45 protein-coding genes and 1 pseudogene are annotated in these 55,657 nt (G+C 61.5%); 30 read left to right on the plus strand and 16 right to left on the minus strand.

Going from position 1 to position 55,657, the window contains the following annotated elements; translation table 11 throughout:
- Positions 1–253, minus strand: a 253-nt coding sequence (locus P4U43_RS08405; RefSeq protein WP_277358329.1) for a DnaJ domain-containing protein, incomplete at its 3' end; no start/stop codon positions are given.
- A gap of 107 nt (positions 254–360) precedes the next feature.
- Here P4U43_RS08405 and P4U43_RS08410 point away from each other — a divergent pair.
- The gene (locus tag P4U43_RS08410) at positions 361–948 is read left to right on the plus strand and encodes a pentapeptide repeat-containing protein (RefSeq protein ID WP_277358330.1); all 588 of its coding nucleotides are present in this window, start codon (positions 361–363) and stop codon (positions 946–948) included.
- A gap of 134 nt (positions 949–1,082) precedes the next feature.
- Positions 1,083–1,781 (plus strand): hypothetical protein, encoded by a 699-nt coding sequence (locus P4U43_RS08415; protein ID WP_277358331.1) that lies wholly within the window; start codon positions 1,083–1,085, stop codon positions 1,779–1,781.
- Here P4U43_RS08415 and P4U43_RS08420 read toward each other — a convergent pair.
- Positions 1,778–2,524, minus strand: coding sequence for a pyrimidine reductase family protein (locus P4U43_RS08420; RefSeq protein ID WP_277358332.1), 747 nt, complete (start codon positions 2,522–2,524; stop codon positions 1,778–1,780). The genes P4U43_RS08415 and P4U43_RS08420 overlap by 4 nt on opposite strands.
- Positions 2,521–3,453: a dihydropteroate synthase gene (gene folP / locus P4U43_RS08425; RefSeq protein WP_318533018.1), complete on the minus strand. Its 933-nt coding sequence runs from the start codon at positions 3,451–3,453 to the stop codon at positions 2,521–2,523. Before folP ends, P4U43_RS08420 begins: the two co-directional genes overlap by 4 nt.
- 149 nt (positions 3,454–3,602) lie before the next feature.
- Here folP and P4U43_RS08430 point away from each other — a divergent pair, with 149 nt between their 5' ends.
- From P4U43_RS08430 to P4U43_RS08445, 4 genes are read left to right on the plus strand one after another with little or no spacing between them, the layout of a single operon-like run.
- On the plus strand, positions 3,603–4,811 hold the full coding sequence (locus P4U43_RS08430) for a cysteine desulfurase family protein (RefSeq protein ID WP_277358333.1): 1,209 nt from the start codon (positions 3,603–3,605) through the stop codon (positions 4,809–4,811).
- A gap of 15 nt (positions 4,812–4,826) precedes the next feature.
- Entirely contained in the window at positions 4,827–5,966 is a 1,140-nt protein-coding gene (gene mnmA / locus P4U43_RS08435) for a tRNA 2-thiouridine(34) synthase MnmA (RefSeq protein ID WP_277358334.1), read from the plus strand.
- 60 nt (positions 5,967–6,026) lie between these two features.
- Complete coding sequence (locus P4U43_RS08440; protein WP_277358335.1) at positions 6,027–6,389, plus strand: chorismate mutase; 363 nt, start codon at positions 6,027–6,029, stop codon at positions 6,387–6,389.
- The gene (locus P4U43_RS08445) at positions 6,382–7,449 is read left to right on the plus strand and encodes a uroporphyrinogen decarboxylase/cobalamine-independent methonine synthase family protein (protein WP_277358336.1); all 1,068 of its coding nucleotides are present in this window, start codon (positions 6,382–6,384) and stop codon (positions 7,447–7,449) included. The genes P4U43_RS08440 and P4U43_RS08445 overlap by 8 nt, the downstream gene beginning before the upstream one ends.
- 39 nt (positions 7,450–7,488) lie before the next feature.
- Here the strand turns inward: P4U43_RS08445 and P4U43_RS08450 are convergent, their stop codons facing one another.
- The 6 genes from P4U43_RS08450 to P4U43_RS08475 all read right to left on the minus strand — a co-directional run bounded on the left by P4U43_RS08450 (position 7,489) and on the right by P4U43_RS08475 (position 13,796).
- Positions 7,489–8,160 carry a DUF4166 domain-containing protein gene (locus P4U43_RS08450; RefSeq protein ID WP_277358337.1) on the minus strand — a complete coding sequence of 224 codons (672 nt, stop codon included), beginning with the start codon at positions 8,158–8,160 and terminating at the stop codon, positions 7,489–7,491.
- 139 nt (positions 8,161–8,299) lie between these two features.
- Positions 8,300–9,592: a DUF58 domain-containing protein gene (locus P4U43_RS08455; RefSeq protein ID WP_277358338.1), complete on the minus strand. Its 1,293-nt coding sequence runs from the start codon at positions 9,590–9,592 to the stop codon at positions 8,300–8,302.
- A gap of 13 nt (positions 9,593–9,605) precedes the next feature.
- Entirely contained in the window at positions 9,606–10,658 is a 1,053-nt protein-coding gene (locus tag P4U43_RS08460; protein ID WP_277358339.1) for an AAA family ATPase, read from the minus strand.
- Complete coding sequence (locus P4U43_RS08465) at positions 10,655–11,890, minus strand: DUF4350 domain-containing protein (RefSeq protein WP_277358340.1); 1,236 nt, start codon at positions 11,888–11,890, stop codon at positions 10,655–10,657. The genes P4U43_RS08460 and P4U43_RS08465 overlap by 4 nt, the downstream gene beginning before the upstream one ends.
- A complete protein-coding gene (locus tag P4U43_RS08470) occupies positions 11,887–12,564 on the minus strand; it encodes a DUF4129 domain-containing protein (RefSeq protein ID WP_277358341.1) in 678 nt (225 codons plus the stop codon). Before P4U43_RS08470 ends, P4U43_RS08465 begins: the two co-directional genes overlap by 4 nt.
- Before the next feature lie 5 nt (positions 12,565–12,569).
- On the minus strand, positions 12,570–13,796 hold the full coding sequence (locus P4U43_RS08475; protein ID WP_277358342.1) for a glycerophosphoryl diester phosphodiesterase membrane domain-containing protein: 1,227 nt from the start codon (positions 13,794–13,796) through the stop codon (positions 12,570–12,572).
- A 308-nt stretch (positions 13,797–14,104) separates the two neighbouring features.
- On the opposite strand from P4U43_RS08475, the gene mtrA reads away from it, so the two are divergent.
- From mtrA to secA, 7 genes are all read left to right on the plus strand, one after another.
- Positions 14,105–14,782, plus strand: coding sequence for an MtrAB system response regulator MtrA (gene mtrA, locus P4U43_RS08480; RefSeq protein WP_056549723.1), 678 nt, complete (start codon positions 14,105–14,107; stop codon positions 14,780–14,782).
- A gap of 79 nt (positions 14,783–14,861) precedes the next feature.
- Positions 14,862–16,502 carry an MtrAB system histidine kinase MtrB gene (gene mtrB, locus P4U43_RS08485; protein ID WP_277358343.1) on the plus strand — a complete coding sequence of 547 codons (1,641 nt, stop codon included), beginning with the start codon at positions 14,862–14,864 and terminating at the stop codon, positions 16,500–16,502.
- Complete coding sequence (locus tag P4U43_RS08490; RefSeq protein ID WP_277358344.1) at positions 16,499–18,196, plus strand: LpqB family beta-propeller domain-containing protein; 1,698 nt, start codon at positions 16,499–16,501, stop codon at positions 18,194–18,196. The genes mtrB and P4U43_RS08490 overlap by 4 nt, the downstream gene beginning before the upstream one ends.
- Positions 18,197–18,309: 113 nt before the next feature.
- Positions 18,310–19,221 carry a ComF family protein gene (locus P4U43_RS08495; RefSeq protein WP_277358345.1) on the plus strand — a complete coding sequence of 304 codons (912 nt, stop codon included), beginning with the start codon at positions 18,310–18,312 and terminating at the stop codon, positions 19,219–19,221.
- 110 nt (positions 19,222–19,331) lie between these two features.
- Positions 19,332–20,057, plus strand: a complete 726-nt coding sequence (hpf, locus tag P4U43_RS08500; protein ID WP_277358346.1) for a ribosome hibernation-promoting factor, HPF/YfiA family — start codon at positions 19,332–19,334, stop codon at positions 20,055–20,057.
- A 28-nt stretch (positions 20,058–20,085) separates the two neighbouring features.
- Positions 20,086–21,309 (plus strand): winged helix-turn-helix domain-containing protein, encoded by a 1,224-nt coding sequence (locus tag P4U43_RS08505; protein ID WP_277358347.1) that lies wholly within the window; start codon positions 20,086–20,088, stop codon positions 21,307–21,309.
- A 75-nt stretch (positions 21,310–21,384) separates the two neighbouring features.
- Positions 21,385–24,123, plus strand: a complete 2,739-nt coding sequence (gene secA / locus P4U43_RS08510) for a preprotein translocase subunit SecA (protein WP_277358348.1) — start codon at positions 21,385–21,387, stop codon at positions 24,121–24,123.
- 31 nt (positions 24,124–24,154) lie between these two features.
- Here secA and P4U43_RS08515 read toward each other — a convergent pair whose 3' ends face one another.
- Both P4U43_RS08515 and P4U43_RS08520 read right to left on the minus strand, forming a co-directional pair.
- A complete protein-coding gene (locus P4U43_RS08515) occupies positions 24,155–24,700 on the minus strand; it encodes an Rv3235 family protein (RefSeq protein ID WP_277358349.1) in 546 nt (181 codons plus the stop codon).
- A gap of 14 nt (positions 24,701–24,714) precedes the next feature.
- Complete coding sequence (locus P4U43_RS08520) at positions 24,715–25,473, minus strand: LysM peptidoglycan-binding domain-containing protein (protein ID WP_277358350.1); 759 nt, start codon at positions 25,471–25,473, stop codon at positions 24,715–24,717.
- Between the two features lie 135 nt (positions 25,474–25,608).
- Between P4U43_RS08520 and P4U43_RS08525 the strand changes: the two genes are divergently transcribed.
- Positions 25,609–26,157 carry a hypothetical protein gene (locus P4U43_RS08525; RefSeq protein WP_277358351.1) on the plus strand — a complete coding sequence of 183 codons (549 nt, stop codon included), beginning with the start codon at positions 25,609–25,611 and terminating at the stop codon, positions 26,155–26,157.
- A 57-nt stretch (positions 26,158–26,214) separates the two neighbouring features.
- Here P4U43_RS08525 and P4U43_RS08530 read toward each other — a convergent pair whose 3' ends face one another.
- The gene (locus P4U43_RS08530; RefSeq protein WP_277358352.1) at positions 26,215–26,442 is read right to left on the minus strand and encodes a helix-turn-helix domain-containing protein; all 228 of its coding nucleotides are present in this window, start codon (positions 26,440–26,442) and stop codon (positions 26,215–26,217) included.
- A 210-nt stretch (positions 26,443–26,652) separates the two neighbouring features.
- On the opposite strand from P4U43_RS08530, the gene P4U43_RS08535 reads away from it, so the two are divergent.
- The 4 genes from P4U43_RS08535 to P4U43_RS08550 are packed head-to-tail and all read left to right on the plus strand — an operon-like array spanning position 26,653 to position 35,036.
- Positions 26,653–27,306 carry an SAF domain-containing protein gene (locus tag P4U43_RS08535; RefSeq protein ID WP_277358353.1) on the plus strand — a complete coding sequence of 218 codons (654 nt, stop codon included), beginning with the start codon at positions 26,653–26,655 and terminating at the stop codon, positions 27,304–27,306.
- Positions 27,303–28,628, plus strand: coding sequence for an AAA family ATPase (locus P4U43_RS08540; RefSeq protein ID WP_277358354.1), 1,326 nt, complete (start codon positions 27,303–27,305; stop codon positions 28,626–28,628). The genes P4U43_RS08535 and P4U43_RS08540 overlap by 4 nt, the downstream gene beginning before the upstream one ends.
- A gap of 46 nt (positions 28,629–28,674) precedes the next feature.
- Entirely contained in the window at positions 28,675–33,516 is a 4,842-nt protein-coding gene (locus tag P4U43_RS08545) for an NAD-glutamate dehydrogenase (protein WP_277358355.1), read from the plus strand.
- A gap of 11 nt (positions 33,517–33,527) precedes the next feature.
- Complete coding sequence (locus P4U43_RS08550) at positions 33,528–35,036, plus strand: sensor histidine kinase (RefSeq protein ID WP_277358356.1); 1,509 nt, start codon at positions 33,528–33,530, stop codon at positions 35,034–35,036.
- 109 nt (positions 35,037–35,145) lie between these two features.
- Here P4U43_RS08550 and P4U43_RS08555 read toward each other — a convergent pair whose 3' ends face one another.
- Complete coding sequence (locus tag P4U43_RS08555; RefSeq protein ID WP_056549944.1) at positions 35,146–35,394, minus strand: WhiB family transcriptional regulator; 249 nt, start codon at positions 35,392–35,394, stop codon at positions 35,146–35,148.
- A gap of 291 nt (positions 35,395–35,685) precedes the next feature.
- On the opposite strand from P4U43_RS08555, the gene P4U43_RS08560 reads away from it, so the two are divergent.
- Positions 35,686–36,063 carry a hypothetical protein gene (locus P4U43_RS08560; protein ID WP_277358357.1) on the plus strand — a complete coding sequence of 126 codons (378 nt, stop codon included), beginning with the start codon at positions 35,686–35,688 and terminating at the stop codon, positions 36,061–36,063.
- A gap of 9 nt (positions 36,064–36,072) precedes the next feature.
- On the opposite strand, the gene P4U43_RS08565 is transcribed toward P4U43_RS08560, so the two are convergent.
- Positions 36,073–39,975, minus strand: coding sequence for an FtsK/SpoIIIE domain-containing protein (locus P4U43_RS08565; RefSeq protein WP_277358358.1), 3,903 nt, complete (start codon positions 39,973–39,975; stop codon positions 36,073–36,075).
- A 198-nt stretch (positions 39,976–40,173) separates the two neighbouring features.
- On the opposite strand from P4U43_RS08565, the gene P4U43_RS08570 reads away from it, so the two are divergent.
- The 6 genes from P4U43_RS08570 to P4U43_RS08595 all read left to right on the plus strand — a co-directional run bounded on the left by P4U43_RS08570 (position 40,174) and on the right by P4U43_RS08595 (position 47,394).
- Positions 40,174–42,210: an acyltransferase family protein gene (locus tag P4U43_RS08570; protein ID WP_277358359.1), complete on the plus strand. Its 2,037-nt coding sequence runs from the start codon at positions 40,174–40,176 to the stop codon at positions 42,208–42,210.
- A gap of 66 nt (positions 42,211–42,276) precedes the next feature.
- On the plus strand, positions 42,277–43,566 hold the full coding sequence (locus P4U43_RS08575; RefSeq protein ID WP_277358360.1) for a nucleotide sugar dehydrogenase: 1,290 nt from the start codon (positions 42,277–42,279) through the stop codon (positions 43,564–43,566).
- Positions 43,567–43,587: 21 nt separating this feature from the next.
- Positions 43,588–44,184, plus strand: a complete 597-nt coding sequence (locus tag P4U43_RS08580) for an acyltransferase (protein WP_277358361.1) — start codon at positions 43,588–43,590, stop codon at positions 44,182–44,184.
- Positions 44,181–45,272: a DegT/DnrJ/EryC1/StrS family aminotransferase gene (locus P4U43_RS08585; RefSeq protein ID WP_277358362.1), complete on the plus strand. Its 1,092-nt coding sequence runs from the start codon at positions 44,181–44,183 to the stop codon at positions 45,270–45,272. Before P4U43_RS08580 ends, P4U43_RS08585 begins: the two co-directional genes overlap by 4 nt.
- Positions 45,272–46,261, plus strand: a complete 990-nt coding sequence (locus tag P4U43_RS08590) for a Gfo/Idh/MocA family protein (RefSeq protein ID WP_277358363.1) — start codon at positions 45,272–45,274, stop codon at positions 46,259–46,261. Before P4U43_RS08585 ends, P4U43_RS08590 begins: the two co-directional genes overlap by 1 nt.
- Positions 46,258–47,394, plus strand: coding sequence for a glycosyltransferase family 4 protein (locus P4U43_RS08595; RefSeq protein WP_277358364.1), 1,137 nt, complete (start codon positions 46,258–46,260; stop codon positions 47,392–47,394). The genes P4U43_RS08590 and P4U43_RS08595 overlap by 4 nt, the downstream gene beginning before the upstream one ends.
- Before the next feature lie 25 nt (positions 47,395–47,419).
- Here P4U43_RS08595 and wecB read toward each other — a convergent pair whose 3' ends face one another.
- Positions 47,420–48,472: a non-hydrolyzing UDP-N-acetylglucosamine 2-epimerase gene (wecB, locus tag P4U43_RS08600; protein ID WP_277358365.1), complete on the minus strand. Its 1,053-nt coding sequence runs from the start codon at positions 48,470–48,472 to the stop codon at positions 47,420–47,422.
- A gap of 184 nt (positions 48,473–48,656) precedes the next feature.
- On the opposite strand from wecB, the gene P4U43_RS08605 reads away from it, so the two are divergent.
- The 4 genes from P4U43_RS08605 (at position 48,657) to P4U43_RS08620 (ending at position 53,028) form a co-directional block, all read left to right on the plus strand.
- The gene (locus tag P4U43_RS08605) at positions 48,657–49,709 is read left to right on the plus strand and encodes a glycosyltransferase family 2 protein (protein WP_404800717.1); all 1,053 of its coding nucleotides are present in this window, start codon (positions 48,657–48,659) and stop codon (positions 49,707–49,709) included.
- 10 nt (positions 49,710–49,719) lie between these two features.
- A complete protein-coding gene (locus P4U43_RS08610) occupies positions 49,720–50,853 on the plus strand; it encodes a glycosyltransferase (protein ID WP_277358366.1) in 1,134 nt (377 codons plus the stop codon).
- A 52-nt stretch (positions 50,854–50,905) separates the two neighbouring features.
- On the plus strand, positions 50,906–52,039 hold the full coding sequence (locus P4U43_RS08615) for a glycosyltransferase family protein (protein WP_277358367.1): 1,134 nt from the start codon (positions 50,906–50,908) through the stop codon (positions 52,037–52,039).
- A gap of 656 nt (positions 52,040–52,695) precedes the next feature.
- The gene (locus P4U43_RS08620; protein WP_277358368.1) at positions 52,696–53,028 is read left to right on the plus strand and encodes a glycosyltransferase; all 333 of its coding nucleotides are present in this window, start codon (positions 52,696–52,698) and stop codon (positions 53,026–53,028) included.
- Here the strand turns inward: P4U43_RS08620 and P4U43_RS08625 are convergent.
- Positions 53,007–54,827: an ABC transporter ATP-binding protein gene (locus P4U43_RS08625; protein ID WP_277358369.1), complete on the minus strand. Its 1,821-nt coding sequence runs from the start codon at positions 54,825–54,827 to the stop codon at positions 53,007–53,009. The two genes, P4U43_RS08620 and P4U43_RS08625, sit on opposite strands and share 22 nt — an antisense overlap.
- 385 nt (positions 54,828–55,212) lie before the next feature.
- On the opposite strand from P4U43_RS08625, the pseudogene P4U43_RS08630 reads away from it, so the two are divergent.
- Positions 55,213–55,657 (plus strand): annotated as a pseudogene (locus P4U43_RS08630) (transposase); the annotation flags it as partial.

The raw sequence follows: 55,657 nt of genomic DNA on the forward strand, positions 1-55,657 counted from the left end.
GCTTCGGCCTGGCCGCCGGCCGCGCTCCGGGCAACGGATCCTCGACGCCGAGGGTGCGGTCGTAGCGGCGGCGTCGCTCCGGATCGGAAAGCAGCTCGTAGGCCACGGCCACTTCGTGGAACAGCTCAGCGTTTCCCCCCTGGTCAGGATGAGCCGTCCGGGCCGCTTTGCGGTAGCCGTCCTTGATCTGTTTCGCAGTGGCACTTCTGCTCACCCCGAGCACGGCGTAGTACGTGCGGTCGGGGGCTGCCATAGTGGCCTTTCGTGGCGAAGAAGGATCAGGAACGGTGTTCGCAGGTTCCGCGCTTGACTGTAAACGGTGTCGTTCCCTCCGGCAAATGGCCGGATAGCATCAGGTGCATGGCGGGCAATAACGAGGTACACAGCGGGTTGGACTGGTACGCAACCGGAAGCAAGCGCGAAGATCACAGCGGTCAGCGCTTCACGGACTGCGATTTCACCGAAATGCGCAGCGAGGGTTCCGTCTTCAGCGGTTGCGTTTTCCGCAATGTGAGGTTCAACGTGTCGACCCATGTCAACAGCGCATTCGACAATTGCCGGTTCGAACACTGCAACTTTTTCGATGCCACCTTCGAAAGCTGCAAGTTCACGGGCAGCGTCTTCACTGGGTCTTCCCTCAAGCCGATTCGGGTGGTTGGAGGCAACTGGTCGTTCGTCTCCTTAGCGGGGGCCGACCTGCAGCGCAGCGTCTTCTCCGACGCGAACTTCACGGAGGCCGACTTCACCCGAACGGACCTCCGGGACGCTGAGTTCCGAGATTGCCGCCTCACCAGCATCTCCTGGGGCGGCGCCCGTCTGAAAGGCACTGACCTCCGCGGGAGCACCCTCGAGGGGATCGATGCGGAGAACTTCAATGTCCGCGGCGCCGTCGTCGACGTCTCCCAGGCGCTCGCCGTTGCAGAGGCACACGGCGCGGTCATCCGTTGAAGCTTGTTGTTGCGCTCAGTCCATAGGCCTTCCGGGAGCCGGCGTGAGATGTGCTCGCTAAAGTAGGTGCCGGTGTTGTCAAGGGTTTTCTGAAATCCAGGAGGATCGCGGTCGTGCGGGAAGGGGGAGTTTCGATGGCATGGAGGGATCGGCCGCTTCTGAGGTATGCCGTTCTGTTCTTCCTTGCGCCGCTGCTCGCCGGATGCCGGATCGAGGTGCCCGTGAGGCCGGCCGAAAGCGGGTCAACCAGCCCGACGACGACGGCGCCTGCGCCCTCGGACGCCGTCTCCGGGAGTTCCTCGGAGTTGCCGCCGCTGACGCGGGCCGACATCGTCGGTAATGACATGACGTTTGACCGTGGCGGCTACATTGAAGAAGCTGACACGGTCGCCTTCTCGGACGGGTTGTCGAGAGTTCCGGGGTGGGTGCAAGAGAAATCATTGGTCAACGGCGAGTCTGTGTACATCAGCGACGCGGGGTGCACCGCGTCATTGCGATCCACACCGCCACAGGGCCCTCTGGTGGTCGCTGGTGATGACCAAGCCTCCACCGAGGCGCTGTTCCGGTTCCTGGACCCGAGCATCCTGCCGGAGTACCTCGTGACCACGAACTGGTTATGGGGAGCGTCGCCCGCGGAATCGACGGCATCGATCGAGTTCCTGACCTATGAGCAGGGCGCAGCCGGCGACGATCCCGCGAGTATCGTATCGCTGCGCCTCTTCGGGGCAACGGGGACTGGGTTGGCCTTTACCGTTTCGTGTCCGTCCGACAAGCAACTGGCTGCAGCCGTCGAAGAAGTACGCAGCGGCATCTCGGTGATTCCACCGCGTTAGCGATTGTCGGCGCGCATCCAGCGCCCGTACAGGGCAGAGTCGCACTCCAGCAATGACGCCAATGCCAACTGACGGAGCTCGGGGCTGCCAACGCCGGCGGCGATATGCGTGCCCTGGCCACCGGCCAGCAGCGGGCTGAGTGAGAGGCACAGTTCGTCAACCGCATCCTCAGCAAGGAAACCGCCGAAGATACTCGGCCCGCCTTCGCAGAGAATGCGGCCCAACCCTCGGTCGTTCAGCAGTGAAACGCACGTGCGCGCACTAACGCTCTCAGCACCCGCACTCACGACGTCGGCAACCTCCGACAGGGAACGCACGCGCTCCTTCTCCGCGGCCGCGGTCGTGATCAGGATGGGGCGGACCGGAGAGAGCCTGAACAGATCGCTGTCCGGCTCGATCCCCAGCGTTCCTGAAATGATCGCCAGAGCAGGATGGGCGGGCAGTCCCTGCTCAGTACGCCACCGGCTGTCCTCCTCGCTGACCAAAGGCCCTGCGTAACCCTCGGCGCGCACGGTCCCCGCACCCACCAGGATCACATCGCTGACCCGCCGGAGGAGACCGAACAGGCGTCGGTCGCCGTCATTGCCCAGTGGTGCGGAAACGCCCTGATGCGTCGCTGAACCGTCGAGGCTGGTGATGAAGTTGAACCGCACCCAGGGGCGCTCAGCAGGGTAACCGTACAGCTCGAGCAGGTCGTCGTCGGATCGGTCGGCTGCGCTGTGCGGCAGAAGTTGATTGATCAAGGCTGGTTGACATCTCCCATGTTGTGCCGGAGATAGGCCGGTTGACGCCAGCCCATCGCTGCTTCCACGACATTGATGGCGGAACGGGCCGCAGTTACGTTGTGCATTCTAAGGATTCGGGCTCCGCCAACGGCGCACATGACGGCGGCGGCAATGGATCCTTCGACTCGTTCCGGCTTGGGCAGGTTCAGCGTCTCCCCGATGAAATCCTTGTTCGACACTGCAGCGAGGGTGGGGTATCCGAGCCCAGCGATTTCGGCGAACCGGCGCGTGATATCGAGTGAATGCAGGGTGTTCTTGTTCAGGTCGTGGCCGGGGTCCACCAGAATGCGGTCTTCGCTGATGCCAAGCATGACAGCGAGCTCTACCTGCCGAACCAGGAAATCCGCCACCTCCGTCACCACATCCGTGTAGGCAGGCCGCCCAAGTACGGTGCGCGGCTCGGCGAGGCTGTGGGTGATGATCACGTGCGCGCCGGTCTCGGCAACCACCGCGGCGAGGTCCCGGTTACGCAGGCCGGTGGTGTCGTTGACGACGTTCGCGCCCGCCTTAATGGCTTGCTCCGCCACTTCCGGAAGGAAGGTATCGGCAGAGATAACGACGTCGGACGCGTCTCGAACTGCCTGAATCACCGGAATAATCCTGTCGGCTTCCTCAGCAGCCGGGATAGCCGGACCGGGGGCAAAGGGTGCGCCGCCGATATCCACCCAGTCGGCGCCGTCGGACACTGCCTGCAGGGAAGCATCGACTGCCGCCTGCAGTGCGAAGGTGCGTCCGCCGTCGTAAAAGGAATCAGGAGTGCGGTTGATGATCGCCATGAGCGCGATCTGGCGGTCGAAGTCCAGGACGCGCTGCCCGAACGTGTGCCTGGCATGCAGCAGGTGGGGAACGAACTGCGGTGAGCCGGGATGTACGGGGGTCTGTTCCACAGCTCATTTCTATCAGTCGTTCCTGACAGTCCAGTGCCTAGCCGTTGTTTCGGCAGGACAAACCCTCTATGCGCGGTTATTCGGGGCGTGTCCTGCCAACTCAACGGCGCCCGTTCGGCTTTGATGGCGCCCGACGGTAGAATTGACGGGTGCCCGTGTACCTCGATCACGCGGCGACCACGCCCCTCTCGGCGCCCGCGCTCGCCGCACTCACTACCGAACTCAGCCGTAGCGGCAACCCTTCATCGCTGCACGGCTCCGGTCGGCGTGCCCGCAGGGTTGTCGAGGATGCCCGCGAGACGCTGGCCCGGGCAGCCGGAGCGCACCCGTCCGAGGTCATTTTCACTTCCGGCGGTACAGAGGCCGACAACCTTGCTGTCAAGGGACTTTTCTGGGCCCGTCGTGACGCAGAACCGCAGCGGACCCGGATCCTTTGCAGCGCCGTCGAGCACCCTGCTGTCCAGGACACCGTCGAATGGCTCGAACGGCACGAGGGCGCCCGGGTCACCTGGCTTCCGGTGACAGCGGAAGGAATCGTCCGGTTGGACGCGCTCCAGCAGGAGCTCGACGGCGGCGCGGAGGACATTGCGCTGGTCACTGTCATGTGGGCGAACAACGAGGTGGGTGCGCTGCAGCCAATCGCCAAAATTACAGCAGCCGCGGCAGCTCACGGCATTCCGGTCCACTCGGACGCGGTTCAGGCGTTCGGCTCGGTGCCGGTTTCCTTCGCCGAATCTGGGCTGGCCACCATGGCCGTCAGCGGGCACAAAATCGGCGGTCCGGTAGGTGTGGGAGCGTTGTTCGTCGGCCGGTCGGTGAAGCTCACTCCCGTCCAGCACGGCGGCGGACAGGAGCGGGACATCCGCTCCGGCACCCTGGATACCGCCGGGATCGCGGCGTTCGCAGCAGCAGCCGACGACGCCGTCACGCACCTTCCCGGGGAATCCGTACGGCTGGCGGAACTGCGTGACCGGCTGATTGCCGGCGTCGAACGGGTTGTGCCTGAGGCCATCCTCCGGGGGCCGGCACGTGAACGGTTGCCGGGCAACGCCCATTTCACCTTTCCAGGGTGCGAGGGTGACTCGCTGCTCTTCCTGCTGGACGTGGCCGGAGTGGAATCCTCCACCGGATCGGCGTGCACCGCCGGAGTCCCGCGGCCCTCACACGTGCTGCTGGCCATGGGATTGAGCGAAACCGAGGCCCGCGGTGCACAGCGTTTCAGCCTCGGGCATACATCAACGCCGGAAGACGTTGACGCCTTGGTGGCCGCGCTGCCGGAAGCGTACCAACGCGCACGCAAGGCAGGCATGTCAGGGCACGCATCATCAATTCAGACCGCAGGAACAGGCTTCAGTTAGGGAGAGCGCACAACAATGAAGGTACTCGCAGCGATGAGCGGCGGCGTCGATTCGGCCGTTGCGGCCGCCCGCGCGGTGGAGGCGGGACACGATGTGGTGGGCGTCCACCTTGCTCTCTCACGCATGCCCGGGACCCTGCGCACCGGCAGCCGCGGATGCTGCACCATCGAGGACAGCCGCGATGCCTGGCGTGCCTGCGACATCCTGGGCATCCCGTACTACGTGTGGGACTTTTCCGAGCGGTTCAAGGAAGACGTCGTGGACGACTTCATCGCCGAGTACGCCGCCGGGCGTACACCGAATCCCTGCATGCGGTGCAACGAGCGGATCAAGTTCGCGGCTCTGCTTGAGAAGGCGCTGGCCCTCGGCTTCGATGCGGTGTGCACCGGCCACTACGCGAAGGTCACCGAGAACGCCGACGGCAGCCGCGAACTGCACCGGGCCGCCGACTGGGCCAAGGACCAGTCGTATGTGCTGGGCGTGCTCACGCACGAACAGCTGAAGCATTCCATGTTCCCGCTCGCTGAAACGCCGTCAAAGGCTGAAGTCCGGGCAGAGGCTGAGCGTCGCGGTCTGTCCGTCGCCAACAAGCCGGACAGTCACGACATCTGCTTCATTCCCGACGGCGACACCCGCGGCTGGCTGGAGGAGCGGATTGAGCTCAGCGAAGGCAACATCGTGGACGTGGAGGGCGAAACCATCGGAACCCACCCCGGCGCCAACGCATTTACTGTCGGCCAGCGGAAGGGTCTCAAGCTCGGACGGCCGGCTCCCGATGGCAAGCCCCGGTTTGTTTTGGAGATCCGTCCGAAGGAAAACACAGTGGTGGTCGGGCCCGAGCGCATGCTCGCCGTCGACCAGCTGCGCGGTATCAAGGTGTCGTGGGCAGGGCTGCCGATCCCCGCCGTCGAAAGCGGTGAGGAATTCGACTGCATGGCCCAGGTACGTGCACACGGTGATCCCGTCGACGCGCGTGCGCAGGTGGAGTACGACGACGACGGCCGCCAGAGTCTCGTGGTTCGGCTCACTGAACCGATGCGCGGTGTCGCGCCCGGGCAGACGGTCGTCATCTATCAGGGAACCCGCGTGTTGGGGCAGGCGACGCTGGATTCGGCCCGTTCGCTCGAGCGCCCTGACCTTGCTGCGGCGCGCTGAGAACGGGCACTGCGCAGACATAATGCGCTGTGCGTCTGCGCGGTCTGCTTAACTGGAACCATGACTGAGAAGATTCGGCGCTTCGACCCTTCCGCGAGCTCACTCGCCGGCGAGGTGAATCCCGCCGTTATGGAGGAACTGCTCTCAGTTCGGGGCAGCATCGACAACATCGACGCCACACTTGTGTATTTGCTGGCTGAACGGTTCAAGGCAACGCAGCGTGTGGGTCACCTGAAGGCCGAGCACAAGCTCCCGCCGGCGGATCCAGCTCGCGAGGCAGCCCAGATCTCCCGGCTGCGCGCACTGGCGGAGGAAGCCCATCTCGATCCGGCGTTTGCGGAGAAGTTCCTGAACTTCATCATCTCCGAGGTTATCCGCCACCACCAGGATATTTCCCAGAACCACTCGCTCCGCGATGAATAATCCCGCAGGGGCGCCTGAAGCAGGGGCACGTGAAGCAGCGGCGCCTGAAACCAGCGCCGTGACATTCACGGCGCTCGGATCCTGGCCCGGCCAGGACCCGGTCGAAGCACAACGGATAATCCGGGGCGAGCTCGGCAGCCCCAATCTGCCGTTCCTTCCCTCCCTACCGGACCGCGGGGTCGGTAGTGACGAGATCGGCCGGACCGCAGCGCTGCTCGCCGACCTCCCCGTGGACCTCCAGCCGCATGGCTGGAGGCTGGTCGACCGCCCGGGAAAGGACCTGCGGCGGGCGGTATCCGCGCTGTCCACGGATCTTGACGTTCTTGCCGATCTGGTGGGGGCTGAGGAGCGTCCCGCGAGCTCGCTCAAAGTTCACTGTCACGGGCCTTTGTCACTTGCTGCAAACCTTCACCTCCATCATGGCGAGCGTGCCCTGCTCGACCACGGAGCCCGGCGCGACATCCGGGATGCGCTCATTGACGGAGTCGCATCGCTTCTGCGGCGCGCTGCCATTGCGAGCCCGGGCGCCCAGCTCACACTGCAACTGGATGAACCGCAGATCGACGGAGTCCTCGTCGGCACCATACCGACCGCCAGCGGCTACCGTACGCTGCGCGCCGTTCCGGAGCACGAAGCAGTCGAAGCCTGGAACCTCCTGGCGGAAGGAGCACGCAAAGCCGGTGCTGCCGCCGTCGTGCTCTCCTTCAGGACGGGAGGGCAGGTTTCACTGCTTGAGCGCGTGCCCGGTGTAGGTATCGCCGTTCCCCTCGACGGACTGTCACACAGCGAATGGGAGGCGCTGGCGGAACTGATCGAAGCCGGCCGAACGCTGTGGGCGGGAGTCCGGGTTCCCCGCGGCAAACCTGCGCGGGTGCAGGACACTGCAGATGCCCTTCTGCGTCCCTGGCGCGGACTCGGGCTGGCCCTGGGATCACTGGCCTCGACCCGCCTGACGCCCGCGGGTGCATTGGCAGAAGAGGGACCGGCTCATGCCCGCAAGGTACTGGCGCACCTGAATCAGAGTGCTGACGCGCTGAACCAGGCGATCGCCGACGCCTGAGACGCTTTTTTCGCTGTGCTTCCGCCGTGCGCAGCGCGTTTACGTCCGAAGTTCCCAGCGAGCCGGCGCCACGTCAGGCGGCAGGCCGCCGTCGTATTCGGTGAGCTCATAGGTGAACCATCCCGCGTACACGAGAACCGGCCCGAGTTGCCGGTGCAGCACGTTGGTCTTGATGCGGAACCGGTGCTCGTCGTTATCCCACCACTGCTCCATGTACGCCTGGGCGCCGACGGCGTCGGGCAGCGGAAGCCTGAGCCCGGCGAACAGGCGGGTGGCTGAGGAAACCATCCGCATGCGGCCGCTGCCCGTGACCTCGCAGGTGAGGGCGGTGGCCATACGCCGATGGGCTCCGAGGTAATCGACCAGCCGGCCATCGGCCCACGAGGTGGTGTCCTCGAATACCCGAGACACCTTACTGAAGGAAAGATCTCGGCGGGCGGTCAGTGAAGGCCTACCGAACGGATCCCGATGGGCCCAGTTCCGCACAGTGAAGTCCACGTTGTTCTCGTACTCCGGGAAGAACGAGTTCTCTTTTGCTGCCAGTGCGAAAAACGGTCGGACGAGTGGGGCAGGGCTTCCTGCCACGTCGAACGTACCGTGTCCGGTTCCGTACACTCTCGAGTCTTCATGGAGGCTGAAGTACTCCTGAAGCTCGGGTTGCAGTCGGCTGAACCCGGCGCCGAGGGCTTGCTGATAGATCGAGGACGTCATAGTCATCTCCTTTGTATGGGCCAGTCCGGCGTGATACTGGCCGTGGATCGAGCACGGGCGGGCAGGCCCGCGCGGGCGTTCCTTACCTGGCGGCGAGCGGCGTCGGAGCAGTCGAAGACTCCTCCCGCCGGATCGATGGTCACAGGCGTCCGGCCGCCTTCAGCCGGATATAGAGGTCCGCGAGTTTTGACGGGAGTTCGTGCGGGGATTCGTCCACAACTTCCGCCCCGAGCTGGCGGAGCCGTTCCTTGATGGCAGCGCGGTCCAGCAGCGCGCGTTCAGCGGCTGCGGCGCGGTATGTTTCCGCTGCAGTGCCGCGCTGGGAACGCAACTCGTCGAGATGCGGGTCCCGGACTGAGGCAATCACCACCACATGCTGGGAGGTCAGTGCGGGCAACATCGGAAGGAGGCCTTCCTCGACGGCGCCGGAATCGAGCGCTGTGAGGAGCACCACCAGGCTGCGGTGCGCCGAAATCGAACGAACCTGCGCAGGAATCTGCGAAAAATCGGCTTCGATCAGCTCAGACTCGAGCGGAGCCATCGCCGTGACCAGGGACTCGAGCAGATTCCCTTTCGCTCCGGACTGCACGCGGGCACGCGGGCGCCGGTCAAAGGCGATGAAATCGACGCGGTCGCCGCCGCGCTGTGCCAGCACTGCGAGGAGGAGGGATGCCTCGATCCCGGTGTCCAGGCGGGGCTCATCCTCGATCCGGGCCGCTGAGGTGCGTGAAGTGTCCAGCACAAGAACTACTCTTCGGTCTCGTTCCGGTCTCCAGGTCCGCACTACGGTGTCGCGCCGTCGTGCGGACGCTCGCCAATCGATTGATCGGACGTCATCTCCGCGGACATAGTCCCGGAGAGAATCGAACTCGGTCCCTGCCCCACGTATTTGAACTGCGGCGCGGCCATCAAGTTCACGCAGGCGCCTCAGCTTCGACGGCAGGAGGCGCTTGGAATGGAAGGGCGGCAGCACCCGCAGGGTGCCCGGCGCCTGGATGGTGACCTGCCGGGCGGCGAGTCCAAGCGGACCTGCACTGCGAATGGTCACGTGGTGTACCGACAGGTCACCCCGGCGACGCGGAGCCAGCTGGACGGAAAGATTGCGACCTTCGCCCGAAGGAACACTCAGACGGTGGACCGGATTCCGGGCTCCAGCGGACGGTTGCCAGCCCTCCCGTATCCATCCCCGGAAAGTCCGCGTGGCATGGTTACGCACAGTGAGGGTACTGACTGTCTCCTCGCTCAGGCGGACGGTGCCCGGCAGCTTTCGCTGAACGCCGATAGCCCGCGGGGAAGCAGCGAAAGCGAGGTCCACAGCGCAGCCGAGGACTAGGAGCGCAACCCACAGCGCGATCGATACGGCGCCTGGATAGAGAAGCACGGGGATAACTCCGAGAAGCGCCAGGACAACGAGGCGAGCAGTGATGCTCATGCTGACCCCACATCTACCTCGGCACGGGCACGGTGCTGAGGATATTGGCCAGAACGCTGTCCACGCTGACCCCGTCCATCTGCGCTTCGGGGCGCAGCGCGACCCTGTGCCGCAGGGCGGGGAGCGCCAGCGCCTTGACGTCATCCGGTGTGACGAAGTCGCGGCCGGAAAGCCAGGCCCAGGCACGGGAAGTGTTCAACAGCGCAGTGGCGCCGCGTGGAGAGACACCGAGCTGGAACGACGGCGCGGAGCGCGTTGCGCGCACCACGTCGACGATGTAGCTCAGCACCTCAGGAGCAACACCAACCCGCTGTACAGCGTGCCTGGCGGCGGCGAGGTCCGCTTCTCCTGCAACTGCCCTCACGCCGGCGGCTGCCAGATCCCGTGGGTCAAACCCTGCACTGTGCCGCCGGATCACCTCAATTTCATCGTCCCGCTCGGGCAGTGGGAGGGTCAGCTTGAGAAGAAAGCGATCGAGCTGCGCTTCGGGCAGCGGATAGGTTCCCTCATACTCAACAGGGTTCTGCGTGGCGGCGACGATGAACGGTTCCGGCAGGGGGCGGGTTACGCCATCCACAGACACCTGCCGCTCCTCCATGGCCTCCAGCAGGGAAGCCTGTGTTTTGGGTGGCGTGCGGTTGATTTCATCGGCAAGGAGGATGTTGGTGAAGACAGGACCCTCGCGAAAAGTGAACTCGGCCGTTCTGGATTCGAAGATGAGCGAGCCCGTCACGTCGCCGGGCATGAGGTCGGGCGTGAACTGGACCCTCTTCGTGTCAAGGCTGAGCGCGGCTGAGACGCTGCGTACCAACAGCGTCTTGGCGACTCCGGGCACCCCTTCAAGGAGGACATGCCCCTTCGCGAGCAGTGCGATCAGCATCCCGGTTACCGCAGCATCCTGACCGACCACCGCCTTCGCAACCTCCTCACGCACAGCGACAAGCGCGTGGCGCGAAGGATCCGCCGTGGCCGTACCCTGCCCGCCAGTGGCAGTGCGGCGGGACGCTGAATCCTGCTCCTGGTGATCGACGGGCAGTGCCGGTTGGTGCGGGTATTGCTGATTCATGAACGACGAATCTCCTGTTCGAGTTTGTCCAGTTCCTGGCTCCACTGCACCAGTTGTGCATCGGAGTGCGGCAGCTGAGAGTTAAGCAGGGAGTCAAGTTTCGCGGGATCCCTGCCAGTTTTAGAGGCGGCGGCCGCCACAACGGTTGTCCGCGGGTAAGCGGGCGGTATGCGCAGTGCCGCCGCGAGTCGTGCCAACGTCGCGGCGCGCAACGTTTCGGCGGCGTGTTGCACCGCTCCTGCATCCTGATAGAGGCGTGCCCTGCCTGCGGCGGTTTCAGCCGACCGGACGACGACGGGAAGCGGCTCGGTGACGAGGGGGCCCAGACGGCGCCCCCTCCAGAAAATAGCGAGCAGGGCGGTGATCAGCAGCCAGAGCATCAGCGGGTTGACGAAGTCGGGCAGCAGGGCCAGCGGATCAGCCGGTCCGGCGGTGACCGCCAGGTCATCCTGCGTGGGTTGGTACCAGACGAGCGTCTCCGTGCTGCCGAGTACCCTCAGCGTGAGTGCGGCGTTGCCTTGTTCGTCAATGCGGCCGTTGCTGATGATCCCGCCGTTACCCAGGACGCCGATTTCTCCGTCGGCAGTGGTCACAAAAGTTCCGGCGGTGTTGCCGCCTTCCTCTCCTGGAAGCGGGAAACAGGTGACCGCGCCGCGGTAGGAAAAGCCTCCGGGGCTCACTGAGCCGGCTGCCGTCGCAGCCGCGTTGGAGCAGTTCGCCGGCAGCGGGTCTGTGATGTCAGCCGGAATAACTCCAGCGGACCGTACGCCGTCGGCCAGCTCGGTCAGAATGGTGAGGCCTGGCTCGATCAGCACGGTCCGGTCAGCGAGAGTGCCGCCGAGTGACTCCAATTGCTCCGAGGTGAGCCAGGATTGGGGATCGTGTAACAGCAGAGTGTCATCGGATCCCCGCAGTGCGTCAATGGCGTCTTCAAGCGACTCCGCACGGATGACCTCGACGCCGCCGCGCTCCAGTACTTCCGCGGCGGCCCGGGCCCCACCCGGTGCGGCGTTTTCGGGAGACAGCGGATTCTGCTCCCCGAACCCGGCAGCGATGGCTCCAATGAGAACAGTGACCAGGAGGAGGGCGCCCAGGATCAACCAACCGCGAGCCTGTTTGAGCGTTCCGAAGAAGGTTGAACCCACGCTCTGCCCGTCGCCCACTATTTCGGCGCTGGTTCTCTCTTTGTTGGCCCCGCCCGGTGGATGTCTCGTCTCCGTTGTGGCGCTCATACCGGTGCCGTCCACTGCTTGGCGTTGGCCTCGCGGCGGGGCTGGGTCCGCTGCAGTTCCTGATCGAGGTCCACTGCCCTCTCGTAGTCCGTCCGGTCTGCGGGCCGGGCACCGTAGTGAACTTCGTTGAAGCGCAGAGCGAGCCAATCGAGGTCCTCTGCCTGCGTGGCGAAAAGGTCCTGCAGCAGTCGGGCAACCTCAACGGCCGTGCGCCCTGCCTGCTCATCGAGGATCACGCGTTCCTCCGCGGCCCGGGTGATGGCCCGGAAACGCTCAGTGAGAGCCTCATCCCAGTTCCCTGCCCGGGCGGCAGAATCTGCATAGTCCCGATGCGCCTGGGCAGCAAGCCGGGATTGTTCCTGGAAGACTGTTGCGTCAACGCGCTTCCGTGCGTTGAGGCGCGGTTTCACCAGCAGTACGGCCGCGATGATGACGACGACGGCGCCCACTGCCAGCAGGATGGTCCCCAGTCCGGCATCGACGCTCCTGATCTGGCTCAGGACTTCGCCGAGCCAGGTGAGGAAAGCCGTCCAGGCGCGTTCGAGGATCGATGGCTCGGCCTCCTGGTAGATGCCCTTCGCCAGTTCCTCCCGCAGCAGTTGTCGGGCCTCTTCGGCGTCCAGCTGTTCGGGCACGACGAAAGGGAGCAGCGCTCCCGCTTGTTCGGCCGGCATGCAGCCTAGACCTCTGGCCGGTCGTGCGGGCTCTGCGGCCCGGGGTGTCCGAACCCTTCCCGGGGTGACTGACCGGGAATGGGGGAGTACGTACCCTGCGCGCGCGCCTCATTCTCCCGCAGGAGGACGATATCGAATCCCTCGCGCCGGATTCGAAGGTCGACATAGAGCAGAGCGGTGACGCCGGCCTGGAATGCGAAGCCAATGGCCGTGAAAACCGCTGTCACGGCCTGAACGATCAGGAGCACGGGCAGTGATTCGAGCAACGCTGCTTCGGTTGAGGCGGGCGCCGACGTGAATGATCCAAAGCCGAAAGCCAGGAATGAGACGGGCGCCGCAACGACCTGCGTGATGATCGAGACGATGATCGATGTCAGTACCAGGATGCCGAAGGTCCGCCACCAGTTCCCGGTGGTGAGGGTCCATGACCGGCGAAGCGCCGCGATGGGCCCGACGCCCTCGAGCATAAGCGCCGCGGGGGCCATGATCCACTTGATATTGAGCCAGACGGCAACGGCAACGGCGGCCAGTACACCGACCACGACAATTGCTATTGCCGCGTCCTCAAGGGCCAGTGACAGGCCGACAAGAATAACCACGAGTACGCCAACGGAGACGGTCCAGAGAAGGAAGAGCATTGCCCCGAGCCCTATGAGCGGGAGGATTCTGCGCCCGGCGAGCTTCCACAGCTCGGCGAATCCAGTGCGCTCATCGAGGACGGCGCGGGCGATCGGAATGATCAGCACGCCCTGGAGAATGAGAACGCCCACCGAAGTCAGCAGAATGAGGACGGAACCGACGGAGAGAGCTGACGCTACAAGCCCGGTGACCTCCGCCGACGAGGCGGAGATGGGGTCGAAGGTAGCGAGGGACCCGGTGAGTCCGATCGTGAGCAGAACAGTAAGGACAGCGACGATTACCTGAAACAGGATGGCCGTTCCGAAGGTGGAGAGCGGGTTGCGGCGGCAAGCCTGGAAGGCGCCGTCCAGGATCTCGCCCAAACCGAGCGGACGAAGCGGAATGATTCCGGGTTTCGGCGGAACCTGATACCCGTGGAACTGGCCGGGCGGGGGAACGGGCCATCCGGGGTTCCCGTGTGGCGCTGCCTGCTCCGAGGGCCAAGCCTGGTTCTGCCCCCACGTCGGTTGCTGGTTCTGACCCCACGGTGCTGGTCCGGAAGGGGACTGCCATGGGCGGTCCTCAGGTTGGTCTTCCGGAACGTTTCCGCTCATCCCTATCCCCTTACACCGGTCTGTTGGTCACTGCGCCCGTACAGGAGCCGTTTACACGCGACCTCTTATGCGCAGCCTCTGATTGCCCCTACACCGAGAACTATAGTTACCGGAACTGACGTTTCCGGCGTCGAACCGATGCGGTGCAGGCGGCCGGGTTCCATTGTTCTGCATCGGACCGGCTTTCCCTCGTACTTTTCGCGAATTTGCCCGCAAATCGTCCTCTAGGATGACAAAGGCGGGCAAGCCGCGGGTGCGGGATGCGCGCCAATGCGACATTGGTGGGGGCAATGGGACAATATGGGATTATGAAGGCACGCATTTTGGTCATAGACGACGACGAAGCACTGGCTGAGATGATCGGCATTGTTCTGCGGAACGATGGCTTCGATCCGGTGTTTTGCGCCGATGGTGCGCAGGCGGTTGATGTCTTCAGGAGTACCAAACCCGATCTCGTCCTTCTGGACCTCATGCTTCCGGGGATCGACGGGATCGAAGTTTGTAGGCAGATCCGCAACGAATCAGACCTTCCCATTGTCATGCTCACCGCCAAATCGGACACGTCCGACGTCGTTCGCGGACTGGAGTCCGGCGCGGACGATTACGTACCGAAGCCCTTCAAACCGGCCGAGCTGGTTGCACGGGTCCGCGCCCGCCTGCGGCCCGGAGATCAGAAAGCACCCGAAACACTGCGCATCGGCGAGGTCAGTATCGATGTCGCGGGACACTCGGTCACCAGGGCGGGGGAGCCGATCTCCCTGACGCCGCTTGAATTCGATCTACTCGTTGCACTGGCGCGCAAACCCTGGCAGGTCTTCACGCGGGAGCTCCTGCTGGAGCAAGTGTGGGGATACCGGCACGCAGCGGACACCCGGCTCGTTAATGTCCATGTACAGCGGCTTCGATCCAAGATCGAAAGGGATCCTGAGGCCCCGGAAATCGTACTGACCGTTCGCGGCGTCGGATATAAGGCGGGACAAGCGTAATTTGGAATGGCGTGTAGCCCAATCCCTCAGCTCGGCGTCAAGTGGTGCCGCGCGGGGATGGGGATGGATTCAGTCCATCATGGCGCAAACCGCAAGGCGCTGGCGGCAGTCACTGCTGTTCAGGACCGTGACCTCCACCCTGGTGCTCACCGCCGTCGCGCTGGTGGCCGTTGGAGCGTTCCTCTCCAGCCAGATTGCGAACGGCCTCTACCAGGAGAGGTTGGAGCAGTTCAAGGCTGAGGCAAGCGCCGGCCTGAGCGAGGTCAAGCAGATTTTCGCACAGACCTCGGTCACTGACCGTGAGTCGACCGCGCAGCTCGTCCGCGACACGCTCCCCAGCCTCGAGGGCGGTGGCGCTGACGCTCCCCGGCAGTATTCGCTCAAGAGCGTTCCCAATCAGGAAGGCCCTATCTTCGTTTCGCCGTTGGCAAGTTCGAATCTTGTGGAGTCCTCCGCTATCCCTGAAGAGCTCGCGGAAGCCGTCCAGAACGGTGACGCCCAATACTGGTCGCCGATCACCCTCGCGACGTCCGCCTCGGGCACCGAGTTCGACGTGCCGGGTATCGCTTTCGGAACCAAGGTCACTCTTCCTCCGGATCAGACGGAATACTCGCTGTATCTGATTTACGACCTCTCCTCCATGCAGGCCACCCTTGATTACATCCACGGGGTCACGTGGATCGGTGGAACCCTCTTGCTGGTAACCATCGGCGCGATCGTCTGGCTCGTCACCAGAAGCGTGGTCGGGCCGGTCAGCCACGCTGCGCTGGTGTCCGAGAAGCTGGCAGCGGGTCAGCTGGAGGAGCGCATGGAGACCCAGGGCGAGGATGAGGTAGCCCGGCTTGGAGCCTCCTTCAATCACATGGCAGCCAGCCTGCAGGACCAGATCACCCAGCTGGCCCAGCTCTCCCAGATGCAGCAGCGGTTTGTATCGGACGTATCGCATGAGCTACGGACTCCCTTGACCACCGTTCGCATGGCCGCCGAGGTCCTCCACGAGGCGCGGGAGGACTTTGATCCGGTCAACCGGCGCTCGGCCGAAATCCTGTACAACCAGGTGGAACGCTTCCAATCGCTGCTCGCAGACCTCCTTGAAGTTTCACGCTTCGACGCGGGGGTGGCTGTGCTGGACGCTGAGGCCACTGATATCTTCCAGCTCGTCCACCACGTCATTGATGGAGCACGCCCGCTCGCCGAGAGCCATAAGTCTGAGATCACTGTGATCTCGAATGAAACGAAGTGCGTCGTAGACGCGGACCCTCGACGCATCGACCGCATCTTGCGCAACCTCGTTGTCAACGCCCTCGAGCATGGCGAAGGGAAGCCCATCAATATCTACATAGCATCGAACCCGGATGCCGTGGCAGTGGCAGTAAGGGACCACGGAATCGGCATGACTCCGCTCGACGCTGCGCGGGTGTTCGACCGCTTCTGGCGTGCGGACCCCGCACGGGCCCGCACTACAGGCGGAAGCGGTCTGGGGCTGTCGATCGCAACTGAGGATGCGCGGCTGCACGGCGCCTGGCTTCAGGCCTGGGGATCTCCGGGGGAGGGCTCCTGCTTCCGTCTTACCCTGCCCAAGCGGCGGGACTCGGTGCTGAAGGTTTCGCCATTGCCGCTACCCCCGCGGCAGGCTGCGCTCCCACCAGGTCCGGCGGCATCTCCGACGACACCGGACGCCGTTCCTACCCTTCATGGCGCGGGCGGGAGCGAGCTATGAACGCGTGGCCCCGCTTGCAGCGAGTCAGCATACTGATCCTGCTCATCTCGCTGCTCAGTGCGTGTTCGTCCATCCCCAAAGCAGGGCCGATCGGCACAATCGAGGCTACGGCCGAGGATGAGTTGGGTCCTCGCTTTGTCAACGATCCGCCACCGCCCCGAGAGGGTGCAAGCGCGGCTGCGATACTCGACGGTTTTCTTTTTGCCGGCATCGGCGTCTCCGACAACTACAGTGTGGCGCGGTCTTTTCTCACTCCCGCCCTGGCAGAGACATGGGAGCCCGAAGAGGAAATTACCATTTACCGGTCGGACTTCAAGATCAGTTCTACGCCGACCGAAGGTGAACTGCAGCTTCAGCTCGAGGTGGCCGCCTATATCGATGGATCGGGTATCCGTCGCAATGTGGCAGCGGGAACCACGGAATCGATCACCGTCCAATTGGAACAGGTTCAGGGTCAGTGGCGCGTCGCGGAGATACCGAGCGGGATCATGATTTCCGCCGCGGACGCCGAGGCGTTCCTGCAACCGCATGAGCTGTACTTCTACAGCAGTAGTTATCAGTATTGGGTTCCCGATGTCCGGTGGTTCGTGAACCGCCAGGGTATTGCGACCAACATCGTGCAGTCGCTCATCGACGGACCGGCGCCGTATCTGCAGGGCGCAGTGACCAGCGCATTCCCCGAAAACGCAGCACTGGCTGTGGAATCGGTACCGATTGAATCCGGCACCGCAACCATCGACTTCACCCAGGACATCCTGACGGCTGCCGACAATCTGCGGCGTCAACAGATGGAACAGCAGTTGAGGGTCACCCTCACCGGCCTTAATACAGTCAATTCGGTGGAACTTAGGGCAGGGCAACCCATCGACATCGATATTGATCCAGACCTGGTTCTTCCCAAGCAGGACCCGGCTGTGCCGAGCCAACAGATAGTGATCAGCGATAACGAGCTTGCCTTCTTCCAGGGCGGTCAGCTCACGACGGAGGACGGCGTCCCCTCCGTCTCGGAGTTCGACCCGGTTGATCCCGCCATGTCCTATGACACGAGGAATTTCGCCTTTCTCAACGGTGACCGGACGGAACTCATGGCGACCGGCCTCGAGCAGAATGTCCGGACGGTCGTTACCGGGTCAAACCTCACCCACCCCAGCTATGATCCTGCCAACTGGATCTGGACGGCCGGAAGCGCGGGAGGGCGGTCCTATGTCCGCGCCGTTCCGCCGGGCGGAAGCGCCGGCAACGCCATCGAGGTTCTCACCGCTTGGCTGGGTAACCGCACGATCAGCGAGATCCGCATCTCGCGCGACGGCGCGAGGGCGCTCATCGTGGCGCAGCAATCGGGTAAGAGTCAATTGCTGTTGTCCGGTGTGAGCAGGAGTGAGGACGGAGTGCCCCAGGCGTTGAGCGATCCCATCTCCCTCAACCCCACCGGAGCCATAGACACAGCGAAATGGGTAACGGAAACTTCCGTCGTCGTCGCTGATACCGCCAACGAGGGGGCGGTGACCGCCACCTTGATTCCTTTTGCAGCCAACATCGATGAATACTCTCCGCTCGAAGGGCTTGAACACCTGAGCGCGGGCACAGGAAGCACCAACGTGTTCGCTGAAAGCGGCACCAGTATCTTCGGCGTCGTCGGTAATGCCTGGACAGACCAGGGCGTCGTAGCGCGGGACCCGTCGTTCGCAGGCTGATCGCCCTTTTCGTTGCGTTATCCACAGGCCCGTCTAATAAAGCAACCTGACCGCCTGGTCCATGGCACGGTGTAGCAATGTGGCGAGAAGATATTGCGCGCAGCCTTGACCGAATGAGACTGCATCCCGGTTGGAACAGGGTCGTGGGTGCGTTGCGGGAGTTCTGGTCCCTGATCTTTCCGACAGAGTGCGTGGTCTGCGAGCGCCCTGACAGCTCTCTCTGTCCCGATTGCGCGGCGTTTCTGCGACGCGCAACCGTACGGCCTTTTCGGGCTGACCAGGGCGCGGAGGGCCTGCCCGAATCCGAAGGCGCGCAGACGGCGGTTGCAGCGGGCGGAGCTGACAGCTTCTCGCCGCTTCCGGTCATTGCGGCCGGGCCGTACGCCAAAGCGGTGTCCGCAGTCCTGCTCGCTTTCAAGAATCACGGTCACACCGACATTGCCCGGTGGCTGCAGGCCGCCCTCGCCGGAGCGCTGCACGAGGCCAGATGGACGCTTTGCCCTGATTCGCCGGAAGTGCTGCTGGTCCCGGTTCCAGCGCGCGCAGCGTCGATCCGGCGTCGCGGTTATGATCCGCTGACCCTGCTGCTTGATGCACTCTCCAGGCGCCGCGAGTTGCCGGCAGGAACCACCATCGCTCCCGCGGTACGCATCAGTATTCGACCGGCACTACTGTGGACGCGGATCTCAGGCGGCCTGTCACAGAAGGCCCTCGGCAAACGGGGCCGGCGACAAAACCTCCTCGGCAGTATGGAAGCTGCGCCCGCAACGCGGAACGTCGGAATCGCCCGGCCCTGCATCGTTGTGGACGATGTTCTGACAACAGGAGCCACCATCGCCGAAACCGTGCGCGTGCTGCGCGCCTCCGGCGCGGTGGTGGCAGGCGCCGTCGTTATCGCGGCCACGCCGGCCCCGAGCGGGAAGGATGCAACGACGACGGCGGTCCTCCCAGCGGTCTCGAAGGTACCTCCCAGCGAACCCGCCGAAAAAAACCGGTGCGTAGGGGTGAATTCAAACAACGGGTGAACTACCGTGAAGTATGGGTATCACAACGAAGACAGTTACCCATCGACAGCGGCTGGAAGGAGCGGATCCTCGGCCGCTGTTGTGTCACCTGAGCGATTTTGGAGGGCACTATGGAATTCATGATCAACGGACGAAACCTCGCTGTTTCTGACCGGTTCCGGGAATATGCGGAAGAGAAGATCGACAAAATCGAACAACTGGGGGACAAGGTCCAGAGGCTGGACGCGAAGGTAACGAAGGAGCCGAACGCGCGCCAGGCAGACAGCGCACTCACCGTGGAGCTCACCGTGATGCAAAAGGGTCCTGTGATCAGGGCCGAGGCGTCGGCAGCGGACAAGTTCGCAGCCTTCGATCTGGCGTACAGCAAGCTGCTGGAGAGACTGCGCAGGGCCAGGGACCGGCGCAAGGTGCACCATGGAAGGCACACACCCGTCGCAGTCCGGGAAGCGACTGCCACCCTTGAACCCGCCAGCACGGAACAACCGATCTACGCGGCTTCTTCCAACCACACGGGCAGCGATCCAGCTCAAGCAGCTGATCAGACCGGGTACGAGGTTGAAAGCGACATCCCCGCTGGCGATTCGCCGGTACTGATTCGCCGCAAGGTCTTCTCGGGAGTTCCGATGAGCCTTGATGATGCCGTCGACAATATGGAACTTGTCGGGCACGCTTTCTATCTTTTCGTTGACTCACAGACAGGGGCGCCTTCGGTCGTCTATCGTCGTCAGGGGTGGACCTACGGAGTGATCACTCTCGATTCGAAATGCGCGGACGGGCCGGAAGACCCGCATGAGGAACTTGTCGCTTACCGTTCACGTGAGTCGGCAACCGCTTAGCGTCTGAGCGGGAATCTATGATCGAACAATGACCTCCTCCCTGACTCTCCTCCAGGCACGTCGGATCGCACTGGAGGCGCAGGGACTGGCACGGGAACGGCCCACCAATACCCCGGGAACGCGGGAGGTGGGCCGTATCCTTGCCCAGCTGCAACTTCTGCAGATCGACTCCGTGAACGTGCTCTCCCGCAGCCACTACCTGCCGCTGTTCGCACGGCTCGGACCCTACGACCGCACGCTGCTGGATCGGCTTTCGTCCCGTGCGCCCCGGCGTCTGGTGGAGTACTGGGCCCACGAGGCGAGCCTCGTCCTCCCTGAACTCTTTCCCTACCTCGTCAGCACCCAGAGCCGAAAATGGGCGAGTGCATCCTCGCTGCCCACTGAAGTGCGGCAGGTCCTCAGTAACCGCATCCTCGAGCTGCTAAGCGCAAGCCGCCCACTCACCGCGGCCGAGGTACAGGACCGCATCGGCCATTCCGAGCAGAAGAGAACGGGCCAGTGGGGCTGGAACTGGAGCTCCGCAAAAAGGGTGCTTGAGGACCTCTTTCAGCAGGGGCTCATCTCGTCCGCAGGACGGACTGCGCAGTTCGAGCGGCGCTACGCACTGACAGAAAAGGTGATGCCTGATCCGGCTCTTGCCAACCTCGACATACCCCCAGCAGATGCCTACCTTCACCTGACGGAGCGCGCAGCCCGGGCACTGGGAATCGGTACCACCCGATGTCTGGCAGATTATTTTCGTATTCCCGTGAAAGCCGCGACAACCGCCGTCCATGTGCTGGTGCAGCGCGGAACACTGATTCCTGTATCGGTTGCGACGTGGAAGCAGCCCGCCTACCGCTATGCCGGATCTGTTCTTCCACGGGCTGCCACCGGAAGGGCATTGCTGAGTCCTTTCGACTCATTGGTCTTTGAACGGCGGAGGCTTGAATCGCTGTTCGGCTTCCACTACCGCATCGAGATCTACACGCCGGCTGAGAAGCGGACGTATGGCTACTACGTGTTGCCGTTCCTTCTTCGTGATTGCATGGCTGCTCGGGTGGACCTCAAGGCGGACCGGGCGCAGGGGCAGCTGCTGGTGAGAGCGGCGCATGGTGAGCCGTCGATGCCCGCGGACACCGCCGTCGAACTGGCGGCGGAACTCGTTCTCATGGCCGGATGGCTGGGACTGGACGAGGTGATCGTGGAACCGCGAGGAAACCTGTCGGCCCAACTGGCTGCGCAGATGGCCGAGGAATACGCGGGGAACTAAATCGAGGGACGGTACGTCTCTCACGTAGACTGAATTCGCCAGGAAACGGCGTACCTAGATTGGGAGCAAAAACCAGTGCCATCACTTCTTGAACGAGTCCTTCGTACCGGCGATAAGAAGACACTGAAGCAACTCCGCAACTACGCCGACGCTATCAACGTACTCGAAGATGAGTTCCGCGCCCTCAGCGACGAGGAATTGCGCGGGGAGACCGATAAGCTGAAGAAGCGCTACGAGGACGGGGAAACCCTGGAGGCGCTCCTGCCCGAGGCATTCGCTGCCGTGCGGGAAGCGGCCGGGCGCACACTGGGGCTTCGTCATTTCGACGTTCAGCTGATGGGAGGCGCTGCGCTCCATCTGGGCAACATCGCCGAAATGAAGACCGGTGAAGGGAAGACCCTCGTCGCCACCGCGCCGGCTTACCTGAACGCTCTCACCGGCAAGGGCGTCCACATCGTCACCACAAACGACTACCTGGCCGAGTACCAGTCCGACCTGATGGGCCGGGTTTTCCGTTTCCTTGGATTGAGCTGCGGCTGCATCCTGTCCAAGCAGGATCCTGCCACCCGGCGCGCACAGTACGCATCGGACATCACCTATGGCACAAACAATGAGTTCGGATTCGACTACCTCCGCGACAACATGGCCTGGAGCGCCGGCGAACTGGTCCAGCGTGGACACAACTTCGCGATCGTCGATGAGGTTGACTCGATCCTGATCGATGAGGCGCGGACGCCGCTGATTATTTCCGGGCAGGCCTCGGGTGATGTGAACCGGTGGTATACCGAGTTCTCCAAGGTGGTTACCCGCCTCACTCGGGATACGGATTATGAAGTTGACGAGAAGAAGCGCACCGTCGGTGTTCTTGAGAGCGGCATTGAGAAGGTTGAGGACTACCTCGGCATTCACAACCTCTACGAATCAGCCAATACGCCGCTGATCGGCTTCCTGAACAATGCGATCAAGGCGAAGGAACTTTTCAAGCGGGACAAGGACTACGTCGTTTTGAACGGCGAGGTCATGATTGTCGATGAACATACGGGTCGAATGCTTGCCGGTCGGCGCTACAACGAGGGAATGCACCAGGCGATCGAGGCCAAAGAAGGCGTTGAGATCAAGGCGGAGAACCAGACCCTCGCCACGGTCACACTGCAGAACTACTTCCGCCTGTACAACAAGCTGTCGGGCATGACCGGTACTGCGGAGACGGAAGCCGCTGAGTTCATGGGAACTTACAAGCTGGGCGTTGTGCCCATTCCCACCAACCGGTCCATGATTCGCGAGGACCGCTCGGACCTGATTTACAAGAATGAGATTGCGAAGTTTGATGCCGTCGTCAAGGACATCGTGGAGCGGCACGAAAAGGGACAGCCGGTGTTGGTGGGTACAACGTCGGTTGAGAAGAGCGAGTACCTCTCCAAGCAACTCGCCAAGGCGGGCATCCGGCACGAGGTACTGAACGCGAAGAACCATGCCCGTGAGGCCTCGATCGTCGCGCAGGCGGGCCGCAAGGCTGCGGTGACGGTGGCAACCAATATGGCCGGTCGCGGTACGGACATCATGCTCGGTGGTAATGCCGAGTTCAACGCGGTGGCCGCTCTCGAGAAAAAGGGCCTGCATCCGGCGGAGAACCCAGAGGAATACGAGGCTGAATGGCCTAACGCTCTCGCCGCGGCAAAAGACGCGGTGGAGGCAGAGCAGGAGGAAGTCCGGGATCTCGGGGGGCTCTATGTGCTCGGAACGGAACGGCACGAATCCCGGCGTATCGACAACCAGCTGAGGGGCCGCTCCGGTCGTCAGGGCGATCCCGGAGCGTCTCGTTTCTATCTCTCCCTCACCGATGATCTGATGCGCTTGTTCAACTCCGGCGCTGCGGAGCGGATCATGAACAGTTCATCGATGCCTGATGACGTTGCGCTGGAATCGAAGTTGGTCTCCAAGGCGATTGAGAACGCCCAGGGCCAGGTGGAGGGACGCAACGCGGAGCAGCGAAAGAACGTCCTGAAATACGACGACGTCCTGAACCGGCAGCGTGAGGCAATCTACAGCGACCGCCGGCGCATCCTGGAGGGCGATGACCTGCACGAGAAGGTGGAGCACTTCCTCGAAGACGTAGTCACGGCGATGGTGGATGAGGCGACCGCACAGGGCCACGGCGACGACTGGGACTACGAGCTCCTCTGGACCAACCTCAAAACGCTCTATCCGATCAGTCTCACTATCGACGAGGTAGTTGAGGAAGCCGGCAGTAAGTCGAAAATCACCCGCGATTTCCTGCACGCCGAGATTCTCTCCGATGCGAAGGTCGCCTACAAGCAGCGTGAAGAGTCGCTCGGCGAGAAGTCCATGCGGGAGTTGGAGCGCCGCGTTGTCCTGTCTGTCATTGGCAGGAAGTGGCAGGAGCATCTCTACGAGATGGATTATCTGAAGGAAGGCATCGGTCTGCGTGCCATGGCACAGCGCGATCCGCTCGTGGAGTATCAACGTGAGGGATTCGTACTGTTCCAGGCGATGATGGAAGCCATTCGCGAGGAGAGCATCGGCTACATCTTCAACCTTGAGGTTGAAGTAGCGCCGGCACAGCGGTCGGGACTGCCTGGCGTGGCAGATGGCCGCGGGCTGGTGGACACCCCGACAATCAAGGCTGCAGGTCTTGAGGAACCTGAGCGCCCTGCCAGCCTGGCGTTCACATCACCCAACGCTCAGGGTGGCGTGGAGACCCGGGTCGAAAGACGGCGCAGCGAGGCTGATGATGACTCCGCTAAGGGCGGTCGGGCGGAACAGCGCGCTGCTGCCAAGCGCCGCCGCAAGTAGCCGTTTGGCGGTGGTGCCAAATCGGAGGACGTCATCCGATTTGAAGTTCGGTGACGCGCCACTGGCCACGCCAGCGCTCGATCCGCAGGGCGATTGCCCTGGCGCGTTGTTGCTCTGCTGCGACAACTGAAACTTCGAAAATTGAGGCAGTGATCGGGCAAATGCGCACGCTTCGAATGAGGACGTTGCGATGAAGGCGTGAGGCGCTGCTACCGGTTCTTCCGCCAGATGCGGATCCTCGTGTTTGTTCGATGCTGCGAACCAGATTGGAACGCAGCTGAAGACGCTCATAGCTGCGCGCGTCGAGCATCCTTGCCATCTGCTGCAGCGGTCTCGTTCCGCCGAGAACCTCGAGGGCACCCCGGGCGACCTTCCTGGCCAGGGTCTCGAGCTCGTCCGGGATCACCGGTTCCGGGCTCGGCATCGGGGCAGGCGGCCGCGGAAGCGAAAGTACCGTTGCTTCATCTGTCCGGCCAAGGGCCGTTGGGTCATGGAGCAGGAGAGGGCGCGGCGCGCCGCTTACCTTCGCAAGGGGCGCAACGTCGGCGGTGGTGGGCAGATGGGAGATGGCGCTCACGTGGTTTCCTCGTTTCATTTCGATGCCGGTGAAGCACCCATTGGCGGATGGAGTATCTGTCCGGGCAGAAGCAGCTCCGGGTTGTCTCCGATAACGTCCCTGTTCGCCGCATACCAATGCGGCCAGATCTCGGCTACTTTCGCGTCCGAGGCTGCCGGACCCAGATGCCGGGCAGTCAGGCTCCACAGCGAGTCGCCTGGCTGCACCACCATTTCTTCCGGTCCCGCACCTGGGGCAGACCCACTGTCGCGCGGGTCTTTGACCAGCAGGCCTCCAGCGGTGGGTTGCGCGCTTGGTTGCCAGGAAGGTTTGAGTACTTGTGGTGCTTCAACCGGTACCCATTGAGGGTTCAGGTTGGAGATCTCCTCCCCACCGTTAGCCTGCCCACCGTTAACCTGCCCAGCGGAAGCCTGCACAGCGGCGGATGACAATGGAGCTACGGCAGTTCCAGCATGTGCGCACGGGACCGTGATCAGATTGACACCCAGAGCCAGGCAAGCCGCCCGCCGCATGAAGATCGGAGCAAGAGATCCGATCCGCTGCGCGGCTTGTGGACGGCCCTGCCGGCGAAGCAACTCCGCCAGAATGGCGAAGCAGAAGCTGAGACTCCACCATGCCAGGACCAATGCGCCAAGGATGGCGACTCCCGCGCCCACCACTGTCGACAAACCGCTCCCGGTAGTGGAGAGCGCCTGAGCCTCCGCCAGCGTCTTCCCACCGAAAGCCAAAGCGCTGCCGAGCAACAGAATGGCAAGGACTGATCCTGTTTCCATCCACGTCGATTTCATTCCAACTCCGTTTGGTGCAGTTTGATGCAGTTTGATGTGTTCGATAGGACTTGTCTATCGTGGATCGTGTTGAATGTCTACTGGTTGACCCGATGATTTCATCGACCGTAGGCTGGTCCGATGCGCTGGACAGCACTTTTTGACGACATTGAGGCGCAGCTGGAAGCTGCGGAGCGGATCGCCGGCGATGCTGAAGTCGCGGACCGTGTTCGTCGTGAACAGGGTGGAGTGACCATCGCTGACCGCGTCCGCGGTCAGCTTGGTTTCGTTCTCACGGTGGAAACGTCAGGCGGGGGGAAATTTGACGGTGAGTTGACCCACGTCGGCTCGGAGTGGCTCGTCCTGAGCAAAGCCCCAGCGGAAGTGATAGTTCCCCTCACCGCCATCAGTCTTATCGGGGGCCTGGGTCGCAACGTTGCCGTTGGAACTTCGCGCGTAAGGGAAGGACTGGGGCTTGGATCCGCCCTACGAACTCTCGCCAGGGACCGTGCACGCGTCATCGTGCACCGGGTCGAGGGGAGCCCACGGATCGAAGGAATCATCGACCGGGTGGGTAAGGATTTTCTCGAGATTGCGGCGGTTTTGCCCGGTGAACTGCGGCGATCGGCGAGCGTTTCTGCCGTCTACGCTGTTCCCTTTGCGGGAATCGCTGCGGTCTCCTCGAGTTGACCGTCTGAGCGCGGTGCCCAGCAGGCACCGCGCTCAAACATCGGCGGAGCAGGTTCCCTAAAGTTCCTGCTCCACATGTATGCCGTCCTTCACGCTTGCTGCTGTTCTCTGGTAGGCGCGTGCGATGTAGTCCTCGAGTACCTGAGTCTCCACCCGCCATTGCCCACGGCCGCCAACCTGGATGGCTGGAAGCTCACCAGAGCGCACCAACGCGTAAGTCTGCGACGACGAGATATTGAGCACCTCGCCTACATCGGCCAGGGTCATGAACCGTTTCTGTGCCACGAAAGCCGCCTTCCCTTCGTTCCACGCAGGAAACCCTTCTGTCCCATCTTGCCACCCCTGAGCACTTCGGATCTCGATATCCACAGTTTGCTGCCAATTTGTCCTTTTGGTTTCCATTTGTTCGGACACTGCAACAGAATTACTTCGGGCGCGACTCCGTCGACGAGTTGCGTAGATGATTGTTAAGAGCGGGGAACAGGGGAACAACACGTGAGTCTCAAGATCGATAGTCCAGCGAGCACAGGAGCGCCGGTCCGTCTGCGGAAGCCGTCGTGGAAGGACCCTCGTCTTCTCGTCGGGATACTGCTCGTGTGTGTGTCAGTCGTTGGTGTGATCGCGCTCGTCGAAAGTGCAAACAAAACTGTCGCGATCTATGCCGCGCGAGGGGATTTGCCGGTTGGTTCGGAGCTCACTGAAGAGGATTTCCGCATCGTGCCGGTGCGGTTGGGGGAGGTCGAGGATTCGTACAGAATGGTCAGTGAAGGCCTTCCGGAGAACGCAGTTGCTTTGAGGCTTATCTCTGCGGGAGAACTGCTTCCTGCCTCCGGCCTAGGAGCGCCGGATGCCCTCGACCGTAAACCGGTAGGTTTGACCATCGAGGATCCGCTGCCCGCCGGAACCGCCACCGGTGACCGCGTCGACGTCTGGGTGTCACCACGCGGCGAGGGCAACGGCTTCGGCGCTCCGGAGCTGCTGCTTGAAGGTGCCGAGATCTATGACTACGCGGAGGAGGACTCCGCGCTGGGAGCCACCTCTTCTGCCCGCGTTTTCGTGCTGGTCGCTGATGAGACTCTTCCTGCGCTCCTTGATGCGCTGTCCAATGAGGCGAGGATCGCCGTCGTCGTTAATGCAGGTGCGCAGTGAGTATCCCAGTGGTAACGCTCGGAAGTTCCGCCAGCGACTGCGTGCCCGGTCTGGAACAGCTTCGCGGTCCAGTCACTGTGGTTCGGCGCTGCGCTGAATTCGCGGACATGATTGCGGCTTGCCAGACGGGGATCGCGCGGGCTGCAATCATCGCCTTCGATGCAGAAGAGCTCACGGCCTCGCTGGTGGAACGCCTGCGTACCGCTGATGTGGCCGTCGTTGCCTTGACCGACGACGACGACGCAAGGGAACGGCTGCGTGCGCTCGGGGTACGGCATCTTGCCTCCTCTGCGCCCTCCGTAGTCCTGGCAGATGAGGTTGCCGCCGCCGTTGCGGATCTCGAATCACAGCGCACGGGAAGCCTGATCGGTTCGTTCGCGGATACTTCACGTGCACTGGCGCCCCAAGCGCCGTCCCGGTCCGAAGAAGTCGAGCCAGATGGGAACGGCATCGTGTTCGCTGCGTGGGGCCCCACCGGTGCCCCGGGCCGCACCACGGTAGCGGTCAATGTTGCAGCCGAACTGGCTGCGACAGGTTCCCGCGTCCTGCTCGTCGACGCCGACACCTACGGCGCGAGCGTTGCCGCGTTCCTCGGACTGCTGGATGAGTCAGCGGGCATCGCCCAAGCCTGTCGCCTTGCAGATCAGGGCGTCCTCAACGCAGCGGCGCTGGAGCGAATCTGCACCAAAGTGGCACTCGACGGGCACGCACTCTTTGTCCTGACCGGCGTCACCCGCGCTGATAGGTGGGCGGAGGTGAGACCGTCCGCGCTTGGCCTTGTTCTGGCACTTGCGCGTTCGATGTTCAATTTCATAGTGATTGACTGTGCATTCGGTCTCGAAGCGGATGAAGAATTGAGCTTCGACACCCTAGCCCCGCGCCGGAACGGGGCGACGCTGCGGTGCCTTGAGCTGGCGGACGAGGTGTATGCAATCGGATCCGCTGATTCGGTTGGGGTTCCCCGCCTTGTGCGGGCGTTGACCGAGCTGGATGAAGTGGTGCCCACACTGACGCCACGGGTCGTGTTCAACAAAGTACGGGCAGCGTCGGTGGGCCGTTCGCCCGAGCGACAGCTTCGCGAGGCATGGGAACGCTTTGGTCCGTCCGTTCCTATTTCAACTTTCCTGCCCGCCGACTTCGAGGCTGCTGATGACGCCCTTCTCAAGGGTTCGACGCTGCGGGAAGCGGCTGCAGCCTCACCACTTCGCCAGGCGATCGCCTCACTGGTTGATGCACCGATTGAACAACGGCGGCGCGGCTCTACTAGGCCAACCTCCAACGAAATGAAGTTTTCCAGCAACGGCGTTAGGCTTCCACAGTAAGGGGGTCGCGAAGGGGCGGCCTTTCATTTCGTTACGGAGGCGGTTCATGTCGTCTGGATCCAGCACCACGGAACAGTCCAGCTCTGACACATCATTCACCGAGTTCATCCAGCACTATTACCAGCACCTCGCGGATGACGATGCCGGCACCTATTCGCCGGACGCGCTGACCAAACGGGCGCTTGAGCACCGCTCGGTGGCCGCAATCCGGTCCACGGGTGAGGCGCTTGTCGGGGTCTTTGACCAGGACGACGCGAGCATAGTCATGATCGTCACTGACGATATGCCTTTCCTCGTCGACTCCGTGACAGCGGAGCTGGTGCGCCAGCAAGCGGCCATCCGGCTGGTAGTGCACCCAACTTTCGTCACGGTGCGTCACCGGTCATCCCACGAGCTCATGCGGCTGCGACGGGTTCCGTCCTCAGCAGGTTCATCGAGTGGAGATACCGCGGCACTTCCAAACCTCGCCGATCTGGTGGCCGAGAGTGACGTCAGTGCGCACGTCGAATCCTGGATCGCGGTCGAGATCGGCCGAATCAGCGACGAGAAGCGGCGTGCAGAGATTATTGAAGGCCTGCAGCGCGTCCTCACGGACGTCCGCGCTGCAGTTGAGGACTGGGCGGCGATGCGCAGCAAGCTGCGCGAAGTGTCATCAACGCTGCAGCAGGTGCCGGCAGATGCCGGGATACCAGGTCTTGAGCAGGCGCAGGAGCTGTTGGCGTGGCTGGACGGGGGGAATTTCACGTTCCTCGGCTACAAGGAATACGACCTCGAGACAGAAAATGGTGAGGACGTTCTCCGCGTCCGTGAAGACAGCGGGCTGGGCCTGCTGCGTCACCCGATCGATGGCCGGCCCGTCCAGCATCTGACGCAGGCTGGCCGCGCCAAAGCCCGTGAGAAGCAGCCGCTCGTCATTACCAAGGCCAATTCACGCTCGACGGTACACCGCGCGGCTTACCTCGACTACATCGGCATCAAGCGGTTCGACAGCCAGGGCAACGTATCCGGTGAGCGGCGGTTTATCGGATTGTTCGCCACGAGCGCCTACACCGGATCCGTTCGCAGCGTTCCTATCGTCCGGGACAAAGTGAATGAAGTGTTACACCGTTGCGGGTTCCCTTCGGACTCGCATTCCGGTAAGGACCTGCTGTCCATTCTCGAGACGTACCCGCGGGATGAGCTGTTCCAGGTTGATGTCGATGACCTCGTCACGACGGCCATGGGCATCCTGAGGCTGCAGGAGAGGCGCCGTACAAGGCTGTTCCTCCGCCCGGATACCTATGGACGGTTCATGTCCGCACTGGTATACCTCCCTCGGGATCGCTACACAACCAGCGTTCGGCTGCGCATCGAGGATGAGCTGCGGCGTACATTCAAGGCCGAGTCCATCGATTACGAGGCGCGGATGAGTGAATCCGCCCTCGCGCGTCTGTTCTTCCGCATCCGGCTTCCCAAGGGTGCCGAAGTAGCCCACGTTGAGGTTGCCGAGCTTGAGCAGCGCCTCGTGATGGCTGCCCGTTCCTGGTCCGAGGGCATCGATGAAGTGGCACGGACCCGGTTCAACCGCCGGGATGCAGATCGATTCTCACGCCTGTGGGCTGAGGCGTTCCCGGCTGCCTATCGTGTTGATTACGAAGTGGAGGACGCGCTCGAGGACATCGAACGGTTCGCCGCCTATGACCGGATGGATACAGCCGGTCCGATCATGCATGTCTACGTTCCATCAGGTGCAGGCGAGCATCTGGAAGAGGACGCGCGGCTCAAGTTATATCTCACCGAGCCGAAAAGCCTCAGTCAGATCTTGCCGTTCCTGCACAATCTCGGTCTGGAGGTGCTCGACGAGCGTCCCTTCGAGATTGAACGTTCCGACGGCCGGGACTTCTTCCTCTACGACCTCGGCTTGCGTTACCCGCAGGGAATTGATCCAACAGGTACGGGTGAACTGTTGGAGGAGGCATTCGCCGCCGCCATGGCTAATGCCAGCGAATCCGATTCATTCGATCGACTCGTCCTGAAGGAAAACCTACGCTGGCGGCAGGTAGCCATTCTTCGCAGTTATGCGAAGTACATGCGGCAAATGGGCAACATGAACTCATACGGGTTCATCAGCGACACTCTGCTGGCCAACCCCGGGGTAACGCGCAAGCTGATTGCGCTCTTCGAGGGACGCTTCGATCCCGACCTCAGTTCCGGACAGCGCGAAGAAACGACGGCTCGCGTGCGTCGCGAGTTGGACTCTGACCTGGAGCAGGTTCCCACTCTTGACGCTGACCGGGTGCTTCGCACCTTCGCCAACGTCATCGAAGCGACACTGCGCACAAACTACTTCCAGGACCAGCACCACATCAGCTACAAGCTGAACACTGCTGCCATCGAGGGAGCTCCGCATCCGCGCCCGAAGTTTGAAATCTGGGTGTACTCACCTCAGGTCGAAGGCGTTCACCTACGTTTCGGGGACATTGCGCGGGGTGGACTGCGTTGGTCCGATAGGCGCGAAGACTTCCGCACAGAGATTCTCGGCCTTGTAAAGGCCCAAACGGTGAAGAATGCTGTGATCGTTCCGACTGGTGCGAAGGGTGGTTTCTACGCCAAGCAGTTGCCTGATCCCGCACAGGATCGCGCAGCGTGGATGGCAGAGGGCCAGGCAAGCTACCGCACGTTCATCCGCGCCCTCCTCGACATCACAGATAACCTCGTGACTACAGAGGACGGCGAGCAGGTTGTTCCACCCGAAAGGGTGGTCCGGCATGATGGCGACGACAGCTATCTTGTGGTGGCCGCGGATAAGGGGACAGCTTCCTTCTCAGACATCGCCAACGAGCTTTCCGCTGAATACGGCTTCTGGCTGGGCGATGCCTTCGCATCGGGTGGTTCCGTTGGGTATGACCACAAGGCAATGGGCATAACAGCCCGCGGGGCGTGGGAATCGGTAAAGCGACACTTCAGCGAGTTCGGGGTGGACACACAATCCGAAGAGTTCACAGTGGCCGGTGTCGGTGACATGAGCGGAGACGTCTTCGGTAACGGAATGTTGCTCTCGACGCACATCCGCCTCGTAGCGGCTTTCGATCATCGCCATATTTTTCTGGACCCCAACCCCGACGCATCGAGATCGTTCGACGAGCGCAAGCGGCTCTTTGAACTTCCGCGGTCCAGTTGGGCCGATTACAACCCGGAGCTGATCAGTGAGGGCGGCGGTGTATACGCGCGTCACGTGAAATCCATACCGGTTTCGGCGCAGGTCCGCGAGGCACTCGGTCTTGATCCCTCGGTGACGAGCATGAGTCCGCCGGAACTTCTCCGTGCCATCCTCAGCGCTCCGGTTGACCTTCTGTACAACGGCGGTATCGGCACCTACGTAAAAGCCTCCACCGAGTCACACGCAGATGTGGGCGACAAGGCAAATGATGCCATCAGGGTCGACGGGAACCAGCTGCGTGCACGCGTGGTCGGCGAGGGCGGAAACCTCGGAATGACCCAGCGCGGACGCATCGAGGCGGCGCTGAAGGGAGTAATCCTGAATACCGACGCAATCGACAACTCAGCAGGCGTGGATTGTTCTGACCACGAGGTCAACATCAAGATATTCGTTGACCGTATGGTCCGCATGGGGCGTCTGGGGGAGGATGAGCGCACAGAATTCCTGCACTCGATGACTGAGGAAGTGGCCGAACTCGTTCTTCAGGACAACATCGACCAGAACGTGCTGCTTCTCAACGACCGCCAGCGGGTACTGGAATGGAGCCCGAGCTTCGAGCGCTTGATGGACTGGCTGGAGTCCCATGCAGATCTCAACCGGGAACTGGAAGCTCTTCCCACCACGGTCGAGCTCAGGTCACGGGTAGAAAGCGGACAAGGCCTTACCGCGCCGGAGTTGTCGGTCCTCGCCGCCTACGCCAAGATCGAGCTGACCAAGGCACTGACCCGGAGCGACCTCGCTGATGATCCCTGGTTCAAGGGAACTTTGCGGCGTTATTTCCCCCGGCAGGTGGTCGAACGGTTCGACGAGGAGCTCGATACCCATCCGCTGCGCCGCGAGATCATTTCGACCGTCATCGCGAACGACATGATCAATATGGGCGGAATCACCTTCGTTTTCCGCGTGATGGAAGAAACATCGGTGAACGAGTCCGTCGTCGCACGTGCCTTTGTTGCACTGCGGGAGATCTACGAACTGGACCACATCATCGAAGCTCTCTCGGAGCTTCCTCCAAGCTTTCCGACTGAGCACTGGACCACGGTCCACCTCGATGTGCGCAGGTTGCTTGACCGGGCTGTGCGGTGGTTCGTCAACCACGTTGGCCGTGGCACAACAGTGGAAGAAGACATCGCTGCCTTCAAGCCGCTGCTCGATCCGCTGCGCACCAAGCTCGTCAACTACGTGCGCGGCGGGGACCTGGAACGGGTGCGCAGCTGGTTCCAGCGCGCTGAGGAGTGGGGACTGCCCGATTCGATTGCGCAGCACTGGGCGGAGCAATTCGAGTCATTCGGCCTGCTGGACGTTGCGCTCATCTCGCGTCGCGTCGATGAGCCGGTCGAGCGCATCGCCGAGGTCTACTACGCCATTTACGACCGCTTCAATGTGGATAACCTGCTTGAGCGCATCACTTCATTGCCCAGGGAGGACCGCTGGCAGGCGCTCGCTCGCGCTGCGCTCCGCGATGATCTCTACTCGACTGTCTCTGAGATGACCGTGTCAGTCATGAACAGCTCATCGCATCTCGGATCGTCAGACGCGTCCAGCAGGCTCCAGGAGTGGGAGAACCTCAATGCTGAGCACCTCGACCGGGCAAAGAAGATGTTCGCCGAGGTGAATCAGCTTGAACGCGATGACATGGCATCCCTCTCAGTTGCACTACGCTTGCTGCGTTCAATAGTGCGGCAGTAAGGGAGACATAGGTGGCAATCTTCACCGACCCGATCCGGGAACACTCGGGTTTCGCGCCGGGTGATGCTGAGTGGCTGCACCTGTTGGTGGGGGACTGGCAGATGGTTGCCGACCTCGCGTTCGCTGACCTTGCACTGTGGTTTCCCCTGCACGACGGCGGCTACGTTGCCTTGGCGCATGTGCGTCCGTCAACGTCGCACACAGTGTTCCATAGCGACTTCGTCGGTGAACGGATTCGTGCTGATCTGAAGCCATTGGTTGACAAAGCCTGGGAGAGCCAGCAGATCGAGCGTTCCGGGGAAACGAACTGGACCACGGAAATGGCGATGCGTGTCGAAGCAGTTCCGATGGTGCGCAACGGGAGAACACTCGCCGTCGTAACCTCCCACATGGACCTGTCGAGTTCACGCATGCCATCCCGATTGGAGCTGACCTACCGCCAGTGCGCGTATGATCTGCTGCGCATGGCAACCCTTGGCCTATGGCCCGATTTTGCTACGCCCACGGGGTCGAGGCGTGGTGCTCCACGCGTGGGCGATGGACTGATCCGGCTCGATGTCGACGGCGTGGTGCAGTACGCCAGCCCGAACGGTGTCTCGGCATTCCGCCGGCTGGGTGACGTTGAAACACTCGAAGGCCGCCCGCTTGCCGAAATTGTCACATCCCTGTTGACGGACCGGCGGGTGGTCGACGAGACGCTTCCCCTGGTGCTGACTGGAAAGATGCCCTGGCGGACTGAAATCGAATCAAAGGGCGTAAGCCTGTCCCTGCGTGCAATTCCGCTGCGTGACGAAAAGGAGCGTTTCGGCGCCCTTGTGCTCTGCCGCGATGTGTCAGAACTCAGACGCCGCGAAATGGAGCTGGTGTCGAAGGACGCCACCATCCGAGAGATTCACCATCGAGTGAAGAATAATCTGCAAACGGTAGCGGCGCTCCTGAGAATGCAGTCGCGTCGGATGGTGAGCGATGAGGCAAAGCAGGGCCTCGAACAGGCGATGCGCCGAGTCGCCACCATTGCGCTGGTGCACGAGACGCTATCGCAGGGTCTCTCCCAGAGCGTGGACTTTGACGAGCTCATCGCGCGCCAGTTCCGTCTGTCCGCTGAAGTAGCGTCGCCCAACCAGGCGGTGCGTACTGAGCGGGAAGGCAAGTTCGGCGAGCTCCCCAGCGACTTCGCTACCCCGCTCGCGCTGGTCATCAACGAGCTGGTGACGAACGCCGTCGAACATGGGCTGGCGGACCAACCGGGTACGGTGTGGCTGAAAGCCAACCGAAGCGTGGGCGACGACGGCGAGATGCTCACTGTGTCGATTATGGACGACGGCGCCGGGCTGCCCTCCGAAGGGTACAGCGAGGGGCTGGGGCTGCAGATCGTTCGGACGCTGGTGATGAGCGAACTCGGCGGAACGATTGAATGGACCTCCCGTGAGGGAGGAGGCACGGTCGTGAGCATTGAAATGGGCGTCCCGGGAGCGCGTCGGAAAACGGGAGCTTCCGCGCCCACTCCGCAGAGGAACTGACGGTCGGCTCACGAACAGAGGCACCGCAGACTGAAGGAAAGGGAGGGCATCCGCCGGATGCCCTCCCTTTCCTTCGTCTGTTGAGCGCGAAATTATCAGCGCCGGTTTCTCAGGAGGCGCGACGTGCGCGGGCAGCCCGGCGTTTGAGCGCGCGGCGCTCATCTTCGCTGAGACCGCCCCATACTCCGGCGTCCTGACCGGATTCTATTGCCCATTGGAGACAGGTATCGATGACCTGGCAACGGCGGCAAACGCTCTTCGCTTCTTCGATCTGAAGCAGGGCGGGCCCTGTGTTGCCGACCGGGAAGAACAGTTCCGGGTCTTTGTCTAGGCAGGCAGCGCGGCTACGCCAGTCCATGCTGATCACTTTCTCCTTACGACTCGCTAGGTTTGTGAAAACATTCACGAGGGGTGTCATAGTAAAGGGGGCCACTACGGCCCCCGCATTTTCCTTCATTAAGGCTGTCACGTTACGAAGACGCAAACAAGGGGTAGCCGGAAGGTAATTGCCTCAAACCATGAGGGATGCGTCACACAGTTGACATCAGGCAAAGCAGTCGTAGCTGTGATCGACTATGTCCGGTAGGGTGCGACTGTGTCAAGACCCGTACCTCTGCCTCAGCACGATGGAATAGCCCGGCCGGTGGGCGTGACTATCATCGCGGCAATCCTGCTCTGCGAAGCGGCCGCTCTTCTCGCCGTCGCCGGGTGGTTCGCTTTCGGCCTCATGACCAGTACGCCCACCTCGCTGGGCGGTGCAATATTCATGCTGGTGCTGTTGCTTCTCTTTGCAGGGTGGCTCCTCACCGTGGCCCATTTCCTCTTCCGCGGTTACCGGTGGACACGATCAGCGGCCCTCGTGTTTCAGTTCTTTGTGATCGTTGTGGCAGTACCCACGCTGACCGGTGGAATTCTTTGGGTAGGTCTTTTGCTTCTGGTTCCCGCGGTGGTGGTCGTGCATCAGCTCTTCACCCGCTCGGTGGTGGCCTTCACCACCGCTACCAGTGATGGCACACCGACGTTGTGACGGGCGCTGTCAGGCAGGTCCCTGTGGCTTCCTGCCCGTAACGCATTTCGCGATCTGGAGCTCCATCAACCCGTTCGAATTCACCAGGATCCCCCGTCCAGCCGGCGCCATGCCGTCAACGTCCACGCGCAGTCCGAAGGCATCACCGTCACTGGGGGACCGGGGGCCGAGAACAATTCCCAGCGGATTGCTCCGAAGGCCAGCCAGAGCGGGGCTGGTCGAAACAGCGGGGGCTGGCGAGGAAGCAAAAACCGCCCGCGCTCCGCTCAGCAGGAGCCCGGCCAGATGTTGATGAACATCGCGCGGCAGCAGGTCGGCGTCGTCGACGAGTAAGAGATCGTCCTCGCCGGCGCCGGCGACCCGCTTCCAGAAGGCCGCGCCGTCTTCTTTCGCGCCGGGCCGCAGGCAGATGATTGACGAAGGGGCCAGATGCTCGATGACGTCCAGCGTTTGCGATTTACCCGTTCCGCTGGACCCCACGACGAGCGCGGCGGTCCGTGGTGGAATTTCCAGCTGCACAGTGACTAGGTTGTCGCCGCCTTTACCTACCGGCAGCCGGATGGACCGCGGGCCTCTCGACCCTGGTTCAAGTTCAGCACTGGTCACGGTGCGTGGAAGTGCCGCAACCGGGAAGGGTTGCTGTGCGGGTTGCGTGTCACACACGGGTCCGGAATCCATGAGAAGCTGCGCCACGGCGTCAGCCTCGGCACTGATACGGCCCTGGACGAATGCGCGGCCCGGGATCGGGTCAAGGGCAGGAAGCTTCGGCCAGCTCAGTAGCGTCTCGGAACTGGCGCCGAGCGGAAGGTAGAGGCGGTTAGTCAGCATGGAAAAGAACCGGCTGGCAATGAGTTCCCGCTCTCCCGAAATGACGAGTGTGATTCCAGCGGCCTCGCCATCCCGCACGAGGTCCTGCAGTGCATCTTCGGCCTTCGCAAACCGGCTGGATCGAAAAGCGGCGGCCCATCGGCCCCAGCCCGTAATGAAGACGGTGATGTGCGGAGCGGTCTCAGCATGTCCTGGAGCCCCGTTGAGACGGTCGGCGAGGAGTTCGGCGATCCGCTCCAGAACGCGCGTGGCCCGTTTGACTTCAGTGGACCTTACCCAAGAGCCGATCTGTGGAGCGTCGCTGACCGCGCGCAGGCTTGAGTCGCCGTCGAGCAGGTACAGGTGCCCGTCTGGCTGTGTGCGGAGATGCTCGGCCGACACATGTGAAAGGACTCTGGCCAGCCCGCTGCCGGACGAACCCACAAGTGCAAGATGCGAGTGGTGTGCGGGATGCCACACGAGCGGACGTTGTTCCTGCTTCTCCGGAATGTCCAGCAGACCGAGTTGGAGCATGTTGGGCGGGACCGCAATGGAATGCGTGATCGTAGCGGGGAGCGGTGCACGCACGGGTGCACGCAGCGGCGGTAGCGGTAGGTTCCGCGCCGCGTTGATAGCGGAGGCGACCAGAGCAGGAAGGCTATCCGCCGTGCCGTGCAGTCTTTCGTTTGCCTGGTTTCTCTCCCTATTGAAGGAATTGTCTGCGTCGGAACTACTGGCCAGGAAAGAAGCCAAGGTCATGATGCACGGTGCCAGGGCGTCAGTGCCGGGCGTCGTCGTCGTCGCAGTCTGAAATTCGATGGGCTGCCCGGAGGCGATGCGCAGGAATCCGCGACCGGGCAGGTTTACCGGGATGGAGGAGGCGGCTGCTGACTCAAGCACGTCCTGGGACTCCATCGCCGATTGAACTCGTAGGGCAACGCTTGCAGTGATATTCGCGCGGATGTCGGACGTGATCGCGCCCTGTGGACGCTGCGTTGCAAGGACGAGATGCATTCCCAGCGATCGTCCGAGGGTTGCAATCCGCATCAGTTCAGGGACGGAACCGGGAACTTCGTCACTGAGCATCCGGAATTCGTCGATCACGGTGATCAGGCGGGGAAGCGGTGTGGGGGTGCGATCGCGGTATTCAAGGTAATCGGCGGCGCCGGCGTCTGCGAAGAGCGCCTCCCGCCGTTTGACCTCGGCTTTGAGCGAGACGAGGGCGCGCGAGACGGCCGCTGCAGACAGGTCGGTGAGCATGCCGGTGACGTGCGGCAAGGGCGCAAGTGCGCCGAGACCGGAGCCTCCCTTGAAGTCGATGAAAAGGAAGTTCAGGTTCTCGGGGGAGTGGTTCAGCGCGAGGCCGAGGACCAGTGTTCGCAGGAACTGGGACTTACCGGCACCTGTTGTGCCTGCGATGAGCATATGCGGACCGTCGGTCACCACATCAAAGGTCAGAGGTCCCGCAGCCGACGATCCGATAGCCGTGATCAGCTGACCGTAGTCCGCGGGAACACGCCACCGTTCTGCAATGGTCTCGCTGCCGCACGGGATCAGATCCGGGAGTGCGACGGCCTCCGGGACTGGTGCCTCGGTACTTCCCGCCGCTTGTGGGGAGGCGCGAGTTCCGATTGCCCGGGCCAGCTCCTCGAACGTATCCGGTTGCACGAAGTCGGGTTGGAAGCGGACCGTGCCCGCCGGGGTCGTGAGTAGTGGATCGGGAGGGAAGTAGTCGATAACCCAGGGGGCCGCCTCTTCGCAGCTGGAGGTGGAGAAGCGGTAGAAACGAACACCTTTCACCTCCGTAACCGGACCGGTGTCGAAGAGCAGGACGGTCGGGTACCTGCCGGTGGCAGCGAGATGTGTGTACCGCGTGCGATCTGCGACCAGGGTGACCCGTGGCAGGAACCGGGCTGCAGGCGGGAAGTTTTCGTTGGCAGCAAAACACAGGATCTCTCCGGCTTCGGAAAGGGCGGAGAGCTGCAGGATGAGGAGGCCGGCGACGTTGGGAAGGATGTGCTGCGGACCACGGATGTCCAGATTGAGGGGTTCCTCGCCGCCCGGTTCAACGAATGGGACCAACACCGGTGCGTCGGGAATCACGGGCGGATGCCAATCCGCCGGCTCGGGTTTGGGTTGAACATTGGCAGGCTGGTCGGCCATGCCCAGTCTCAGATAGCGTCGGCCGGTGCTCAACGTTGATGGAGCGCCGGAAGGGGTCGTTTGCGGACGGAGGGCGGCGAGGGTGAGGGCGCCCGCGTCCAGTGCTGCGCGTCGTCGTCGTGCACTGTCTTTGGACACTGCGGCGGTGACTGCATTGGCGAACGCGCGGCGTTTCTTTCGTCCGGTGATGAGCGGAACCATTCCGGTGGCGGCGGAGAGCGCGCTGAACGCCAGGAAGAACCACATACCGGTGGTTACGGCGAGCACGATCCCGAGCACGAGGGGTAGGAAGGCAGTGATGATCAGGAGCCGGCTGCTCTCCGGCGGCGGGGGAGCGCTGACTCCGCAGGGCTCGGTGAGGTCCTCGGCAAGTAGCGGGGCATCCGCGGTATGTGCGAGCACGACGGCGCAGCGACTGGCTCCGAGGCGGATGTCGGAGTCAGTGGTGATCGGGATTCGTTCGGCTCTGGTGCCGTCTACCCAGACGCCGTTCGACGACTGGCGGTCTCGGAGGGTCAGGGCGTCATTGGTGACCGTGAGCACTGCGTGGAGGCGGGAGAGGCCGGGGTCGTGGATGGTGATGTCTGCAGCGCTTCGACCGATCGTGTAGACGCCGCGCGAGAGCGGTATGGCCTTGCCGGCGTCGGGCCCGGACCGCACCAGAAAGAGCAGACTTCCGGGAGAGGACGGCGGCATGCTCGGGTGAGCGCCCGTAGCAGCGACGATCACCGCTCCGGAGGTGAAGGGTGGTACGCCCGGCTGCAGCTCGGCGAGTGGCCTCCCTTCGATGAGGAGGTTTTTGGCACCGGTCCGTTCGGAGAGCTGTTCGTGGAGCTGGCTGCCGCTCGCGAGGTGTGCCTTCGTGATGACCAATTCTTCTGTGGGTTCGCCTCCTGGCAGCTGCACGCCGGGACCTGCGGCGAGCGTGACGTGCAGATCCATAATGTGAGCCTAGGGGCTCCAATAGCCTTGTTTGGTGGGTCAATTCAGATCTGTGGATAAGGTTCTCGGTGCACCAGCGCCCGTGTGCCGGCGAGATGGACGAGACGAAGTAAAGTATTTCGTCGGGCCTTCTGCGAGAGAGGCGAACGGCGAGCGATAACTGGAGAAACTTTGGTGACAAGTGTGGCGGTAGCCGGTATGAGCTCTACCGCACCCGTCAGTCCTGCGAAGTCGTCCTACAGACCTGAAATTCAAGGGTTGCGCGCGCTCGCCGTTCTCATGGTCGTCGTTTACCACATCTGGTTCGATCGGGTGTCCGGCGGTGTGGACGTCTTCCTGCTGATTTCGTCGTTCCTGCTTACTCTGACTTTCATTCGCAAGGCCGAGCAGGGTAGCGCATTTGGTTTGGCTCAATACTGGTTGCAGCTCTTCAAGCGGCTGCTGCCAGCCGTTGTATTTGTGCTCCTCGCAACTCTGGCGGCTACGTATCTCTTCGTTCCCGAGTCCCGATGGCAGGAAATCTTTGATCAGACCTGGGCATCGCTTTTCTATGTGCAGAACTGGCTGCTAGCCGAGAGGTCCGTAGATTATTACGCGGCCGATGAGGGCCTGGCCAGCCCGCTGCAACATTTCTGGTCCCTGTCTGTCCAGGGACAGGTGTTTCTCCTTTGGCCGTTGCTCTTTGCGGTGAGTGCCGTGTTGGCGAGAGTGGCGCACCTGCGTTTCCGGCCCGTTGCGGGCATCATCTTCGGGGCGATTTTTTGTGCGTCACTGGCCTATTCGGTGGCCCAGACCTACACGAACCAGTCGTATGCGTATTTCGACACTCGAGCGAGGCTCTGGGAGTTCGCTCTGGGGACACTGCTTGCGCTGATTCTGCCGTATGTTTCCATTCCCCGTGTGGCGCGGATAATCGCCGGTTGGGTCGCTCTGGCAGCAGTATTGAGCGGCGGTTTCCTTCTTGATGTCGAAAGGGAATTTCCGGGGTTCGTAGCCCTATGGCCGCTCCTCGCCGCCGGCACGATCATGGTCGCCGGAAACTCAGGTAGTCGCTTTGGTGTTGACGCCATGCTGAGCTGGAAACCGCTCGTTCGACTTGGAGATATCTCCTATGCGCTCTACCTGTGGCACTGGCCCATCCTGGTCATCTATCTAACCTTCCGGGATCGATCAGAGGCAGGTCCGCTGTCGGGAGCGGCAATCATCGCCCTGTCACTCGTGCTCGCATATCTGACGACTCGCTTCATTGAGAACCCCGTACGGCACCGGCTGCCCGTGACCCGTCGAGTCGCGGCGATCGCCGTCACAGTCTGCTGTCTGACTGTTGCTGTCCCTCTTTCAGGCTGGCAGTTCGGGCTGAAGGTTCAAACCGACCGCGCGAATGCTCAGACGGTCTCGGACAACCCGGGTGCCAGGGTGCTGGCAGGAATAGTTGAATCCCGCTCCAGCTATGAAGCGCCGATTGTCCCCTCAGCCGCCACTATCAATGGCGAATGGGCCTCGCTGGCGGCTCGATGCAGCGACGCGGCACTTGCGCCGGCTGAGGAGGTGCTGAACGGGCACTGCAGCGACAACGGGATCGATCCATCTGTCAGTGATCGAACTGTGGTGGTGGTCGGTGATTCACATGCTGAACAGTGGCTCGGTGTGATGCGCCCGCTCGCGGCTGAGAACAACTGGACGCTCGTTGCACTGCTGTACGGCGGATGCGACTTCGGTGTCCCACTTCCATCACAGGAAGCTGGATGCCAGGACTTCAACCGGGCCGCGCTCAGCTACATTGAGAATCTGGCGCCGGACGCAATTTTCACCGTTGTCACGGATGCTCACCCCGATACGGCAGAGGACACCGTAGTCCCGGGGTTTCCTGCTGCGTCACGTCAGTTACAGGGACAGGGCATTGAGGTGATCGGCATCCGCGATAACCCTCGATACTCCTTCAATATGATGTCGTGTCTGGAGGAGAGCGGGGGCATCGCTGAATGCGGCCAAGCCCGAAGCGAGACGTTGACCACTCGGGCGCCGTTCGACGCGATACTGAACATAGCGCCTGAAACCGTCCTGCTCGATGCCACGGACCTGATTTGTTCGGAGTTCTCGTGTGATCCGATTGTTGGCAACATGCACGTTTATATCGACGACAACCATCTCACCGAGACTTACGTGGAATCCATGTATCCCGTGTTCAGTGACATGTTCCGCCAGGCGACCGGCTGGGAAGATATCCGCGACTGATCCGATAGTCTTGGTTCCTGAATCGCTGGGTCGCGCACAAGCTATACAGAAAAGGTCTACTTCGCCGTGAAAATTGCTGTCATTGCCCTTGGGAAGATCGGTCTGCCGCTGGCAGTCCAGTTCGCGTCGAAGGGCCACGAGGTCGTGGGCGTGGACGTCAATGCGCAGGTTGTAGAGTCGATCAATAACGCGGTTGAGCCGTTCCCGGGTGAAGCGCACCTGCAGGAGAAGCTGTCCGAGCTGGTGCCAGCGGGCAAGCTCAGGGCCACAACGGACTACGGGCATGCCGTTCCTGGCGCTGATGCCGTCGTTCTGGTGGTGCCCTTGTTTGTTGATGCCGATGCCAACCCTGACTTCGGCTGGATGGATGGGGCCACGGCCGAGCTGGCCAAGCACCTCACACCGGGCACACTCGTCTCCTATGAGACAACCCTCCCGGTGGGCACCACCCGCACCCGATGGAAGCCGATGCTGGAGGAGGGCTCCGGTCTTGTCGAAGGCAAGGACTTCCATCTGGTGTTCTCACCGGAGCGTGTACTGACCGGACGTGTCTTCGAAGATCTCCGCAAATATCCCAAGCTGGTCGGTGGGCTCTCCGACGACGGCGCCAAAAAAGCCGTTGAGTTCTACGAGGCAGTCCTCGATTTCGATGACCGTCCCGACCTTGTTCGCGGCAACGGCGTCTGGGACCTCGGATCAGCCGAAGCGTCTGAGCTGGCCAAACTCGCTGAAACGACGTATCGCGACGTGAATATCGGCCTGGCGAATCAGTTCGCCCGCTTCGCCGCGACCGCCGGAATAGACATCTATCAGGTCATCGAGGCATCCAACTCACAGCCCTACAGCCACATCCATCAGCCGGGCATCGCTGTCGGTGGCCACTGCATTCCTGTCTATCCGCGTCTGTATCTGTGGAATGATCCGTCGGCGACGGTTGTCCGGGCCGCCCGCGAAGCCAATGCAGGCATGCCGGAGTACACCGTCGGGCTGCTGGAAGGCGCCCATGGGGATCTGGGCGGTGCGACCGTCGTCGTGCTGGGCGCTGCCTACCGCGGTGAAGTGAAGGAGACCGCCTTCTCAGGCGTTTTCGCGACGGTGGAGGCGCTGAAGGAGCGCGGCGCGAAGGTGCTGGTTCACGATCCGATGTATACCGATGAGGAGCTCTCCTCCCTTGATTTTGATGCGTACCATGTCGGCGAGCCGGTGGACGCCGCGGTCGTGCAGGCGAACCACGCGGAGTACGCGAACCTGACGCCGTCGGATCTGCCCGGTGTAAAGACCTTCATCGACGGCCGCCGCGTGAGCAGCGCGGATAAGTGGACCGGGGTAACTTACCGGGTCATTGGCAAGGCCTGAGACGCAACGAAAGGTAGTCGTATGACATACATCGCTGACAGTGCCGACGTTTCGGATCAGGCGGAACTGGGTGAGGGCACCAAAGTGTGGCACCTCGCGCAGGTCCGGGAAAACGCAAAACTGGGGGCCAACTGCATTGTCGGACGCGGGGCGTACATCGGTACCGGCGTCTCGATGGGGGAGAACAGCAAAGTCCAGAACTATGCGCTGGTGTATGAGCCGGCGTCGCTCGGGAGAGGCGTCTTCATCGGTCCCGCGGTGGTTCTCACGAATGACACTTACCCACGCTCCATCTCACCGGATGGGACGCTGAAGAGCGCGCACGACTGGACGCCGGTCGGCGTCACGATCGAGGATGGTGCCTCGATTGGGGCGCGTGCGGTGTGTGTTGCTCCGGTGACTATCGGGGCGTGGGCGACAGTGGCTGCCGGCGCCGTCGTCACTAAAGACGTTCCCGCTTACGGGCTGATGGCAGGAGTACCCGCGCGCCGTCTCGGCTGGGTAGGTAAGGCCGGTCACCCGCTCAAGGAACAGGACGGGTTGTGGGTCTGCCCCGAGACCGGCGAGAAGTACAGCGAAGCACACGGCACACTGGCACCAGTAGAGGATCAGAAATGAGCACAGGATTCATTCCGGCAGCGAAGCCGATCGTAGGAGATGAGGAGCGTGCTGCTGTTGATGCCGTGCTCGTCTCGGGCATGTTGGCGCAGGGCGCCGAAGTTGCCGAGTTCGAGAAGGAGTTCTCGGACGTTCTCCTCGACGGTAGGGCCTCTGTTGCCGTGAACTCGGGTACGTCCGGGCTGCATCTCGGTCTGCTCGCCGCAGGTGTCGGACCGGGTGATGAGGTCATCGTTCCCTCCTTTACGTTTGCTGCAACCGCGAATTCGGTGGCGCTGACCGGCGCGACGCCTGTGTTTGCGGACATTGAGCTCGACCACTACTGCCTGGATATCGCGCATGTGGAGTCACTGATCTCCGATAAGACGAATGGGATTATGCCGGTGCACCTGTATGGGCACCCGGCGAATGTCGTCGCCTTCCGGGAACTTGCTGACGCCCGTGGCATCAAATTGTTCGAAGATGCTGCGCAGGCTCATGGGGCTGCGCTGGACGGCCGAAAGGTCGGCACCTTCGGCGATTTCGCGATGTTTTCGTTGTATCCCACGAAGAACATGACCTCAGGCGAGGGCGGCATGGTGTCCACCGGTGACGCCACGGTCGAGCGGAACCTCCGCCTGCTGCGGAACCAGGGCATGGAGCGCCAATACGAGAACGAACTGGTCGGATTCAATGCGCGCATGACCAATCTCCACGCTGCGATCGGGCGTGTTCAGCTGACCAAGGTTCTCGGGTGGACCGCACAGCGTCGGTCGAACGCGCAGTTCCTGAACGAGAACCTCGAAGGGGTCGGAACACCCGCGGTGGCCGAAGGCGCTGAGCACGTGTACCACCAGTACACCATTCGTATCTCGGGAGACCGGGACGGATTCGCCGCTGCACTGAAGGATGAGTACAACATCGGCAGCGGTGTCTACTACCCGATTCCGAATCACCGGCTACCGTCCTTCGACCGGACCGAGGACCTGCCCAACACGGAGATCGCGGCACGCGAGGTGCTCTCGCTTCCAGTGCACCCTTCACTCGATGAAGAGGATTTGGACCGGATTGTGACGGCCGTGAACAAGCTCGCCGGAGCAGGCGCATAATGGCGGATCTTCGCGTAGGCATCATCGGGTTGGGAATGATGGGCCGTCATCACGCTCGCGTCGCGCGCGAACTCGACGGCGTTCAACTGGTGGCGGTTGCCGATGCGTATGGTGATCCGCACGGGGTCGCTGGGGACTTGCCGTTGTGTGGGTCCGTTGATGAGCTGATCGCTCAGGGGATCGACATGGCGGTATGCGCTGTGCCCACCGGTCTGCACGAGGAGGTCGGGCTTGCTCTCGCAGCTGCGGGAGTGCACACCATGGTGGAGAAGCCGATCGCTTCCACCATTGAGGGCGGCGTGAAGCTGGCCGAGGCTTTCGAGGAAGCTGGTCTAGTCGGCGCGGTCGGGCACATCGAACGGTTCAACCCGGCACTTCAGTCCCTGCGCTCCCGCATCGAGAACGGCGATCTTGGAGATGTGTACCAGGTGGCCACCCGCCGTCAGGGTCCCTTCCCCTCGCGGATCGCAGACGTCGGCGTCGTGAAGGACCTCGGCACACACGACATCGATTTGACCGCCTGGCTGGCGCAGTCGCCCTACAAGTCGATCTCCGCCCGGACGAGCACGCGATCGGGGCGCCCACACGAGGACATGGTCACGGCATCCTGCCAACTCGCCAACGGCGTCATCACCTCTCATCTGGTGAACTGGCTGTCCCCAATGAAGGAACGCCTGACGGTGGTGACCGGTGAGAAGGGCGCTTTTGTTGCGGACACCCTCACGGCTGACCTGACGTTCTATGAGAACGGCACCATCAATACCGAGTGGGAAGCCGTGTCGAACTTCCGTGGCGTGAGTGAAGGCAATATCACCCGGTTGGCCCTCACCAAGCGCGAGCCTCTGAAGGCAGAACATGAAGCCTTCCGCGACGCTGTGTTGGGTAAGCGCAACGACGTCGTGACCATGCGTGAGGGTCTCAACACCCTGCGCGTGGCCGAAGCGATGATTGAGTCATCGCGCACCGGAGCTACTCTCGATGTTTCGTGAGAACCCTTCGAATTGCGGTCGCTAGCAGAATCTTCGAGCCGGAGTCCGGAGCAGCGGCCTACCGGTTGAGTGCGATGGTGAAGGAGCTTCGCGCTAGAGGCCATGATGTTCGCGTGATGACCTCGCGGGCGCCGGGAGCTACACGATCGACGCCTGAAGTAAGGCGCTGGCCTGTCCTGCGCGATAAGAGCGGTGCGGTGAGAGGCTATGTGCAATATGCGAGCTTTGACATTCCGCTCTTCTTTCGCCTTTTGTTTGGGCGACGCAACCACCTAATAATAGTTGAGCCGCCGCCAACCACCGGGGTGGTAGTGAGGCTGATCAGTGGGCTGAGGCAGACGCCTTACGCCTACTTTGCCGCGGATGTCAGTTCTGTTGCGGCTGAGGGAATAGGCGTTCCCCGACCAGTCGTCACGGTTCTACGAATACTTGAAGGATGGGTCCTGTCCGGAGCACACACGATATTCACGGTCTCTGAAGGGGTGTCGAAAGCGGTAATACAGTTGGGGGCGGATCCGAAAAACACCGTGTGCGTCGGCACAGGTATCGACACCCAGCAGTTCATCGCTGAAGGTCCCTCTGCTCATGGTGGTGACTACTTCGTCTATGCCGGAACGATGTCGGAGATCCAGGGTGCTGGCGTCTTTATCGACGCCTTCCTGCAGATCGCTGGTGATTTTCCTGACGTTAGATTGTTTATGTATGGGCAGGGAGTCGAATTCGAGGATCTCAAGAGACGTGCTCAGCCGCTCGGGGATCAGGTGCAATTTCTGGGAACGGTTAACTCCGGCACACTTTCCGCTGTACTAAGAGGGGCGACAGCCGGGCTCGCCTCAGTGCGGCCGTCGAGAGGCTACGACTTCGCGTACGCGACCAAAGCCTTCGCCAGCCTCAGTTGTGGATCGCCCGTCATCTACGCGGGGGTGGGGCCGATGAAGGACCTGGTCGAAGAAGAGTCGCTTGGGTACGCGGTACCCTGGCGTGCTGACGCTGTCGCCGATGCGATGAGGGCCGCGCTTAGTCAATCAACCACTTCACACGACAGGTCTCGATTGGCAGACTGGGTGCGGGAAAATTTCTCCTTGGAAGCTGTGAGCGGACGAGTTGGCGACGCACTCGAGCAGCGGCTGTAGTTTCCTTAGATTCCTTTTGCTGAGGTCAAGTGAGTAGCGCGTGCACGACGGCTGCAGCGGCTTCTCCCGAACCGTAAGGAGTTGCAGCGGTAGGATCGGGCGGTCGTCGTGTAACGGCTGGGCCTAGCTGAGTGAGATCTTCCGAGACAAGCACGTTCCATCCAAGCTCGACCGTTTCAACCCACTCGGTTTCCGGACGTACTGTCGTGCAAGGAACTCTGAGGAGAAACGCCTCCTTTTGCAGGCCCCCGGAATCTGTCACGACGCCGGCTGAGTGTTGGACGGCACTGATGAGTTCTGGGTACGCCAGGGGATCAATCGGCTTGATCGAGCCCTGCGAAAGATTGATCTCATGCTGCGACGCCATTGCGCGTAGGCGTGGGTGAGCAAGCAGGAGAACGGGTTTGTCTAGCGCCGCGAGCTGTTCGACTATGCAGGTGAGGCGATTCGCATCGTCCGTGTTGTCCGGACGATGGATAGTGCTGACGTAGTAGCCGCGAAGGCTGAGTCCGAGAGGGAGAGACTGTTGTTTTGCTGCAATAGCGTCTCTCGTCAGGTATAGAACGTCGGTCATGACATCGCCAACCAGGACGCTGCGCCCAGCCAGTCCCTCATTAGTTAGATGTTTCATCGCGACTTCGGTGGGGGCAAGAAGGAGATCGGCGGCGTGATCGGTGAGCACGCGGTTGTGTTCCTCCGGCATCCGACGGTTGAAGGAGCGTAAGCCAGCCTCAAGGTGTGCGACTGGGATGTGCATCTTTGCGGCAGCGATTGCCGCGGCCAGGGTCGAGTTCGTATCACCGTAGACAAGAACCCAGTCCGGTCTTACTTGATCAAAAACTCGCTCGAGCCCGGCAAGCATTGTCCCTGTTTGCTGACCGTGCGGGCCCGATCCGACGGCAAGATTGTAGTCCGGCGCAGGTATGCCGAGGTCTTGAAAGAACACGTCCGACATCAGTTCGTCGTAATGCTGACCGGTATGGGCGATGACGTGATCCGCTTTGCCTCGAAGTGCTGAGGCAATAGGCGCCAGCTTCACGAACTGGGGGCGCGCGCCGACGACGCTGAGGATTTGCATGGGATCAGATTACTCGACTTCGTGGACGGCCGCCGGACCTTCGCCATTGCGTTCACTCGATAGTTCGATGTCCCCTGGCAGCTAGGAGACGTGCGCGGAAGGCAACCAAGTTGGAGCAGTGCGCTAGCCTTATCCGGTGATTACTCAGCACAGGACTACGCCGCTCGTGGATGTAATTATCCCAGTGCACACACCAGATAGGCAGATTGAGCGGGCAGTCAGCTCGCTCGAATCGAGCGGACTTGAAATTGGCGAGAACGCTGAGTGTCGCATAACGGTGGTCTGCCATAACACCGCTGTTGATCCTATTCGACGAAAGATTGAGGCTTCATCTGGAGCGCACGTTCGATTCCTACATCTTGAGGATGGGAACAAGAGTCCAGCCGGTCCTTTCAACCTTGGATTCAGCAGCTCAACCGCTTCTTGGGTCATGATCATGGGAAGTGATGACACTTTGGAAGCAGACGCGTTAAGGCGGTGGTTGTTCGAAGCCGAGTCAACCAATACTGATGTGCTGATCGCTCCTGAAGCACATTTCGGCGGAGCCTCGATTCACACGCCGGTCGTTCGGTGGTCCAGACGAAAGCATCTGGACCCGGTGTCGGATCGGCTTGCTTACAGGACTGCCCCGCTCGGCCTGATTCGTCGAGAACTTATCGAGGAACTCGACTTGCGATTTCCAATGAATATGGCGAACGGATCAGATCAGGCGGTTTCGGCACGGCTATGGTTCTCAAATTTATCGATCACCTACGGGCGCGGATTGCCTCGGTATCTCGTGCACGATGACGCGACTGAACGCGTGACCTTCACTTTGAAGGATCTTGAGGCGGATCTCCTCTTTGTCACCGAGCTGATGAAAGACCCGTGGTTCCATAAGTTGTCTGGGAGGAGTAGACATGCGATCGTGACAAAATTGATCAGAGTCCATTTGTTTTCTCACGTCGGTATGAGAGCGGCTTCAGGCGCCTGGGACCGACGCCAAGCGACTCAAGCGGAGACAGTACTGCAGACGCTGCTCAGTGCCGCACCCCGGGCACTGAAGCCGCTTTCGATTGCTGATCGAACCCTGGTCGACGCTATAGCAAGCGGGTTGGCTGATCCTACCGCCATGGCAGAATTGTGTGCTGCTCGCCGCCGCTTCAAGCAGCCACGAACGTGGGCGCCACGCGATGTCCGGTACATACTTCATAGGGAGGCCCCTCCGCGTTTTATGGTTGCCTCAGCGCTTGTCTAGGTAGGATGCGATGAAAGTTCTGGTCATAACGACCTGGTTCCCCGGCGATCACAATCCCTCCGAAGCTCCATTCAACTTGGACCATGTGCGTGCGCTACAACACGCGGGGCACACAGTGCGTGTGCTGCATATAAGACTTAGCAATGACAGGTCGAGGGAAGTCGGATTCGATCAGGCACGCAGTGCGGTATGGCAAGGCGTGCCGGTTCGGCGGATGTTCCTTTCGCCATACCGCCCGTTCAGTGCCATGCTCAACCAGTTGACACTCTTCCGTGAGATGGCTTGGCCTGACCTGATCCACACCATGGCTTTCTCTTCCATCCTGGCTGTCATGGTGCCATGGCTCGCGCGTTGCACGACGGCAAGAGAGCCAGCATGGGTCCATACAGAGCATTGGACTGGCGCACTTGATCCTGCAAGTGTCTCGCCTCTGTGGAAGAGTCTGTCCTGGCTACGGCGCGTTTATGTACTTCCGCATCAGGTCACCGGCGTTGGGAAAGCGCTGGTGGAAGCGATCCGCCCCTTCGCTCGGCCGGGTGCGGTGACCGTCGTCCCGTGTGTGGTGCGTTGCGTTGAGGGTCCGAGTGAGCCGAGGTTCGGGTCGCCCGTGAAATTGGTCGCAGTGGGCGCAGTCGCTCAGCGAAAACGGCCATTCGCAGCCATAGATACCATCGAATGGCTGCACGAACGCGGCCTTGCCGCGCAGCTTACCTGGGTGGGTGACGGGCCACTGAGACTTGCCTGCCAGAAGCGGCTTGGCGAAAAAGGACTGGAGCACTCAGTGCGATTTGTTGGGGCAGTTCAACCTGATCAGGTGCCCATGTATCTGCAAGCGGCTGACCTGTTCCTCCTGCCGTCTTCACATGAAACTTTCTTCGCTTCCGCGGCCGAGGCCATCGGAGCCGGCCGAGGAGTGGTGATCTGCAGACTCCCCGGACTGGGAGATTTTCTAACGGAGGAAAACAGCATACTGGTTGAAGATGCCAGTGCGGAGACGCTGGGAACGGCAGTGCTTGAAGCGTCATCGCGATTCCGAAACGTGGAGGCGAAACACATGGCGTCGTCCATCCGTCAGAACTACAGCATAGAAGCGGTTTCAGCACAATTCTCCTCTGTCTACAGAGCAGCTTTGGCGCGAGCGTAACCCGCCACTCACCTTGAATCTGCAGGCACCCCGCCGCTGCCATAATGGGATCATGCAATCTCCGCGTCTGTTGATCCTGTCCTTCTCTCCAATCCGCTCCGATGCGAGGGTGCTCAAGCAGGTACAGCTACTCAAAGACAGATATCGGGTAACAACCTGTGGATATGGATCGGCGCCAGATGGAGTGGAAGATCATGTCGAAATTCCTTCTGCGCTAGTTGCGTGGCATTTCCATAAACGCTCTTTGATTGCGCATGCTTACGAGCGCGCGTACTGGAGTAATCCAGTAATTGCGCACTTGAGAACAACATTGACGCCAGGACGATATGACGCTGTACTAGCAAACGACATCGAAACAGCTGGCCTGGCTAGCTGGATAGCCCCAGTGAAGGGCTTCCACTTGGATCTTCACGAATACAGCCCGCGTATGAAGGAGGAGGTCCTTCGGTGGAGATGTTTTCTGGGCCCCTTCATGTCCTGGATGGTGCGCCGCTATGGTGTACTTGCTTCGTCTACCACAACGGTGGGGGCACGGATTGCGGAGGAGTATGGAAGGAAGTTCAGGTTAGAGGCAGCAGTGGTGACTAATGCGGCACCGTTCGTGGACTGCGCTCCGAGTCCAGTTGGCGATCCAATTCGTCTGGTCCATTCAGGCGCTGCAAAGCAGGGACGCCATCTCGACGTAACGCTTGATGCTATGGCAGCGATCAGGAGTAATGCGACACTCGCGTTATATCTCACTCAAAACGAAGGTGCCTATTTCGAGGGTTTACGCCGCAGAATCGAGCATATGCCCAATGTCACGCTACATCCCCCTGTCGCTTACGAAGATCTGCCTGCAACATTGAACTCCTATGACGTCGGAGTATTTTTGTTGCCGCCCGTCAATTTCAATCACAGGTGGGCATTACCGAACAAATTTTTTGATTTTGTGCAGGCGCGTCTTGGTATCGTAATGGGACCTTCACCAGAAGCTGCCAACCTCTTGAAATCAGAAGGACTGGGAGTGGTCGCAGAGGACTTCACTGCGGCAAGTTTTGCCTCAGCCATCGACTCGCTAAATGCAGTGAACGTTTCTTCTTTCAAGCAAGCTGCACACGATTCGGCTGAGAGACTTGCTGCTGCCGAGCAAGTGAAGAGATGGGGCTCGGCAATCGACGCTCTATTCTCAGGATCTCCAACGTGATGAGGCCCCGTGTGCTTCATTTCAATGATTGCGCATTCGTTGCGCGTAGCCTAGTCAGCGCCGCGGAACGGGTAAACCTGCACTGGCGCTACCTGCCACCCGAAGAGGTAAGACCCAAAGTGGTCCCCGATTCCAAGCTCGGGACGAAAGCGACTTACATACCTTACTGGCTTCGGCGAATTGAAGTAGTTTCACGCTGCGATGTGGTTCATGTTCATTACGGCACCTCCGCCAAGCTTCTCCGAGATCGCGGTGTTCCAACCCGCCCCTACGTTCTAACGCTTCATGGATCGGACATCCGAAGGCAGTGGAAGGACCCGCGCTACCATACTCAGATTCAGCGCGCGATTGACGAAGCGGCGCATGTTTTCTACGCGAACACAGACAATGTTCAGGACGCAGTAGCCGCCCGACCGGACGCGGAGTACTTGCCATCCGTCATCGATCTAGCGCTCCTTCCTCAGTGGAGACCTGAGCGCGAGCCGCCAAGGATAGTTTTCGTATCTCGCTGGGATGACGATAAAGGCGTCAGCCAACAGCTGACGCTAGCCGCTGAACTGAGTAGGGCCGTCGGCGACCGCGTCGAGTTAGTAGGCGTGGATTGGGGCCCGGGAGCAAACGAAGCTCGTCGTTGCGGTGTCCAGCTGCTGCCCAGGATGCCGCAATCAGAATTTCACCGGGTGGTCGCTCGTGCGCACATGGCGGTTGGGCAGGCCTCGAATTACTTTTCGACCAGTGAATTCGAGGCGCTCAGTATGGGAGTCCCGATGGCCGCGCTCGGTTCGCGCCTTCCACGGCCCGACGACGGAACAGTCCCACCGGTCATGGAAGGAAGCGTTTCGGCGGTTGTCGAGCAGATCGTCGAAGCAATGGCTGACCCGTTGAGAATGAGCGTTGATCTTGGCGGAGCCGCCTGGGCACGGCCGCGCTACGATGCCGGAGCCTACGTTCGACGACTAGCTACTCTCTATACTGCAGTAGCGTCATGAGATTCGGTGCCCGCAACCGCTTCGTGGAGACCTGCTAGCGCTGCCTGCTGAGCGAAGTCCTTATTCTCCCGTACAACTTCTTCGAAAGTCCCTCTCGTGATTACGGAGCCTGCTTTCATGAAGCAGATTTGATCGCTATGTCGGACAGTGGACAGTCTGTGGGCCACTGAAATGACTGTGATCTCGCCGTGGAGTTCTCGGATCGCAGCAGCTACCGCGGCTTCGGTGGCGGTGTCAAGGGCACTGGTGGCCTCGTCGAGGACCAAAACAAGCGGGTTCACATAGAGGGCTCGGGCGATGCCAAGCCGTTGTCTCTGTCCACCGGACAGAGCAAGGCCACGTTCGCCTACGCGACCATGTATGCCGCCCGCTCTTGCCTCCACTGTCTCCAGGAGTTGCGCTCTGCGTAGGGCTTCCCGAACGCGGTCTTCGTCGAAGTCTGATGTCCAGGTCAGAGCCACATTCTGGGCGATTGAACCATCGAAAATGGCCACGTCTTGCGGCACATAGCCGACCCTGGTCCGCCAGTCAGCGAGCACATCCCTCAAGTCTGTCTCGTCGAGCTTCATTGTTCCCTCAGAAGGAGTAAGCAGGCCCAGAAGGATATCTATGAGCGTGGACTTTCCGGCTCCCGACTGTCCGACTATTCCCAGCGAGGATCCCAGCGGCACGTCTAAGTCGATGTTCTGTAGTGCCGGCTCCGATGCTCCAGGGTATGTGAAATTGACCCCGTTGAGATGCAAGGTTTGGGGCTCACCCTCAATTTTCTGTAAGCCGATGTTTTCAAAGGAGGCCCGATAGATTTGGGCCTGTCGGATATCGTCCATCACTACGCTTGTGTACGGAAGGGTGGACTGGGACTGTGTTAGTTGTGATTGAACAGAAGTAAGCGACGGAACCATTTTGAACCCAGCCAGGCCGAATACCGCGACCGAGGCTAGAGCGCCCTCGAGTCCGCCAATAATGAATGAGACTCCTCCGACAAGAAGAAACCCGCCGATCAACGCCATGTCGACCACGAACCGGGGTACGGCCGACATGAAACGTATATTCGACCTTGCGTGTGCGGCCCGAGATCTACTTGCTAGAACCACGTCGCCTACTTGCCGTGCCTTGTCCCGCAGAGTTATCTCCTTGAGCGCCGAGATCATTTCCGACACGAGGCTCGACATCCGCATCGCCGCGTCGCGATTCACCCGGCCAGCCTGCAGCGCCTTCTTAGACAAGAATAAATACATGATAGAGGCGATTAACCCGAGATAGACGAGCGTGATCAGAGCTGTGAAAGGTTGGGCAACGACAAGAATTACCAGTACAGATGCAAAGGTCAAAAGGTGCGACGGAATAGTTACTGCTGGGATGAGGACTCCCGAGATGGTGTTTGCAATTCCGACATCAATGAGTCGTACGAGCTCTGCTGTAGACCTTTTCATGCGTTCGGTCCAGGGTGAGCGTATATAGCTATCGAACAAATGAGTACCAATCTCAAGTTCGAATTCCGCGAACTTTCGGGTAGACACCCACTGAAGCCAGATGCTCAGTATGGACTTGATTATCATCAGGGATGCTGACGCGACGAGAACCCACAAGCTTGCGGATTGCGACACAGTCCCGATGACCGGAAGTTGCAGATCCCCACCCGCCAGGATCTCGGTCATGACGAGCGCAAATACGCCGAGTGCGACCGCGTCGAGCAGTGACAGCGCCGACAACAATGCGCCGAAAACGATGATGAAACGACGGGCGTTCTGTGGCAGAAGCGGCAGTAGGTCGCGCACGGTTTGAAAAAGCTGCTTCACGACAATACTCCGAGTGGCGAAAGGGAAACGGGCAAAGCCTGTTCGGGTCGCAGTCCATACTACGTGGATTCAACAGGGGCTTCGCCATAACCACCGCGAGGTAGTGGCCCTCATCTTTGCGAGTGGTGCGCCTTGTGTAATCGTGCAGGGGCTGGCTGGAGACTTAGTCATGTCCACACGAGGTCGAGCCAAGCGACCCGCATACGATTCGGATGTCGTCACGTGCTAACACTGCACGGTGAGGACATTCGCATCCGAGAGAGCTACGGTACGACGCGCGGATTGACGCCTAGCAATTGCCGCCAGTGGTTGGGTCCCGGGTAGGAGTCCGGTGACTGTGTGAGTTTCGCATCCGATAATGGGTGCAGGAGGAAATTCACAGATTATGGCACGTAGGCATACCCCGGATCAGGTCGTCGCGAAGGTCCGGCAGGGGCAGAAGATGCTCAATGACGGCAAGCCGATGATCGAGGTCATCAAGGAGCTGCAGGTCACCGAGGCAACCTGGTATCGGTGGCTGCAGCAGTACGGTTCCGAGCAGAACGCAGCCCAAACCAAAGCGGTCAAGGACTTGGAGAAGGAAAACGCCCGGCTGAAGCGGTTGCTGGCCGAGAAGGAACTGGCCATCGACATCCTGAACGAGGTGGCTAAGGGAAAATTCTGAGCCCCGAACCTCGCCGCCGGGCAGTGCGCATGGCGGTGAAGAAGTTCGGGGCGTCCGAGAGATTCGCGTGCAAGGTGCTGGGTCAGAACCGTTCCGCGCTGCGCAAGTCACGCCCAGCGGTCAGCTTCGAGGAAGCCCGGCTACGCGCGGCGTTGCGGGCCATCGC

The sequence above is a fragment of the Arthrobacter vasquezii genome (genome assembly GCF_029455255.1).
GTDB classification, from domain to species: Bacteria; Actinomycetota; Actinomycetes; order Actinomycetales; family Micrococcaceae; genus Arthrobacter_D; species Arthrobacter_D parietis.

What these genes read in the sequence shown, in the direction of transcription:
- P4U43_RS08460 (WP_277358339.1), bottom strand. Translation starts at nt 10,658, where the DNA reads ATGAATCAGCAATACCCGCACCAACCGGCACTGCCCGTCGATCACCAG.
- P4U43_RS08415 (WP_277358331.1), top strand. Translation starts at nt 1,083, where the DNA reads ATGGCATGGAGGGATCGGCCGCTTCTGAGGTATGCCGTTCTGTTCTTC.
- P4U43_RS08465 (WP_277358340.1), bottom strand. Translation starts at nt 11,890, where the DNA reads ATGAGCGCCACAACGGAGACGAGACATCCACCGGGCGGGGCCAACAAA.
- P4U43_RS08445 (WP_277358336.1), top strand. Translation starts at nt 6,382, where the DNA reads ATGAATAATCCCGCAGGGGCGCCTGAAGCAGGGGCACGTGAAGCAGCG.
- P4U43_RS08455 (WP_277358338.1), bottom strand. Translation starts at nt 9,592, where the DNA reads ATGAGCATCACTGCTCGCCTCGTTGTCCTGGCGCTTCTCGGAGTTATC.
- P4U43_RS08570 (WP_277358359.1), top strand. Translation starts at nt 40,174, where the DNA reads ATGAGCTCTACCGCACCCGTCAGTCCTGCGAAGTCGTCCTACAGACCT.
- P4U43_RS08440 (WP_277358335.1), top strand. Translation starts at nt 6,027, where the DNA reads ATGACTGAGAAGATTCGGCGCTTCGACCCTTCCGCGAGCTCACTCGCC.
- P4U43_RS08580 (WP_277358361.1), top strand. Translation starts at nt 43,588, where the DNA reads ATGACATACATCGCTGACAGTGCCGACGTTTCGGATCAGGCGGAACTG.
- P4U43_RS08470 (WP_277358341.1), bottom strand. Translation starts at nt 12,564, where the DNA reads ATGCCGGCCGAACAAGCGGGAGCGCTGCTCCCTTTCGTCGTGCCCGAA.
- P4U43_RS08615 (WP_277358367.1), top strand. Translation starts at nt 50,906, where the DNA reads ATGCAATCTCCGCGTCTGTTGATCCTGTCCTTCTCTCCAATCCGCTCC.
- mtrB (WP_277358343.1), top strand. Translation starts at nt 14,862, where the DNA reads ATGGCGCAAACCGCAAGGCGCTGGCGGCAGTCACTGCTGTTCAGGACC.
- P4U43_RS08620 (WP_277358368.1), top strand. Translation starts at nt 52,696, where the DNA reads ATGCCGCAATCAGAATTTCACCGGGTGGTCGCTCGTGCGCACATGGCG.
- P4U43_RS08475 (WP_277358342.1), bottom strand. Translation starts at nt 13,796, where the DNA reads ATGAGCGGAAACGTTCCGGAAGACCAACCTGAGGACCGCCCATGGCAG.
- P4U43_RS08490 (WP_277358344.1), top strand. Translation starts at nt 16,499, where the DNA reads ATGAACGCGTGGCCCCGCTTGCAGCGAGTCAGCATACTGATCCTGCTC.
- mtrA (WP_056549723.1), top strand. Translation starts at nt 14,105, where the DNA reads ATGAAGGCACGCATTTTGGTCATAGACGACGACGAAGCACTGGCTGAG.
- P4U43_RS08610 (WP_277358366.1), top strand. Translation starts at nt 49,720, where the DNA reads ATGAAAGTTCTGGTCATAACGACCTGGTTCCCCGGCGATCACAATCCC.
- P4U43_RS08410 (WP_277358330.1), top strand. Translation starts at nt 361, where the DNA reads ATGGCGGGCAATAACGAGGTACACAGCGGGTTGGACTGGTACGCAACC.
- hpf (WP_277358346.1), top strand. Translation starts at nt 19,332, where the DNA reads ATGGAATTCATGATCAACGGACGAAACCTCGCTGTTTCTGACCGGTTC.
- P4U43_RS08520 (WP_277358350.1), bottom strand. Translation starts at nt 25,473, where the DNA reads ATGGAAACAGGATCAGTCCTTGCCATTCTGTTGCTCGGCAGCGCTTTG.
- P4U43_RS08555 (WP_056549944.1), bottom strand. Translation starts at nt 35,394, where the DNA reads ATGGACTGGCGTAGCCGCGCTGCCTGCCTAGACAAAGACCCGGAACTG.
- P4U43_RS08525 (WP_277358351.1), top strand. Translation starts at nt 25,609, where the DNA reads ATGCGCTGGACAGCACTTTTTGACGACATTGAGGCGCAGCTGGAAGCT.
- P4U43_RS08450 (WP_277358337.1), bottom strand. Translation starts at nt 8,160, where the DNA reads ATGACGTCCTCGATCTATCAGCAAGCCCTCGGCGCCGGGTTCAGCCGA.
- P4U43_RS08590 (WP_277358363.1), top strand. Translation starts at nt 45,272, where the DNA reads ATGGCGGATCTTCGCGTAGGCATCATCGGGTTGGGAATGATGGGCCGT.
- P4U43_RS08505 (WP_277358347.1), top strand. Translation starts at nt 20,086, where the DNA reads ATGACCTCCTCCCTGACTCTCCTCCAGGCACGTCGGATCGCACTGGAG.
- P4U43_RS08565 (WP_277358358.1), bottom strand. Translation starts at nt 39,975, where the DNA reads ATGGATCTGCACGTCACGCTCGCCGCAGGTCCCGGCGTGCAGCTGCCA.
- mnmA (WP_277358334.1), top strand. Translation starts at nt 4,827, where the DNA reads ATGAAGGTACTCGCAGCGATGAGCGGCGGCGTCGATTCGGCCGTTGCG.
- P4U43_RS08495 (WP_277358345.1), top strand. Translation starts at nt 18,310, where the DNA reads ATGAGACTGCATCCCGGTTGGAACAGGGTCGTGGGTGCGTTGCGGGAG.
- wecB (WP_277358365.1), bottom strand. Translation starts at nt 48,472, where the DNA reads ATGCAAATCCTCAGCGTCGTCGGCGCGCGCCCCCAGTTCGTGAAGCTG.
- P4U43_RS08585 (WP_277358362.1), top strand. Translation starts at nt 44,181, where the DNA reads ATGAGCACAGGATTCATTCCGGCAGCGAAGCCGATCGTAGGAGATGAG.
- P4U43_RS08545 (WP_277358355.1), top strand. Translation starts at nt 28,675, where the DNA reads ATGTCGTCTGGATCCAGCACCACGGAACAGTCCAGCTCTGACACATCA.